This is a genomic window from Psychrobacter sp. Choline-02u-9 (assembly GCF_002836505.1).
Classification (GTDB): domain Bacteria; phylum Pseudomonadota; class Gammaproteobacteria; order Pseudomonadales; family Moraxellaceae; genus Psychrobacter.
In genome coordinates this window covers 230,687-275,856 of record NZ_PJBF01000059.1, presented here as the reverse complement: position 1 = coordinate 275,856, position 45,170 = coordinate 230,687, and the positions used below count along the sequence as shown (strand labels likewise).

Sequence of the window (45,170 nt, the reverse complement as noted above, 5' to 3'; positions counted from 1 at the left end):
AAGTGATTTATACCACCAATGCGATAGAGTCGCTAAACAGTGTGATTCGAACGGCGGTGAATAAGCGTAAGGTGTTCCCGTCTGATCAGGCGGCATTCAAGGTGGTGTACTTAGCCACCCAGCAGGCATCCAAAAAGTGGTCAATGCCGATCCGTAACTGGACGTCTGCTCTTAATCGCTTTATGATTATGTTTGATGATCGTATTAGTAAGCATTTAATCTAAATGGCAGTTACACAGAATCTGGGATGGTCTCGTAGATAAGGACGATGCTTCAGGTTAACCTCACACTTGTTGTAAGTCTAGCAACGGCTTCTGCCTTTCCAGATTACGTTTATAGCTTCTGTTATACTAAAAACTAGTCAAGCGATAATATTTAGTTACTATTAAATTATAAAACTGAAAAACAAATCTAAAGTATACTCACAAGTGTACTAAAATATATATTTAAATATTTATCTATATACATCAAACACTTAACAACAATTAACCGTTCCGGCTCCGGGTACCATTACATAGTCCTATACTATCTTATAGAACAGCTAAAGCCCCTGATATCAGGGGCTTTGTTGTATCTGACGTTCTATACTGTCCTGCTCTATCTATCTCAATCTGTGCATCTGATGTACATTAATCTCTCAGTGCTCGTTTGAAATAATAATCATGATAAGTGATATAGATGACGAGCATCTCAAACGCCCTACTCACCTATACCACTATTCTTAAAGAAACCTATCTAGATTACACACTTGGTTTTGCAAGTAGCATTGTCAATTTATGCTCTTAATAGCCAAATCAGCTATCTAATAACACGTTGCCATAATCATCACGCAGGTCTTTTTTGACCATTTTGCCAGCGCCATTCAGCACGATGTTATCTACAAAGATGACTTTATCGGGTATTTGCCAGCTGGCGATTTTACCTTCGTAAAAGCTTAGCACTTGCGACTCATCGATTTCTGAATCTGGTTCTTTCACTACAATCAATACTGGACGCTCGCTCCATTTTTTATGCTTTGCAGCAATAGCGGCTGCCATTCTTATCTGCGGATGGGCGACTGCGATGTTCTCTAGCTCTACTGACGATATCCACTCTCCACCAGATTTAATCAAATCTTTTGAGCGATCCCGAATATTCATATAGCCATCGGCATCAATAGTTGCAATATCACCTGTGTCGAACCAACCATCTTCAGTTATCGCATCAGGATTTTCTGTGTAATAATCGTTGATGATCCAATGCCCTTTGATCTGTAAACGACCTTGAGACATACCATCTTCTTCAACTCGCTGTAGCGGCTCGTCAGTATCTATGAGACGTAGCTGAACGCCGTAGGGTGGACGACCTTGAGAGTTACGCAACTCATTAATCTCATCTTTACTCAGCGATTTATGCTTGGCTTTTATTTGATTCATCGTTCCAAGTGGGCTGGTTTCTGTCATGCCCCAACCATGCACCGCATCGCAGTTAAAGTCTTCTCTGAACGTTTTGATTACTGATGGTGGGCATGCGGCTCCTCCGACGATAGTACGCGTCATGCTATCAAGCTTACTACCTCTGGCTTTGGCAGCGGTTAATAGGCTTTGCCAGATTGTTGGAACCCCTAGAGCAACCGTAACATGACAATCATCAATGAAAGATACTAGGCTGTCACCATCGAGATTTGGACCAGGAAGTATGAGAGAGCAACCAGTCAGGGCAGCTGCATAAGGTGTGCCCCACGCATTGACATGGAACATCGGTACTACGGGTAACAAAACGTCTTGTGCAGAGAGCGCGGAGACATCAGGCATGCACAATGCCATCGCATGCAGCACAGAAGAGCGATGAGTATATAAAATACCTTTAGGATTACCGGTAGTTCCTGAGGTGTAGCATAAAGAGCTGGCTGTTGCTTCATCGAATTGAGGCCAGTCAAAGTCAGTCGAGTTTTCTGCTAATAGCTCATCAAAGAACAGTACATTAGGCAGTTTCTCTACGATACTATCATCTCGATCACTTAGACAAATGAAGTGTTCAACACCTTTGATATGCTCTTTGATTGCCATAATTAACGGTAGGAAAGTAGTATCAAAAAACAGTACTCGATCATCAGCGTCATTGATAATGTAGCTAAGCTGCTCAGGGAACAAACGTGGATTGATAGTATGGCAAACCATGCCACTACCTGAAATGGCATACCAAGCTTCTAAGTGCCGACGATTATTCCAAGCCAAAGTTGCTATGCGTTCTGATGATTTAAGTCCCAGTGTAGCCAACGCATTGGCCAATCGTTTTGAGTTATCTGAGACAGTACGCCAATTGGTATGAGTCATCTGTCCATCGACTTCTTTGGACAAAACCGCCGTATCACCATGATAACGGGCAGCGTGTTCGATTAGACCACTGATCAGCAATGGCTGATACATCATTTTTCCTAACATAATACACTCCCTGTAGTTATTTGAAAGTCCGCTTATTCTTGCTACTGCATTGCCTGATGCGAAGAATAGGCCTCAACTAAGAATAATCAGAATTATTCTTTAAGACAAGCTAATATTATGTTCTCCATAGGCAACGAAAAATTGTAATTCAATTTCAAAGACTTGATGATTACTCTATATAAATAGTTTTTACTTTCTCATCAAAAGTTTATTGGTATCATTGTTTCTTTAATTAACCGTAAAATTTAGACAAAAAAAATCCGACCACCTAAGTGATCGGATTTTTAATGTTTGGTGGAGATGGCGGGAGTTGAACCCGCGTCCGCCAGCATTACGCTCATGAATCTACATGTTTAGTTTCTGTCTTTAGTTTTAATCCGCACCGATCCGACAGTCAGGATGGATTGGACGATTCTCTACTTTTGAACCCAAGCAATTGAGACAATCACTTGTGGCGAGCCTACATGCGGACGCTTCAACTTAGTTAACCAACTGTAGGTGATCAGCAACCAAGTAAGCAGGGTTTAAGCTGCTAGAGCGTAAGTTTCGTCGTTTGCGACTATAACAATATATGTTTGATTAACGAGAGGACATACACTCTCGACATGCATCATTGAGTTTCATCACCAGCGTCGAAGCCAGAACATCCCCAATAAGACTGACTATTATATAGGAGATATCGGTTAGGTTTCAACCTATAAGTAGCCTGCATTACATTACGTTACAGCTTAATGGGCTATGCTAAAACAGTGTTTAACCATTTACCGATATTTTGGATCTGCGGCATACAGACCTGATGCGCCATTGGATAAGTATTGTAGGACACATTGTAATCCTTTGCCGACAATAACTGCTGGGCTTGCTCACCTAGGATGACAGGCACGACTGGATCATGTGAACCATGTTCAATCAAAATCGGCATGTCTTTATTGGCAGCACTATACTCAATATTGTCATTGGTTGCTAAGTAGGTAGAGAGCGTCATCAAGCCAGCCAAACGTTTTGGATAGCCAAGTGCCACATGATACGCAACTGCCCCGCCCTGCGAAAACCCTGCGATGACGATATGCTCTGGTAACACGCCGCGCTCTATCTCACGACTGATCAAATCTTGTATCTGCTGAGCAGACTCTTCAATTTGAGCCACATCTACTTTACGCTCCAGACTCATCTCTATGATGTCGTACCATGCTGGCATCACCATGCCACCATTTACTGTGACTGGGCGTTTAGGTGCATGTGGGAAGATAAAACGTACTGCCATATCATTAGCCAAGCCAAGCTGCGGTACAACTGGCTCAAAATCATGACCGCTAGCACCTAAGCCATGTAGCCAAATCACTGCGCGATCTATCTTTTTTTGAGAGGGATTGTGCTCAACGACGACTGCGTCTAAATAGTTACTCATAGTTATCCTTAATAATGTAGTGAGATATGCCTTAAGCATTTCTATATTTTTTGCCAAGATAATGTGTGTGTCATTATATGGTCAATATCATCTGTTAGTTTGAGAGTATGGTCAATAGTGAGGTACTAAACGGACAATAGCAAAAATGTGAACAGTATAAGAAGACACGTATGATTTTACGACCGATAAGCTCAATACTATCAAGCTTAAATACTGTCAGCTGTCTATTTTTTAGTACATGTGCCTACAATTGTATCCGCATTAATGCTAAGTTCTTACAAGGCTAAGCTCTTACAAAACTAAGCTTTTACAAGAATGCACGACACTTAGCTTCTTTTGGCAAGTAGCAACCAATAGTCAAACGTTAATTTTTCAATTCCTATCCATACGTCCGATGGGATTTTTTTATAATTTTGCAGGAACATTTTACATGACAATTTCTAATAAATCAGCGCTTGAGCTGAGTAAGCACACGCTGGCTAAGGTTAATAAGATTAATATCGCCTTACCTTTAACGCTGATCAGCTCATTATTGATAGTAGGCTGCACTACCGATAGCCGATCAACGCTCACATCAAAAGCCCCTTTATCGACAGTGCAATCACAGCCACAATCGCCCTCACCTGTCGCATATACCTATGGAGTGCGTCCGTTTTATTTGATAAATGATATGGATGAAGGACCATTAAAAGAAGAGCTACAGGCATGTAGAGGGCAACTACCAAGTAAGACAGACTTCTCTATTGCGCATCGAGGTGCGCCATTACAGCTGCCTGAACATACTTATGATAGCTACGTGGCGTCAGCACAAATGGGTGCTGGCATCTTGGAATGTGATGTCGCTTTTACCAATGACGGTGAGCTTGTCTGTCGTCATGCCCAAAATGATTTACACACCACTACTAATATTCTAACCACACCGTTGGCTAACCAATGTACCGTACCGCCCATATTGGACGCTAAAGGCAAACTTACCAATGCCGATAGTATCGAATGCCGTACCTCAGATATTAGCGTTACTGAGTTTAAAACCTTGACGGGTAAGATGGATGCTGCCAATAAAAAAGCAACCAGTATTAGTGAATATATGAATGCAACCGCGCCTTGGCGAACGGACTTATACTCGCAAAACGGCAAAGTGTTAACCTTGAAAGAGCATATCGCGTTGGCTCGCAAGCTGGGTATGAAGCACACGCCTGAGCTAAAAGCACCTGTAGTGACCATGCCGTTTAACGGCTATCGTTTGGACGATTACCGTCAACAGCTGATAGATACTTATAAGGCAGCGGATGTGCCTGCAAGCGATGTATTTGCCCAGTCATTCAATATAGAAGATCTTGATTACTGGATCAAAAACGAGCCAGCTTATGGGGCTAATGCCGTCTATCTTATTGATGACAGCAACGAGACCGCTAAGGGTAAAACATTTGATAAAAATGACGCAAGCACATGGAAGCACTCACTGGCTGATATCAAAGCACGCGGCATCAACACCATTGCACCAGCCCTTTGGTTATTAGTCACTACTGACGGTAAGGGAAATATGCAACCATCAGAATACGCAAAACAAGCCAAAGCCAATGGTCTAAAAATCATTACCTGGTCGATAGAGCGTTCAGGGCCATTAACGGATGGTGGCGACTGGTACTATAGCGGTCTTGGTGATGCTATCAACAATGATGGTGATATGATGAATTATATTGACGTACTAGCGCAAGACGTCGGTGTCCAAGGCATTTTTTCAGATTGGCCCGCTACAGTGAGCTACTATGCCAACTGCAAAGGTCTTAAATAGGTTTTCGCTTAGTCTATTAATAGATAATTACGCTTAATCTTCGTTACCAGGGCCAGCTTATTTATTGAGCTGGCCTTTTTTTAAATGCATTAAACTAATTACATCGCACACTATCTACTGAGTACCCTACTTTTCCATTAACTTTTCACACCATTTAACTCGTGGCAGCAAGAGCAGTCTGCTGTTTTGTGCTACGATAATTTACTAAGCCTATAAGACGATGTAGAGACTATGACCCACATTTTACTGGTAGAAGATGATCCTGCGATCGCGATGTCGCTTAAGGTTACCTGTAAGCGCGAAGGCTGGCAGATAACTTGGTTGGATAATGCCAGTAGCGTGTTGCCCATGCTGCATAGTTATGAAGCACGAGATCTATCGGCGATCATTATGGATGTCGGTCTGCCAGATGGTGACGGCTTGAGCCTATGTCAACAAATACGTCATACACCTGATATCGACGCCTTAAAAGATTTGCCTATCGTGTTTTTGACCGCGCGTAGCGATGAGATCGATCGGATTTTGGGATTGGAGATGGGTGGTGACGACTATTGCGCCAAACCCTTTAGTCCACGTGAGTTGGTTGCTCGTTTAAAAGCCATTTGGCGACGTGAACAACTGATTCAACAGTCAGGCTCTCATACTATAAACTCAGATAACAGTACGGATAATACTTCCTCGAACAATCTTTCAGGACAAGCATTAACGTTTGAGAACCAATCTGGCGTTTGGCATTATCAACCACTGAACTATTCATTAACGTGGCAAGAGCAAAAGCTTGAGCTTAGTAATACAGAACGCAAAATTTTGCTGACACTATTACAAGCGCCGCAGCAAGTTTTTAGCCGTGAGCAGTTGCTTAATGCAGTAAGCGACTATCCCGATCATCGCCTAGCACGCACGATAGACAGCCATATCAAGTCGATTCGTAAACAGCTCGCTATGGTAGATGCTAATGTCGATGTCATCCATACGCATCGCGGACTGGGTTACGCACTATGTCCCGCTTAACAGTGGCTGCTAGTTTATGAATAATAAAACCAATCCTGCTGAGAATGATATTCATAATGACCAAAGTAATTGGTATGCCAAACTGCATCCTATTGGTACTGCTCAGCAAGCTCCCAAACGCAAACGGCTACTCAATTTAAGTATATTTTTTAGAATTTGGCTAGCCGTTGCGTTGGTGCTCGTCATATGCGGCGTGGTCGTGTTTACTCAGTTGTTTGGCTACGTCAAGCCAACCGCGCAGCAAGTCATCGAAGACACGCTACTAGACACCAGTAAATTACTCGCGGCCAGTTTACAAGTACCGTTATCTACAGGACAATTATATCATGAGGAGTATCAAGCGCAACTTGATGCTGCATTTGTCGGTATGCCAGCGATGGGCGAAACGCTCAGTCCTGTCGATCAAACCAAAAGCTACAGTAGCTTTCGTGTATATGTGACAGACAATAGCGGCATAGTCATTTATGACTCCCTGCCCAAACCTGATAATAATGAAGGGCAGAACTATGGACGCTGGAACGATGTCTATCTCACGTTAAAAGGACAATACGGCGCAAGAAGCACGCTGCGAGATTATCAGCGGCGCGATGGTTCGGTCATGTATGTGGCTCAGCCCATCAAAAATCCGTCTGGAGATATCATCGGCGTAGTCAGTGTCGGTAAGCCTGTCGCTAGCGTATTGCCTTATTTAGATGACACACGTAACCGTATGCTTATCACCGCACTACTTATCAGTATCGCCGCCCTTATACTGGCAGGTCTAGTGGCATGGTGGCTCAAGCAGAGCATTACCTTAGTGACTCAATATACCAGTGCATTGGCAGAAGACACCAAAAAGCCCTATTTTTATCTGGGTCATGAATTAAATAGCCTGACAGATACTATCGAGACCATGAAGCATCGACTCGAAAACCGTGCTTACGTCACTGATTATGTCCATACTTTGACCCATGAGCTAAAAAGCCCTCTAACCGCCATACGTGCCAGTAGCGAGCTGTTAGAGGACGATGGACTAGATGGCAATAAACTGGATAATGAAGATCGTCAGATGCTCATTGAGACGGTTGGTGAGCAAAGCGTAAAAATGCAACAGCTCATCGACCGACTTCTGTTGCTCGCTAAAGTAGAACAGCCTACCTTTAAGCTCAACCGACAACTGACTCCCCTATTACCGCTTTTGCAAAGTTTGATCAGAGATAATACGGCCAAGCAGCAACAGCAGAATCTATACCCTATTGATATATATATTGATAATAAGAATGTGAACAATACTGCAAACTTGCCAGTAGAAGTATTGGCCGCGACTAGTGTGTATGCTGACCAGTTTTGGTTAATACAGGTACTGCAAAACGTGCTTGATAATGCGATACACTTTGCAAAGCGTACCGTTGAGATTTCATTGCATAGCACTGCTCGAACCATCACTATCGATATATTCAATGATGGTAAGCTGCTACCCGAATATGCTGTCGCAAAAGCCTTTGAGCGTTACTTTAGCTTATCTCATCAAAGCCAACCATCATCTCAAGCAACGGAACAAACAACGAATCACACAGATAGCAATAATCTATATACAGAGTCGACAGATCCAACGACTGAGCCAAGGCAGACTGACTATAGTAGTAATATGCTCAAGAAAGGCACGGGCCTTGGACTCACCTTAGTAAAGCAAGTGATTGAACATCATGGTGGTCAGGTAGCCATTAATAATGTTCATGCCAACGATAATAAAATTAGCCCTGATAACACTGATACTGGTAAAGACCAACGTTCTGGCGTGATGGTTAGTATTACCCTGCCCTTAGCTTGAGAGTAATAATTTATAGTCGATTCAATTTAAGGGTAGTACAAGGCAACCGAGTGCAGATGTATATGTGATACTTCAAGCGAGGTTAACGCTGTAATACTTTTATAGTGGAGTGACTATATAATAGTTCATCAACTTTCCATCATGACTACACAGGATTTCTACTTCATTGTTTTACGATAGCAATATGGTCTGTTGAACCGTCAAATTCGTAAAGTAAATTAGGAGTAAAAAATCTATGTCACATCAATTTACTGATAACCCTATTATAAATAACCTAATCGGACTTAGCCGTCATCACTGTGCACAAACCTTATCAAGCGAAGGCTTCGATAGTATTGAGTTTGGTCATTGGCTAGCGATTCCTAGTCAGCGATTATTGTTGGTATTTCGACATCAGCAGTGCGTAGCTATCGATGAATATCAACTAGTAGCCTAATATCTTGCTTGCTCAACTCGTTAATTATATTTAAGTAACACCTGTATTTTATTTGGATATAAAAAAGCCCTTTATTATTTCTAGTAACAAATCACTGGAAACAATAAAGGGCTAATTACTCTACGACAAAAATACTAAGTAATCGATTGTACTGGCGGCTTCACATCGGCGTTTTGACCACGGTGACGCAGGTAATGATCAAGCACTACAATCGCTAGCATCGCTTCGGCAATGGGCGTAGCACGCACACCAACGCAAGGATCATGACGACCCTTAGTCAGCATATCGACTGCTTCACCTTGAGTGTTGATGCTCTTGCCAGCAGTCGTGATACTAGAGGTTGGTTTTAAAGCAATACTCACACGGATATCTTGACCTGATGAGATACCGCCCAAGACACCGCCAGCATGGTTGGCTGCAAACCCATCTGGCGTAAGCTCATCACGAGCGCTATGTCCGAATTGACCTGCCACCGCCATCCCATCGCCAATCTCGACCCCTTTAACCGCATTGATACTCATCATCGCATGAGCGATATCAGCATCTAAACGATCAAATACTGGCTCGCCTAAGCCTACTGGCACACCGCTCGCAATGATATCAAGGCGCGCGCCACAGCTAGTACCTTCACGGCGCAAGTTATCAATCAAGGTCTCAAAACGGCCAATCGCTTCTTTGTCTGCACAAAAGAACGGATTGCTATTTACAAACTCCCAGTCAATTTGGCTTGGGTCTAAGACATTACTATGCTCATTGCCGATTTGGGTAACATGACCACGAATTTGTACGCCCAGCCGTTCTTGCAAATATTTCTTGGCGATAGCACCAGCCGCCACTCGCATGGCCGTTTCACGCGCTGACGAGCGACCACCACCACGATAGTCACGGAAGCCATATTTCATACTATAAGTATAGTCAGCGTGTCCAGGACGGAAAGTATCTTTGATATCGCTATAGTCTTTAGATTTTTGATTGGTATTGCGAATCAATAAACCGATAGACGTACCTGTGGTTTTGCCTTCAAATACGCCAGAGATAATCTCAACTTCATCAGACTCACGGCGCTGGGTTGAATACTTAGACGTACCCGGTTTGCGACGATCCAAATCTACTTGTAGATCTTCTGCAGATAATGCTAAACCTGGTGGTACGCCATCAACGATGGCCATAAGGCCTGCCCCATGCGACTCACCGCAAGTGGTGACCGTAAAAACCTGCCCAATACTATTGCCTGCCATAACTGTCCTTAAACAAGTAAACGCTACTGATGACTATTTGACCAATCACTCATGGTTATTGCTTGTGTTGCTTATAATGAGTGATTGTAGTTGTTGCTTATAGTTTCGGCTCATGAAGCCGACGTCTATTTAACCTAATATCTGTCTATTGAAGGCTATCTAATAGCTGAACATAAGAGGCAAACAATTGACGATTTGAGACTAGCTCATCGTAGGTAATCGCAAAGACACCATGACCGCCATGTGCAAACTTCAACCAATCAAACTGGATTTCAGGATAGGCTTGTTTTAGTGCCCATTCGCTGTCACCCACTTCGCAGATCAGCAACCCATCTGGGCTCAGATAGTCTGGCGCTTCAAATAAAATACGATGTACCAAATCCAAACCATCTTGACCAGCTGCTAGTGCATGCTCCGGCTCATATAAGAACTCAGGCGGCAAATCTGCCATGATAGCGGCGTCCACATACGGTGGATTGGTGACGATAAGCTCATACTGGTTCTCAGCAGGTATCTTGGCAAACAAGTCAGACTCGATTACGTTCACTTGATGGCCAAGATCATGATGATCGACATTGACCATTGCCACTTCTAATGCGCCTTTATCGATATCAACGGCATCGACCAACGCATCAACGAAACGGGTAGCAAGCGCGATTGCGATACAACCAGAGCCAGTACACAAGTCCAAGATACGCTCAGGCTGCGACAATTGCTTCACATCCAAGCCATGGTCATAAAATACCGCTGACTTTTCGTTCGGACTGACACCCAGTGGTTTGGCCAATTCAGTAACTTCAAAGTACGGATGGAACTGCTGACGAATCAACTCTGCAATCGGTGAACGCGGGATAAGAACACGCTCATCGACATAAAAAGGCAGGTCGCAGAAGTATGACAAGTTAATTAAATAACTGAGTGGCTTACGTTCAGCGATACGCTCTTCTAATAGTCCTAGTACCAACTGTTTTTCAGACGTGGTCAGACGACAGTCTAAAATCTGCTCATTAGCAGACCAATCGAGAGACAAAGAGTGCAAGACAATGGCTGACGCTTCTGCAAACTCATCGGTCGTACCTTGTGCAACAACGACGTCGTAGTTACGCAGCTGCGTGACTGAAAAACGAATAAAGTCGCGAATACTGACAAGCTGCTCACGTGCTTCGTTTAGCTCTGCATGTAAGTTAGCAAATTCATCGTGCTCACCAAGAAGTCCAGTCTCTAAATCATACTCCATCTCACCGTCTAAGCCCTCAGACTCATCATTGAAGTATTGGTTTTGAAACTCTTCTGCACTCATTGTTTGGTCTTCTGACATATCGCACCTTGTGGATTAACTGCTAGCGGGTTAAATTGCTTTTTGCTAAAAATCGTTATATTAAATAAAATTCAGTCATACATTATAGACGTAAACCTCTAGTAGCGCCAATAACTGTCATTTTTACTTGCACAAAAAATAGTGCGAATAATGGACAGTTTGCGTAAGAATCGAGCACGACGCCATACACACCTTGGTTAAATTATTACCCAACTGTAGCGAATACGTCAGCAGTTGACGTTTGGCAAGTCTTAAATGCAAAAAGATGTGTCAAAAGTTTGCGATGCAATCAAATTATGCGCATAATAGCCGCATTAGTAGCAACCACAAGTGACTCAATATGATGAAAATAAAGCCAATTATTACTGCCATATCTATCGCAGCTGTAAGCGCCAGTGTAGCCGCACTTGCTGCACCTGCCGATAGTACTCGCACATTGCCAGTACGCACGGCTGACGCTATGCCAGGTCTTGCCAAAAAGGTTAGCCTGAATGTGCAAGAGAACCGTAGTCGCTCAGATGGCGCTGATACTGTACAGTTAAATACAGAGAAAGCGAAACCAGTCGACAGCATGAACCAGCTTATCAATAATAAGCAAGAAGCCAACCAAAACGTGCCAGCCCCAGCTGCTGACAATATGAGTGCAGCAGAACTGACGCGTAAAGATGAGCAAGCTGACCGCAATGATGACATTAGTGAAGGTCAAGCCGTCGCGGCGCCTAGCGACCTATCATCTATCGACTCGTCTGATCCACTCGCTTTTGAGTTACCAGAGAGTGAGAAGCGTCAAGACTTTAGCGATGATCCGACCATCAAAAACATCGAAGACAAAGATGGTAAGAAACATACAACGCTGAACTTGTCGAACTATGCCAAGCAAGTGAACGGTGCTGTTTGGTCACCTAATATGAAAGTCAACTCAGCGATGACGATTAAAATGCAGGCGCTGCTCGATTGGAACCATGCTTCTCCTGGTCCTATCGATGGCGGTTGGGGCATGAACAGCAAAAAAGCCCTTGTTAACTTCCAAACGATGAAAGGCTTGCCAGCGACTGGTAAAATGGATCAAAAAACTTGGGACGCCTTGGTTAAAAATATCCCTGCAAACAAACCTGTACTGGTCACTTATACGTTGACCGCAGACGATATCAATACCAATTTTGCGACCACGCCTTCTGGTTCAGAAGCGAAGTCAAAAATGAAAGGTCTTTATTATCAAGATATCAAAGAGATGCTAGGTGAACGTTTCCATATGGATGTACGTTACTTAGATAAACTTAACAAAAACAAAAAGTATGCTGTTGGCGAGACTATCACAGTACTAAATACTCGCGACAAGCTGAACCAACGTATCAATCGCGTTGTCGCCAACAAAGCCGACAAAACGCTGTATGCCTATAATGGTGACAAATTGGTTGCTACTTATCCGACGACCGTTGGTAGCGATGCCACACCGTCTCCAAAAGGCACGTTCAAAATTATCAATAAAGTAAAAATGCCTTGGTATAAATCAACCGTTGGTGAAGGCGCTCAAAAGAAAGTTCATATGATAGCACCAGGACCAAACAACCCAGTCGGTGTCGTTTGGATGGGATTATCTAAGCCTTCTTACGGTTTACATGGCTCACCAGTACCTGAAGGTATCAGTCGTCAGGGCTCAGCAGGTTGTGTTCGTTTGACCAACTGGGATGTGTTAGAAGTATATGCCAATATCGAAAATGGCGCGGTTGTCGAACTTCAATAAATAGAACTGTATTAAATCTAGCTTCGATGCTAGTTAGCAAATATTTTTAATGATGACAAAAAAGACCTCAATATTGAGGTCTTTTTTTGTTTGTTGATGGGCGGTTCCACTTCACATCGATAACACTGCTTGTCTTTGTGTCTTACTGTTCGCCTTTATGTCTTATAGCCTTCCTCATTGCCAGTAATACTGCCAATTTTTTTGGTAAAGAATAACCCTGCAGGTATTGAAGCCAAAAAACCCAATCCCACCGCTATTTGAATATGAAATATCTCATCGAACCCTGTAACGAGAGCTCCGATCATAAAAAGCCCAATAGTCACGGTGGCTGTCATTGAGTATATGACAGAAAATAATGGCCAGTTCATAAGTTATTCCTTATCTTTATTGTGGATATAATATATTTAACCTCAATTCCACAAAAAAAGTAAGTATTTACCGTGAACCCTTGTAGCATCTATATTGAATGACTTTTGAATAAAAACCATGCTATTATTAAGGTTTTAGACTTAATCATAAGAAACATCAGTTCTTACCCCCACCTTCTCTCAACTCTTTTTTATATTTTCAAGAATCTCCTATATCTTTATCTATTTATCATTACAATAATGACTTTCTTTATCTACTAAGAACGCTATCTGCTATGTCCTCATCTGAAAAAAACACTGCGCCTAACTCAGTGGATCAAAACGATTCATCAATCGCTACTGACGCCTCTCACAATCAAGACGCGACAATTGACCCAGTAGTTGATGATGCCGCTGTAGACAATGATGAAAGCGAAGACAATCAACACAAGCAATCGACTGATACAGATAGCAAAACAGACTCCGAAGTAGACACTGAATGTGCGCAGCCACCTGACGCTGAGATAACCATGGAAACCATCAGTGACGATGTGGTCGTAGCAACATTGGAATCGACAGAACCTGAGTCACAGTCAAATACTGAAGCGTCTGAGATTGCAGAGTCAGAAACTATAGAAGCGAAAGAAAAGTCCGATTTCTTCCAGTCGGATACGGCAGAAACAACAGAAAAAAGTGCTCGAGATGATAGTGGTGCTGAAGTAACGGTAGAAGCAGAAGACGACACTGCCGATGACCCTGCTGATGACACAAACATCGCAGCACAGTCATCAGATAACAAAACAGCCAATCAACAAAAGACAAAAAATGAATCTAGTCGCGATGATGACAATCAAGAGAATAACTCAGAAGATAAAAGTCAAAGTAAAGACACCGATGTAGAAGACAGCGACGCTCAAAAGTCTCAAGGTGAAAGTGACGAGGATGAGGTTCAAGAGGAAAAAGAAGCCAAGCTTGAATCTTATAAGCAGTTTGTCGCCGAGCAATTCAGCAATCAAAAAGTAGATTACCCAGAAGTACGGGTTAGAATTGAGGCGAACGCCCTGCCTAGCAAGATGTACTTCATCATGAACATTTTGTCTGCCATCATTGCCAGTTATGGGCTAGTAACTAATTCAGCAGCCGTAGTCATCGGAGCGATGTTGGTTGCGATGATGCTAGGCCCTATCACGGGCATAGCGCTAGCGATTATCGATCACCGTATGCCATTGCTACGTAAGTCGCTCTTTACCGTCATCATCGGTGTCTCATTGGTGGTATTGGTCGGCTTTATCGTTGGTTGGCTACATAAAGACCAACCGCTAACGGCAGAAATCCTATCACGTACCCAGCCTACTTCCATGGATTTAATGATTGCCTTAGCTGGCGGCACGGCTGGTGCGTATGCGATGGTATCTCCGCATCTCTCGGTTGCTGTTGTTGGCGTTGCGGTTGCCACAGCCTTGGTACCACCACTGGCAGCTAGTGGTATCTTGCTCGCCAATGGCGAGATGCAGCTTGGGCTTGGTGCGCTATTATTGGCAGCGACTAACATCCTTGCTATCCAGTTTACCAATGCGCTTGTCTTATGGGTCTTAGGGTTTCGTCGTTTGGTCGATGACGACTATAAATCGAATACCTATCTGACTTTTTTGCAGCGTAACGCGGTGACTTTATTACTACTTGGCGGCTTAGGTGCCTATTTGACCATCAATCTACAGACCAATGCCAAGCAGCAAGTATTTGAGAGTAGTGTCAAAGAAGCGATCAACAACTACTTTATCGATCAAGGCAATGTATTGACCAATACACAGTTTGATACCTCAGAAGAAAACCAAGTGGTGCGGGCAATCGTACGTGGAGAGACATTACCAAGCTCATACGATGTTCGCCAGATTGAGACACTCATTACTAATGATATGGCAGAGAATTTCCCAGAGTACTTGCCAATCAAGCTTCAACTACGTTATCTGCCTGTGCAAGTAATCGAGTCCAACCCAACGACGCAAGACAAATTAGATGAAACGGATGCGGCAATTTTGACTAATTAGTCTGCATACGCTACAAATTAGGCAATGACTAGCATACGTATAATAACCTAGTAGTTATAACTCTTGTACCAAGAGCTTGGGCGTTTGTGCTAAAATCGCTTGCAAAATTATTTTATGTCATTTACTCAATTCTATCCGTCAGTAAGGAGCCGCTGTGAGCCAGCCATTTCGCTCAGCCGATATTCGCCAAGCCTTTATCGATTTTTTCATAAGCAAGCAGCACACCCAAGTTTCATCGTCTAGCTTAATTCCACACAATGATCCGACATTGCTATTTACCAATGCTGGTATGAATCAGTTTAAAGAAACCTTTTTGGGTATGGAACCACGTGACTATACACGTGCGGTAACCTCGCAAAAGTGCGTACGTGCTGGCGGCAAACATAATGATTTGGATAATGTCGGCTATACCGCCCGTCACCATACTTTCTTTGAAATGCTTGGTAATTTCTCATTTGGTGATTATTTCAAGCAAGCAGGCATCGAGTATATCTGGGAGTTTTTGACCTCAGATAAGTGGTTAGCGATTGATAAAGATCGTCTCTATGTGACTATTTATGAAACTGACGACGAAGCCTTTGAGATTTGGAATAAAAACATCGGCATTCCAAGTGAGCGCATCATTCGTATTGGTGATAACAAAGGGGCTCCTTACGCTTCTGATAACTTTTGGACGATGGGTGACACTGGTCCTTGTGGCCCTTGCACCGAGGTCTTTTATGACCATGGTGCCGATATCGAAGGCGGTTTGCCAGGTACGCCAGAAGAAGACGGCGATCGCTATATTGAGATTTGGAACTGCGTATTCATGCAGTTCAATCGTCAAAAAGACGGCACGCTGTTACCACTGCCAGCACCTAGCGTCGATACAGGCATGGGTCTTGAGCGTATTAGTGCCATTATGCAAGGCGTTCATGGCAACTACGAGATCGATTTATTTGTCCATTTGATGGATGCAGCAGCTGACATCTTAGAGATCAGCAACGAGCAACAATCATCATTAAAAGTCATCGCCGACCATATTCGTGCGGTAGCATTTTTGGTTGCTGATGGTGTCACGCCAAGTAATGAAGGTCGCGGCTATGTATTGCGCCGTGTCATTCGTCGTGCGGTACGTCATGGCAACAAGCTTGGCGCTGATAGCGAGTTCTTCTATAAAATGGTTGCGCCGCTTGTGGCTGAAATGGGCAGTGCCTATCCTGAGCTAAAAGACAAGCAGAGCGTCATCGAAAATGCTATTCAAAAAGAAGAAGCACAGTTTGCTAAAACATTGGCCCAAGGCTTACGTTTGCTTGCCAGCGAACTTGAAGGCTTACAAGATGGTGATACGCTATCTGGCGAAGCGGCATTTAAGCTTTATGATACCTATGGTTTCCCACTTGACTTGACCGCCGATATCACTCGTGAGCGTGGTATTGCTATTGATGAAGCAGAATTTGATGAGCATATGCAGGCACAACGCGAGCGTGCACGTGATGCTGGCAAGTTTGACGTCGATTACAGCAGCGTTATCCAAGTAGAAACGCCAACGACATTTATCGGCTATGAGCAGCTTGAAGAAGACGGCGTGACTATTGACGCGCTTTATCAAGACGGCAACCCAGCAGACAGCTTAACAGAAGGCATGGAAGGCGTTGTGGTATTAGATCGCACCCCATTTTATGCTGAAGGTGGTGGTCAAGTTGGTGAGCTTGGTGAAATCCGTACGGCATCTGGCGTCTTTGAAGTGCAAGATACCAAAAAATCTGGTCAGGCGATTATCCATTATGGTGTCGTGACCATGGGTGATATCAGCACTAAGCAAACCGCTGAAGCGCAAGTACTGTCTAGCATTCGTGCAGCCAGCGCCAAAAACCACTCGGCCACTCACCTATTGCACGCAGCGCTAAGAGAAGTGCTAGGCGATGCGGTCACGCAAAAAGGCTCACTAGTCTCAAGCGAAGTACTACGTTTTGACTTTGCTTATGACAAACCTGTTAGCGCCGCTGAAATCATGCGTGTCGAACGTCTCGTTAATGAGCAAATTCAAGCCAACACCCCTGCCCGTATCGAGCACATGTCGATTGATGAAGCGATGAATCAAGGCGCTATGGCACTGTTTGGCGAAAAGTACGGCAGTGATGTTCGAGTACTAACCATGGGTACAGACCGTATCGTCGATGGTCAGCGCAAACCTTTCTCTATCGAGCTATGTGGTGGCTTGCACGTACAGCGTACGGGCGATATCGGTGTGCTAAAAATCACCAGTGAGTCTGGTATTGCGGCTGGTATCCGCCGAGTTGAAGCTGTTACTGGCATGAATGCGGTCAAAAACATCCAGCAAAGCGAGCAACAACTGAGCGAATTGGCAAGTCAGCTGAAAGTAAAACGTCCTGAAGTGGCGCAGCGTGTCCGTACGATGGCTGATAAGCAACGTGACCTAGAAAAACAACTAGAGCGCTTGCAGCAAAAAATCGCCAGTGCTCAAGCAGCCAATTTGCTTGATGATGTACAAACGATCGCAGGTACGCCAGTTCTTATCAGCACCTTAAGCGGTATCGATGGTAAATCCATCCGTACGCTGATGGACGATATCAAATCAAAACTGCCTGATAGCGTAATTGTATTGATTGGTGATAAAGATGACCAGTTAGCACTCGCAGCGAGCGTCGCAAAACCTGTCACTGCCAAAGTGAAAGCTGGCGATATTATTCGTCATTTGGCAGGTGAGCTTGGTGGTAAAGGTGGCGGTAAGCCTGACTACGCACAAGGCGGCGCACCGAAGTCTGGCAACAGTACAGCGGTTATCAGCGCTCTACCTGCTTGGATTGAAACCCAGCTAAGCTAGCGAATACTAAACTCGTGAATATATTGGTATAGCGCGTCACAATGTACTTTATATTTATCGCATAGCTTTACTCTATTACACATAGAATACGTGATTGGTTATAACTACTATAACCAATCGCCATACATCTAAGCGCTCCTGAGGCTTAAAGTTATGCGGTAGATATGGTATAAAGGTCAACGTTTGGGCATATTGTTCATTCCATAAGGTTGATAGATACCATTAGAAGAATGAAAGACCTAAAGGCATAACTCTTATCATCTGGCTTTATCTATACAAGCATTGACGAGCATCACATTGACTCTCATCAATGACAATAAAAAGTCATTATTGAATAAATAGGTAGATTTTTATGGCGTTAATAGTACAGAAATACGGCGGCACCTCGATGGGCAGTATCGACCGCATCAAAAACGTCGCCAAACGAGTCAAACGCTGGCATGACAATGGTCATCAAGTGGTCGTCGTGGTCTCAGCCATGAGCGGCGAAACCAACCGTTTGATTGATCTAGCTCGCCAAATTAGCACACAGCCTGATCCTCGCGAATACGATCAGATGGTCTCAACAGGTGAGCAGGTTTCTATCTCACTCCTCGCTATGGCCATTAAAGAGCTTGGTATTGGTGCCCGTTCAATGACTGGTCGCCAAGTCGCGATTAAAACCGACAACGCCCATAACAAAGCCCGTATCGAAAGCATCGATGACAAAAACATACGTGAGCAATTAGATGCTGGCAATATCGTTATTGTGGCAGGTTTCCAAGGTATCGACGAAGAAGGCAACGCGACCACATTAGGGCGCGGCGGTTCTGATACCACAGGTGTGGCGATTGCTGCTGCCTTGGGCGCTGACGAGTGTCAAATTTATACCGATGTCGATGGCGTCTATACCACTGACCCTCGTGTGACCTCAAAAGCCAAAAAGCTTGAAAAAATTACATTTGAAGAAATGCTTGAAATGGCAAGTCTTGGCTCTAAGATTCTACAAATTCGCTCAGTAGAATTCGCTGGTAAATATGGCGTGCCGCTACGTGTACTCTCTAGCTTTGATGAAAACACAGACGGTAGCTTTGACCAAGAGTTTCAAGACAACGTGGGTACCCTAATAACGATAGACGAAGGAGACAATATGGAACAGGCAATCATCTCAGGTATCGCGTTCAACAGAGACGAAGCAAAAATCTTAGTACGCGGCGTGCCTGACCATCCTGGTATCGCCTCTGCTATCTTAAGCCCAATTGGTCGTGCCAATATCGAAATCGATATGATTGTACAAAACCTTTCGGATAACGGTACTACTGACTTTACTTTCACAGTTAACCGCACTGATTTAGATAAGACGCTAAAAGTGCTTAACGAAGAAGTAAAAGATGAAATTGGCGCCAAAGAAATATTAGGCAACAGTGAAGTCGTCAAAGTATCATTGGTTGGTGTTGGCATGCGTTCACACGCAGGTGTCGCTAGCCTTATGTTCCAAACACTGGCTGAAAACAACATCAATATCCAAATGATTTCAACTAGCGAAATCAAAGTGTCGGTTCTGATTCAGGATCAACACCTAGAAAAAGCCGTTAAGTCATTGCACACGGCATTTGGCCTAGATCGTGAAGACGGCGAAAGCAAAATCGCTGGGCTATAAGACATAAAAACTGTTAAAATATAGCATTAGCTTTAATGGTTATCTATTAACCGCTATTAATGACTTTATACTTTATATAGTATGTAGATAAACAGTATTTAAATTAATAGCGTTTGAATTAATAGTATCTAAATAAAAACAGTACTTAAATAAAATAGGATCTTTTTAGGTCCTATTTTTATTTTTTAGCATAGTTGAAATGAGCATTTACCTAATAGTTTTGTGAAAAACCGTGACAGTATCTGTTATGCCGCCTATAATGGGGCTTTCATTTGGGCTAAATGAATCTACCTATCATTACCGCTATTGGCACGATATCGAGCATCGTGATAATGGTTATATTGCGTGTTTGGTGCTGCGGTGATGCTCTGCAATTGAGAAGTAATCTGATGAGTAATAATTTGTTGATGCGACATAAGGAGTGTGACGCATGTTAATTTTGACACGCCGCGTGGGCGAAACGCTAATGATTGGCGACGAAGTAAGTGTGACGGTTCTAGGCGTCAAAGGCAATCAAGTACGTATCGGTGTAAACGCACCTAAAGATATTGCAGTACACCGCGAAGAGATTTATCAACGTATTCAGCATGAGCGTTCTGTACAGTCGCAAATGCAGCATCTTGAGCAAGGCAACTTTTCGCCTTCGTTTGATGATGAAGATTACTTTAATCGCTAAGCTAGCTAAATTATAATGCTGAACGCTCAACGGCTACTATCATCATTGAGCACACATAAATATTATATTGTTTTTTTAATCTGCTCTGAGGTCATTTATTTATGAGTATCCGCCAATCAGATGTATCGGCATTACTTAATGGTTTGAACAAAAAAGCCATTGGATTCAATGATGTCATCAGCTTTATCGATGATTTTTATCGCTATGCGCCTGCCCCTTTTGTGAATGGGATGGTACATAATGCAGCCGGTGAGAACGAAGGTAGCGCAAAGATTTTTGGTTTTGCTAAGCACCATGGCCTGAACCAATTGGACACGCTTAAGCTATTTGGCGAACATTATACCAAGGTTCAAGCAACGCCTAACGGTACCGATCATGCCAATATCCGTAATTTTTTACATTGGGGCTGGCAAGGATTCTTGATGCAAAAGAATCCGCTAACGGTTCGTCCTAGTGTCGATACGACTGCTATTTAATCATTTATAGTGATTAAGCTATTTCTGATAATTTAATTATTGGTAAAGTAAAAAAAGCCACGCTATATAGCGTGGCTTTTTTATGATAATTGTTTTTATAACAACTATTACAACTTATTTATAAATCTATTTATCACGAAACTTAACAGGCTGTACCGCGCCTTTAGGATTCGGCATATTAGGATAGTGATGCTCGTGCTCGACGTCACATTCAGCGCCAACGACAGAACCATCATCTTTTACGGGTTTATGAATATAACCTGTACGCTCGGCTGGCGGCAGGTGCTCATGCTCCCATACCATCACTGCTTGCATACAAGTCTCGCGCTGCTCAGCGGTAATCTTACGACCGTCAGGCCATTTACCTAGCTCAATCGCCATACGAAATTTATCAACCACTTCGGGCGTTAGACTTGCTAGTATTGTTTGTTTATCCATCTTACCTACTCTCCACTACCATTTTTTGTATCATATTTTGGTCTAATAGATACGCTTATTCATCGTCTATAATATCATCATCGACATCAAGACTGAATTCTTCGGCATGTACGTTCCAGTGCAGCTTTGTACGGCAGGCCTCATAAAAGTCAAACCCAGGTGGGTGCAACAAGGTAAGCTTATCAGGATGCTTACGAATGTGTAGGCGCTGCTCTTGCTCAAGTGGCACGCTTGGCTTACCGTCCGCACTCACCATCGGCTGAGTACGATTGTCTTCATGAATACGAATACAAACCTCACTATTACCGCTGACCACAATCGGTCTACTAGATAATGTATGGGGATGCATCGGTACCAGACAAATAGCGTCCATACTTGGATGAATGATTGGACCGCCACCTGATAAGGCGTAAGCGGTAGAGCCAGTCGGTGTTGCTGCTATCAAGCCATCACTGTGCTGTCTATAAACATCATGTCCATCAATTTTCATCTGAAAATCAATCATATGTACGGATTTACCGGCGTGCAGTACGATGTCGTTCAGCGCCATATCTTCATGGATAATTTTGCGCCCTTCTCGTATCTCCATCGTCAATAAAAACCGATGGTCCAGTTGATAGTCTCCCATCAGCACTTGACGTAACTTAAACGCAGCTTCATTAGGTTTTACATCTGCTAAAAATCCTAAGCGACCACGGTTAACCCCTAATACAGGTACACGGTAGCGTGCTAGCGCTTCAGCAGCATGTAATATCGAACCATCACCGCCAACCACAATAACTAAATCACAAATCTCACCAATCAAACCACGTTTGACGATTTTGACTCTTTCTATGTCTGTGAGGTCAAGCGTTGGCAAATTGGCCGTTTGTACATCCATTATTAACGTCAAATTCATATCATTGACGGTTTGGGCAATCTGTACCAAGCTTTGAGTGACACTACGTTTACCAGCACGGCCCATTAGACCAATACGCCTAAAGGCAGGATTTTTAATAGCGTGGAATAGCTCTGATTCATGTAAGTGTGGCAATCTTGCTGACTGCGCTGAGTTTTCCATAAAACGACTCGGTATAACGGTGAAGTACAAGGTAATGATAGCGATAAATGCGCGCTTAGACTAGCATGTTTATGAATTATCGTTGTTAACTGTCGTAACTGACCCCATATAAAAGCTATCGAATGTTTTACTTAGCCAAATCTGTCTGTTCAGTTTTTCAATTAGCGTATTGAGCGATACAGTAGCTCGATGCACTAGCAAATGAGCAGCCTGAGGTTGCACCGCAGCAGTTGTCACGCAAACACAGTTGACAATAATGGCGGTTTTGCTAAAGTAACTAACATCACTATTTTTATATTTTATTATTAAGGACTTATGTATGGCCAATCCTATTGTCAGTCGCGCAGAATTTGCGATCGGCGGTAATCCAATGACGGTCAAGGGTGTAATTCAAAAGACCAGCTTGTTACTTGGTTTATCAGCCATTACTGGTGTGGGCTTTTTCTTTTATGCGCTTATGGCAGGTTTATCGCAAGGTTTTATTACGATGGCAGCCTTTGGTAGCATGATTGCTGCGTTTGTTCTGGCGCTTTTTATTACCTTTAAGCCGCAAAAAGCCAAGACTTTGGCAGTGCCTTACGCCTTGTTAGAAGGTATCTTTTTGGGCGGCATCTCGTTATTTTTCATGAGAATGTATCCAACAGTACCAGTCACTGCAATGTGTGCAACTTTCGTCACAGCTGCAGTTATGCTTGGTCTATATCGTTCAGGTCTAGTTAAGGTTACTGAAAAGTTCCGTTCTATCGTGACCTCGGCGGTCATTGCCATTATGCTTGTTTATGTAGCACAGTGGGTACTTTCTCTAGCGTTTGGCTCATCATTGCCGTTCCTATTTGAAGGTGGCGCTATCGCTATTGGCTTTAGCTTATTTGTGATCGTTATTGCTTCTTTCACTTTGCTATTAGATTTCGATAATATTGATCGCGGTGTGGCGATGGGTGTGTCTGAAGATTACGAGTGGTTGTTCAGTATTGGTATTCTTGCGACCTTAGTCTGGATGTATATCGAATTTATGCGTCTGCTAAGCTATCTACAAGACTAATTGTAAGAGCTACCTAACAATATCTTTGTATAGAAAAAACCGCCTTCCATTTGATGGAAGGCGGTTTTTTTATGAGCAAACTTTACAGACCTGTTTATATTAAATGCTTTTTAAAGAGACTAAGCACGTTTTAAGCGTAATGCATTTAATACGACAAATAGCGAACTGAGCGACATACCAATTGCAGCAAGCCAAGGTGGTACATAACCTAAAGCCGCTGGTATCAGGACGATACTATTATAAGCGAGTGCCCAACGGAAGTTTTGCTTGATAATACGTTCCGTCTTATCAGAGATACGTTTAGCCGCAGTGATGGCCTCGATTTGTCCATTTAAGATAATACTATCACTAGATACTTGTGCTAAGTCTGCCGCACCTGCAATCGAGGTCGACACATCTGCTGCTGCTAGCACTGGTGCATCGTTGATACCATCACCTACCATCAATACCACAGCACCGTTAGCTTGCAACTGCTGAATATGATTGACCTTATCGGTTGGTGATAGTCCGTTGTATGCAGATTGCATTCCCAAGTTCTCAGCCATCACTAACGCTTGCGGGCTTGGATCACCTGTCAACATAACAGACTCGATACCTAGTTCTTTAAGCGTATCGAGCATCGACTGCGCACTATCACGTACCTTGTCATTGAAATAAAAACATGCCAGCGCCTGCCATTTTTTGCTATCAGTGTTTTGATAAGACAATACCACTGCTGAGCTGGCTCGCTGAGCTACCAGATCGATGGTTATATCATCGTTTGCATCTATATCATTGGCGCTATTATCTGTTCTGTCTAACGCAAAATTCTTATGACCGATTCGATATACAGTGCCATCAATCATCGCTTCTACACCGCCCGCTGGATAATGCTGTACGACTTGCGTCGATGGTAGATGTAACTGATAGGCCGCCGTCAGTAACGCATGGGCAATTGGATGACGACTCCCTACTTCTAGCGCAGCTGCAATTGCTAAGAGCGTATCTTTTTGCGCTGTTAATGATAAACCATCAGATTCGGTCTGACTTTTTGATGTGATTAACTCGATATTTAATAAATTTGGTTTACCATAAGTCAGTGTTCCTGTCTTGTCAAAAGCAACATGCGTGATTTCAGCTAGCGTTTGTAATGTATGTCCACGCGTCGTCAAAAAACCATAGCTTGCCAGACGATTGGTTGAGACGGTCAAGGCAATCGGCGTCGCCAACGATAGCGCACAAGGACAAGTAGCCACCAAGACTGCTACGGTAGCCCAAATAGCTTGGCTTGGATCAACGATATACCAGCCGACAAATACCAAGACTGACAATACTAAAATACGCGCCACAAACCAACGTGCCAACTTATCCGCTTGCTGCGCCAATTTGGGTTTTTCGCTCATGGCACGATTCATCAATCGATCAATTAAGCCTATCTGGCTGTCCTTTGGCAATGCGGTGACTAGCATTTCGAACGGCTGGCTGTCATTTTGTGCACCGCCGACGATGTAATCACCTTGGGATTTGATGATTAAATCACCTTCGCCCGTCAGTAGACTTTGTGACACCGTTGCAGTAGAACTTAGCAAGATACCATCACTGATAATCTCTGAACCTGCCTCAACCAAAATGATGTCACCCACCTGTAAACTATGAGCGGTGACCATTTGCTTTGACTCTATATCGCCTTCGGGCTGTGATTGCGCATTTTGTTGGTTACGTGACTGCTGCCAGTCTTGAGCGATGCGTGATGTGAGCTGATAAATATTGGCATCCATACGCTGCATAAAGTCAGGCATGACTTCAGCCGCTACACTCGAACCCTTTTGAGCCTCATTTTCGATAGCTTTATCTTGTTGATATTCATTTTCTTTTAGCAGTTGTAAAATATACTCAGCTGCTGATTTGTCTTCAGCGATTTTTTGTACCAATACCGGCTCGACGACCACCAAATCGTTAGCCATAGTTGCGGCTTTTAGACGTGCGTTATGCTCGATATAACGCCCTGCCAGCAAAAAGAAAATAAACATACTGACCGAGTCATAGTATGTCTCCCCTTGCCCAGTGATGGTAGCGTAAAGACTGGCAAAGAAAGTAATAATCAACGCAAGACTGACGGGCACATCCATATTGACTTGGCGGGCACGAATCGCTGACCATGCGGAGGTAAAGAAAGGAATGCCAGCATAGAAAAATACAGGCGTACTCACAAACAAAGATACCCAACGCAAAAAGTCACGTTGGAATATCAACATGTCGCTATACTCACCAAAATAAAGCGCAACGGCATACATCATCGCTTGCATCGAACCTAGTGCAGCGATGCCGAGACGCAATAGCATTTGATTGTTATGACGTGCCAGCATGGCTTCGTGTGTATCTTGGCGATAAGGCTTGGCTTCGTAGCCGATTTCGTTGATGACCGCTAAAATGCGACTGATGGGTAATTTGTTTTCATCCCAAATGACCCGCATACGTTGGTTGGTCAGATTTACCTGACATTTACCAATACCCTCTAGCTCATCGAGACGCGACTCAATCAGCCAAGTACAGGCAGCACAGCGTAAGTTATTAACCGACAGCTCTGCTACTGACATGCCATCTTGCGCGTAAACGAACTGTGATTTTATCTCGTCATGATCGTAGACCTCAAGACGCGTCAGCTGAGTTGGCAAACTTGCCGTACGATTAATTTCCGATCGGTCAAGATAATACTGCTCAAGACCAGCCTCTACTATGCTTTGGGCAGCTAACTGACAGCCCATACAACACATCTCTCGTGACTGACCTAATATCTCAGCATAAAACGGAGGCTGAGGTACGGGATCGCCGCAGTGAAAGCAGTGGTCAGCCAGCGGAAGCACTAAGCCTTCGATGATAGAAGTGTCTTCATAAGAGTGATTGGTAGCAGATGATACTGATGATGGGATACTAGACATAGTCGCGCTTACTTCCTTTGACAGGCTTGCTTAAAATGCATTCATTTAAAGCAAACTTGCTCGTATTGACTGTACTGTACGTCATGCAATAGAGCCGTTTTTAATCACATGAATATTACTACTGTTAGTAGCATAGTATTCATAACAAACGGCTAATAGCAAACAATTAGCAACAGCGAATTCATACAAAATACATCGTGAGGGCAATCGTAAATTGTTATCTTATATGGCGTTTATCTACCAGATTGAAAGTGACTGACGCTTTCTTACAAGTATCGGTATTTTAATAGGGATTATACTATAAGCCATTGCTATGAGCAGTACCATCGCTCATGGCCTACGACCAATAAATGCCCGCGTTGACGATGATAGATTGAAAAATTTGTCAATTTGCGTCATTATGAGGCAGTTTTTTATCCAAAAATGGTGCGACATCCGTGCAAAAACCTAATTACAAGTTACCAAATACCAAGTTATCAGCGTCATCTAAGTCTGCTATGCACACGCTACCCTCGCAGCAGCGCGGCTTGGTCTTTAGTAGTCTGCTATTAATTACCATCATCGCAGGCATGGTGCTGTTGGCGCTATATTTGATCAAACTTGATCGCACCATTACTCATAAGTTTGAGGGCAAGCGCTGGGACATTCCAGCCAAAGTGTATTCGCAGCCGCTTGAGCTGTATCAAGGCGCCAATGTCGATAGAGATACAATGAAGACATGGCTAGAGTTGCTTAATTATCAAAGCAACAAGGCTTATGACCGCACAGGTACTTATCATCGGACTGGCAATACTTACTTTATTCACACTCGCGGCTTTACGTATAGTGCTAATGATAAAGATGCCGAGCAAGTCATCAAAATGACGATTTCTGGCAATAAAGTAGAGTCTATTCAAAGTACCCTACCTGCCAAAAGCGGTATCATTCGTCTAGAGCCTGTCAATATCGGTGGTATCTATCCCGACAGCAATGAAGATCGGATGGTTGTGTCTTTGGACGAAGTGCCTCAGCCGTTAATTGATGCCCTAATCGCTACCGAAGATCGCGCGTTTTATGAGCACAAAGGGGTATCGGTACGTGGTATCGCCCGTGCCGTAATTAATAACTTTACTGGTGGGGCCAGACAAGGTGGCTCGACCATTACCCAGCAGCTGATTAAAAACTTTTACCTCAATTCAGATCGTACCATCAAACGCAAAGCCAATGAAGCATTGATGGCCGTGCTACTTGAGCTGCATTACAGCAAAGATGAAATTTTACAGACCTATTTGAACGAGATTTATTTAGGTCAAAATGGCAATCGCTCTATTAATGGTTTTGGTTTGGCATCACAGTTTTATTTTGACAAACCACTTAATGAGCTGCGCTTAGATCAGCAAGCGATGCTGGTTGGTATGGCAAAAGGCCCAAGTATCTATAACCCACGTCGTAACCCAAACGACTCAAAAGCACGCCGTGATGTGGTGCTTAACAACATGCTGACCATGGGCACATTGAGCCAAGAAGACTACGACAAAGCTTTAAAGCAACCGCTTGGCATCGTGGATAAGCCTGCTGAAGGCAAAAGCCAGTTCCCTGATTTCTTAGATATTGTCAAACGTGAACTAAATACCGTTTACTATTCTGACGACCTCAAAAACGAAGGTCTGATTATTATCAGTACTCTAGACCCTATCGCTCAATTGGCCGCAGATAAAGCCGTTGATAGAAAACTTGGTGAACTGCGCCGTAATAGTAGCAAAACTAAGGATTTACAAGGCGCGTTAGTGAGTGCCAATCCTGAGACTGGCGAGCTAGTATCTGTCGTAGGTAGTGGTAGTGAATTTACAGGGTTTAACCGCGCGGTAGATGCCAAACGCCAAGTCGGCTCGTTGCTGAAGCCTATCATTTATATGACTGCGCTTGAGAGCGGTCGTTACAATTTGGCCAGTTCAGTAGATGACTCCCCTATTACGGTCAATCTAAACGACGGTACTGATTGGAACCCTAAAAACTACGACAACCGTGATCATGGCTATGTACCATTTACCACGGCACTGTCTCAATCATATAACCAAGCGGCAGTACGCTTAGGTATGGAGTTCGGCGTTAATACCTTTGCTAAGCAATTACAGCGCATGGGTATCAAAGAAAAAATCCCACCTTACCCATCAGCATTATTAGGCTCAGTTAATTTGAGTCCGATGGACATGCTTGGTATTTACCAAGTCTTTGCCACTGGTGGTTTCCGCACTCCTATTCACAGTATCCGTACGGTCATTGATGATCGTGGCCGTATTTTACAGCGTACTGGGCTTAACACTCAGCGCAGTATTCCACCTGAAACCAACTTTTTGACCAACTATGCATTACAGCAAGTCGTCTCAAATGGTACAGCCAGACGCGCCCAATCACTCGGCAGTAATTTAAACCTAGCCGGAAAAACGGGTACGACAAATGACTACCGTGATGCTTGGTTTGCAGGCTATAGTGGCAACTATGTGAGTGTCGTTTGGGTTGGTCGTGATGATAATAAACCGATTGGTTTGAGTGGTGGTACTGGCGCCTTACCAGTTTGGGTAGATTATATGAAACGCCTAAAACTGACTCCAGTTGCCCTACCAGAGCCAGAAGGTATCGAGTGGTTATGGTTAGAGAATAACTCAGGCAAACTGTCTAATGAACGCTGCGCTAACGCTCGCTACTTACCAGTAATGTCAGCTCATCTACCAGAAGAAGCCAGTAGTTGTGCGCTGAGCCTGTATCAGCAAGATCGTGCTCGTGAACAGACACAGTTTCAGAACCAGCAAGGTGATATCAATCAACAACGTCGCCGCGAAGGTTTAGAGATTCCAAATGGTGAAGCTGTTGAATCTGATGATGCAGCAGGTAGCAGCGAGCAAAGTGAAGGTGATGAAGACCGTGCTGATACTTGGTATGACCGTGCTGTTGAATGGTTCTAGCTGTTGAATGGCTCTAATACTGTTTTTGATATTTAGCTTTTAATATTTAAAAAAGGTTTTAACATGATGGTGTCATCTTTACGGACAACTACTTCAGTAAAACAAACCATAGTGCTATGGCGCAATAAAATCACGTCAAACAATACATTACTTGCAGGCAGCGCGATCGTTGGCATGCTAAGCCTAAGTGCCTGTCAAACAGCACCTAGCACGTCGACTACAGTGCAAACCACGCCTGTTCAAACATTACCAACGTCACAACCGACCGTGCCATCAACGACAACTGCTCGGGCGCCTATCACGGAAGCAAATGATCAAAGCAACTATCCAACCGAGCCTTACGATGCGGTTGAACAGTCCGAAACACCAAATCCGTTAACGCAAGAGACACCTGTATTTACGCCTCCTGCTCCAGAAGTAACACAGCCTGAACCTGTTATCATTGCGCCTTCTCGTAACGACTATATAATCTCTGAACCATCAGTACCGTCACATAATGAGCTACTGGAGCGCGCTAGAAGAAACTCGCAGCAACGTACTCAACAATCTGCCAGCAACAATAGCAATCTGCCGGCATTTCGCAATTTGATGCAAGTAGGTATCAGTCAGTTGAAAGCAGGTAATCTAACCAATGCAGAGAGCAGCTTTACCCGTGCACAGCGTCTAGCGCCCAAGTCATCAGCGGTATATTTTTATTTGGCACAAGTAGCATTAAAAAAGAACCAGCCTCGTAAGGCAGAAGCGATGGCACGTCGTGGTCTTAGCGTCTCTCAAGATAGCAATCGTAGACGAGCACTATGGCAAGTTATATTTCAATCAGGACAAGCTCAGGGTAACTCACGCGTGGTCAATGAAGCAAAAAAAGCATTGCGCTAATAACTGATATTTGCACATTTTAGATTCATTAGTTGAAACATCTATATACATTATGAATTTCATTGTATGTAGATTTATCTAGGGCAACCCCTAACACCTACACTTATTTTTATTTCCGCTTAAGGTTATCTTTATGGCATGGCAACAACTGCATTTACAATGCGAAAAATCAAACGTCGACTTAGCTGAAGCGCTTTTGTTAGAAGCAGGCGCATTATCAATAGCTTTAGACGATGCTGGCGATCAACCTTTGTTTGAGCCACTTCCAGGTGAATCACCGCTTTGGGATGAGGTGATACTAACAGGACTATTTGATGCGACTACTGATGCTGGCAGTCGTCAAGCGGTTGAGCAATTAAGTCATGAAATTGCTGCACAAGTGCAGGCTACTCGTATTTGGCTAACGGCTGTTGATGATAAAGACTGGGAGCGCGAGTGGATGAGCAACTATCATCCTATTGAATGTGCTAATGACTTATGGATTGTGCCTGACTGGCTAACGCCGCCTAACCCTGAAGCCACCAATATCATTATGGACCCAGGTTTAGCATTCGGTACTGGCTATCATGCTACGACTCGCCTATGCCTAGACTGGCTAACAGAGCAAGACCTAACAGATAAAGTGGTTATCGATTATGGTTGTGGCTCAGGTATTCTAGGGATTGCTGCTTTGCTATTGGGTGCACGTCAGGTATATGCAGTCGACATCGACCCGCAGGCGGTACTTGCTACCAATCAGAATGCGGTACGCAACAATGTAGGCGATCGTTTACAGGCATTTTTGCCAGAAGAATTTACAGAGTATTGCTCGCAACATGACGTTTTGCCTGTAGAAGTGATTGTTGCCAATATTTTAGCAAAGCCGCTTATTGGTTTAGCACCTTACTTTGCAACACTGATTGCGCCAAAGGGCCGTATCGTTTTGGCAGGTTTAATTGAGTCGCAAACCGAGCAAGTCACTGAAGCTTATCAAGCATATTTTGCACTGGATCCTAAGCATGCTTTTACTGCGCAAGAAGACCAACATTGGCAGCGTTTATCAGGTACATTTACCAGCTAGCAACATTTAATTACATCTGTTACGATAGAGGGCAGTCAAATGTTATGTATTTGACGCCACTCTGTCTTTGCCCATAATCATCGAAATTAAATAAGTAAAATGAGTATTGTGGGCAGCTATTGGTGAGTGGCTAAGCGGTATTGATAACCATACTTTTTTGGATTCGCCTCTATGACCACACCAATAAAAACCCAATGCCCCCATTGCCAAGCTTGCTATAGCGTTAGACAAACTCAACTGAATCAAGTCAATGCTACCATCAGCTGTGATCGGTGCCAGCAAAGTTTTTTGGTCAATAAGCATCTTGTGGTAAATTCTGAGGTCATTCAAAAGCCAACATCACAAAAAAACATTCCTGCTCAACAAAAAGCTCAAACTCAACCAATATCAAACGAGCAAAAAGCGACTACTAGTAGCAATCAGCATAACCCTCAAAATGTGCCAAATCGCCCTACACCTTCAATCAGTAAGAAAAAATCATCTGATATTTTGATTCATGACGACTTAATTTATGATGATATGGATATAGACGATCCAGAAGAGAACGTTCAAGAGTATGACTCATTAGATAGCATGGATGCATGGTTAACTCAAGCCAGTAATACCAGTCCTAGCGTAGCAACCACAGAAAAACCAAAAGCGACTCCTTCTAAAGAAACTATCAAAAGCCCTAATCCATCAACAAAGAAACCATCTACTAGTACAATATCAACATCAACACAGGACATGCTCAGCTCGGCAGTGGCCAATGATATTCATGCCAATGTTGAGAGTACTGATAACAATTCATGGCTGCAAAAACTATTAGAAGAACAAAATCAAGACGAAGAAACACCACCAGATGATACAGACTTATCACAGCTTCTCTCTGATATGGGAGTACCCGTTAAAGATGAAGACCCTGCTGCCGACGATCGCTTAAGAAAAACACAGCTACCGTTTGCACCAACCCAAACGACACGTTCAATTGCATCATTATTATGGATACTAGGTTGTTTGGTCTTAACACTGCTACTCGCGGCTCAGTATGTTATTTTTAACTTAGAAAATTTAGTCAAAAACCCAGCCTACGCTCAGCGTCTCCAATCAATATGCTCTATCGCTGCCTGCAGCTTGCCCAGTGCGGACTTATCAGCCCTTACTATCAGCAATACCTTTCATAGAAGCAGTCAGATCAAAACTGCTGGTACATTTAGCGATATAGGCGCTACTCTAAGTAATGGGAGCCCGCAATCACAACTATACCCAAATGTAAAAATAAGCGTTTATGGTAAAGATAAGATTATTGGAGAGTTTATTGCAGGTCCAAACGATTATTTATTAGGCAAGCAAAGTCAGTTAATGGCCAATACAGATAGACAGCTATTGTTTACTATCCCTGTCGCTAATGCGCAAATTCGCGACATTACTATGACCGCTCTTTATTAAATTAGAGTGTTATATATAAATAAGTCTGAGTAGAAAACACGCTGTAAATTCACTTTCAATTAAACCGTGATAGCTAAGATAACGATGAATCTATCAGCGCTAGGCGATATTAATTTGATATACTATGGTTCTGACCCCTTACAATCAGAATTTTTCTTCATCTCAAGGATATTATTTTATGGCACCTCATGCACAGCATAATGCCAATCATTTTGCTAAAAGCTCTGAGCACCCTGCCGATTATAATAAAGACGAATACCAACCACCTACGCACGGCTTTGATTTTGCTAGTCAACACTATACAAGTAGTGCGCAGCAACCTCTACGAGTTCATGTAGAGCGTGTGGTACGTCAGTACTTTGCGATGTTAGGAGATGAGATGCCCACTGATTTATATGAGCTGATTTTGAAGCAAGTCGAAGAGCCTCTCTTATCTGTCGTCCTAGAAAAAACAAGAGGCAACCAAACCAAATGTGCTCAGATATTAGGCCTAAATCGAGGCACTTTGCGCAAAAAAATGAAGACCTATGATTTAATGTAGCATTGTTATATGAGCTTACCCATCATCATTGACTATCATTATGTATGGCAATCAAACGTTCGTCGCTTTATCTATCATGATACGGCATACCGTTGTCATCATCACCTTGCCAGACGTTTACGTCAGGCTTTTTTTATGGAAAATTTCTTATGAGTACAACCCCACTTGCCCTACTATCGGTCTCCGATAAGTCTAATATCGTCGAGTTTGCTCAAGGCCTTCTCAAAGCAGGTTTTGGTTTATTATCTACTGGCGGTACTTATCGTCTGCTCACAGAAAACAATGTCGCCGTGACTGAAGTATCAGATTACACAGGCTTTCCTGAAATGATGGATGGCCGTGTTAAAACGCTACATCCTAAGATTCACGGTGGCATTCTAGGACGCCGTGGTACAGATGATGCAGTAATGAGTGATCATGCGATCGAACGTATCGACTTGGTCGTCGTGAACTTATATCCATTTGCTGAAACGATCGCACGTGCTGACGTGACTATGAACGACGCTATCGAAAACATCGATATTGGTGGCCCTACCATGGTACGTTCAGCAGCGAAAAACCACGCACATGTAGGTATCGTCACTGATCCAGCTGATTATGACCGTGTACTTAATGCCTTAGACGGTGGCACCGAACTGACGACTGCTTTACGTTATGATTTGGCAGTAAAGGCGTTTGAGCATACGGCACAGTACGACGGTATGATTGCAAACTTCTTAGGTAGCCGTGTCAACGAAACTCAAGAGCCAGAAAACTTCCCGCGTACATTCAATGTACAGCTTGAAAAAGCACAAGACCTACGCTATGGTGAAAACCCGCATCAAAACGCGGCTTTCTATACTGAAAACCAGCCTTTGAAAAGCAAACAAGCTTCAATCGCAACGGCTAAGCAGTTACAAGGCAAAGCGCTATCTTATAACAACATCGCTGATACCGATGCTGCGCTTGAGTGCGTTAAAGCTTTCAGCGCGCCTGCTTGCGTTATCGTTAAGCATGCCAACCCTTGCGGTGTCGCGGTTGATAATGACCAAGTAGCGGCTTATCGTACTGCTTTTAGCACCGATCCTGAATCGTCTTTCGGCGGTATCATCGCATTCAACCGTCCGTTGACGCTTGCTGCGGCAAAAGCCATTATCGACAATCAGTTCGTAGAAGTAATCATTGCACCTAGTATCGAAGACGGTGTACTTGAAGCGACAGCCACTAAGAAAAACGTACGTGTCTTGGTATGCGGCGAGCTACCAGCACCAGATCAGCGCGATATCCAACTTGACTATAAGCGTGTCAACGGTGGCCTACTGGTACAAGAGCAAGATCTAGGCTTAATCACTGCTAACGACCTAAAAATCGTCACTGATGTACAACCAACTGAAGCGCAAGTGGCAGATCTACTGTTCAGCTGGAACGTGGCAAAATACGTCAAATCTAATGCCATTGTCTACGCAAAAGGCCAACGTACTATCGGTGTTGGCGCAGGCCAAATGAGCCGCGTTAACTCAGCACGTATTGCTGCTATCAAAGCAGAACATGCTGGACTAGCAACTGAAGGTGCTGTTATGGCATCAGATGCGTTCTTCCCTTTCCGTGATGGCATCGACAATGCTGCTGAAGTAGGTATCTCTGCTATCATTCAGCCAGGTGGCTCTATGCGTGATGACGAGACCATTGCTGCTGCTAATGAGCATGGTATCGCGATGGTATTTACTGGCATGCGCCATTTCCGCCATTAAACAATCACCTATTAGTTTAAGACTAGGATTAGTCGTAGCAATTGTATTTATTACTGCGACTAATTTTCAGCTTCTATAGTATTCGTGATAATTATCGTTAAAGCATCACCCAAAAAAAAGCCACTGCATCAATCGATACAGTGGCTTTTTTAATAGCTAAGAATAACGAACTAGCAAATACTTAGCGTCCTTGCGCATTTGCCATGTTGCTTTCATTAATCTCAACCGTATATACCATACGTAGATAGTCCAAATAGTCTTGCAACTGGTCTTGGCCTAAATTGTCACGGATAATACTGGCTGTTTGCGCTCTTTGCATATCAGACAGTGGCGACTGCTGCTCAGTTTTAATACGGTCTCCAACCAGTAGCGTTGCACCCATCTCAGTCTCACTAGCGATCGCGACAACACCGTTATCAGCGGCTTGCTGACTAAATGCCAATCCACGCTCTTTGTCTGTTAACTGTGTCGTTTGACGGTTAATCTCACCCAGTGCTTGGAAACTAACCGACTGCTTACTGATATCAGCTGGTGTCTTGATACCAGCAGCCAATGCTTTAGCATCTTTTAAAGCTAATGCTGTCGCTTTCTGCTGACGGAGTATTTGAGTGATTCTTGGGGTTGCATTTGCTAGAGCAAGCGTCTTAGTAGGACGATAATTGCTTGGCTGTAACCATACGGTACCGTTACCAACTTCTACGCCTGCCGTTACCGCCTGATCTTGAATAGTAAACTCATCAAATGCCTGTTTAACCACAGCTGGTTGCGGCAGTGCTGATTTGTTGTTCACTTTACGATAATCTTTGATACGCTTTAAACTGACGTTTTCTTGCTGTGCGATATCTTCGATACTGAAGCCATCTGCCGCCAAATCATTGATTGACGTTACTTTATCAGCATAGATTTCCTGACGTTTATACTCTTTTGCTTTCGCAGTCAGCTCATCACGCATACTGTCTAGGCTTGGAATTTTTTTGCCATTGTCTTCAGTAACCGTAAATATCTGATAACCAAAGCTGGTTTTGATAGGCGCAGTCACATCACCAACGCTCAACCCTTCTAGTGCCTCTTGTACAGTATCTGCATCACTGCCAAACACTGACGGATTAAAGCGTCCGATATCACCACCTGTTTCACCTGATGGATCGTCCGACTCTGCTTTAGCAAGCGCAGCAAACGCTTCACCTTTATTCAGACGTGCTTTCACTTTATCGGCTCTTGTCTTGGCATCTTTACCAGTAAACAGTATCTGACTGACTTTACGCTCATCAGTAGCCGAAATGCTCTGCTTATATGCTTCATACTGCTGCTGCAACTCTTCTGCTGTTACTTCATCAACCTTGATAGTTTGCGGGCTGAGCTGGATATAAGCCAAGTCAACCATCGCTGCACTTTTCAATGTGTCTTTGTTGGCATCATAATATGATTGAATGTCGGCTTTGCTAAGCTTAACCTTATCAGCATAATCTTGCCAATTAAAGCGGTGTACCCAAACGTTGCGCGACTCAAGTTGCAAATCAATCAATTGACTGACCGCTTGCATAGGATAAACGGCCGTACCAACGATACTGGCATTTAATTGATCCAAGCTTAACTGATTGCGAAATTCTGCAAATAGCTGGTTTTTGGTCATGCCGCGCTGACGCAAGAAGTTTGAGAACTGATCGTTTGAAAAGTTACCCTCTGCATCTTGGAATATTTCTTCTTGACGCAGCAGACGATTGATCGTGTCGTCAGACACTGTCATACCAAGCTTGCCTGCTTGCTGCTCTAACAACGTACGGTCGATTAGACCTTTTAATACTTGCTCATGAAGCACATCTTCATTCAATAGGCTGGCATCTTCAACTTGCTCTAGCACTTCAGAACGACGGCTATTAACAGCAGTTTGATACTCGGACAGTCCTACGCTTGCCTCACCTACCTGCGCAATCTGGTTGGGATCGACGTTGCCGCCAAAATAGCTTTCGACACCCAAGAGAGCGAGCGGCGATAGGCATAAAATCAATAAAATGCGACCTGGCCAGCTTTTTAAGAAATCGCGCAATTTATCCATAGTTATCTCTGCTTTATTAACCTATATTGATGAAAAACCATTGTAATACTGTTAGGAGCTGTTGAGTGCAACCTGTCAATATCAGTACTATTTAAGCTAGCAATGGTAAGAGTAAGAGCGTATGCATTTTATAGTAAAAAACAAAATTTACTAAAGAAATCTGACTTAAATGACACACCTATCGCGCGCCCTATGATACGTGATTTTTCATGCAGACTCAAAATATTCACGACGCATGATACAAACTATAGCGATAAAAAAAGCACCTAAATATTAGGTGCTCTCTTCGATGGCTAGCTCATTACTTCAGCTATAGACCACCGACTATCATTTTACGCTTAAAAAACCGGCTTAGTTCAAGCGCTCTTTTAAGTTTTTACCAGCTTTGAAGCTTGGTACTTTGCTTGCTGGAATGCTTAGCTCTTCACCAGTCTTAGGGTTGCGACCAGTGCGTGCTTTGCGATCTTTTACACTGAAAGTACCAAAGCCAACTAATGAGATGCTATCGCCAGCTTCTAGCGCTTCACCAACACTTTCCATAACAGCGTTTAGTGCATCACCAGCTTGGGTTTTATTTAGACCACTTTTGTCTGCGATGCTATCAATTAATTCTGACTTATTCATAAAATTTCCTTCAAGTTTAAGGGGGTAATAAATGCTCACGCCAAGTATTGTAACGCTCTCATGGTGCTTACGCAATAAAAACTACCTAACTGGCGCATTAACAGGTTCTTCTTTGTTATCGTCTTTATATCAAGGCAGCATAAGGAGCGCAAGCGATTTTACATATTTTTGTGCTCTACACTACGTATTTGACACCTAATGTTACGCAAAGCGTTAGGAATTTATATATAAGTGGCTCTGCATAACTGAGACGATTGGCTTTCCTATTTTCTACGCTTTGACAGATTTGTCAATTGCCGTCTGTACATTGCTATGCATTAAGTTTGTATATTGCTGGTCATAAATAAAAGTGTCTTTATTGACTGCTAAATTGTAATGTAATAGTTTAGCCACTACAGAAACTAGCGTTACTTTTTATTATAAAGACGTTACTATAAGCAAAATATCACTGCAAGTCTTGGGCAAATACAGACTTCTGTTTGCTCAATATCTAAAACTTGCTAAATAAAAAACGGATTACTTACATGAAGCGTTCTACGTTGTCTCACTCTTTTCTTAATATCATTTTAGTATTTATCGAGTCGGCGCTGACATTACTGTTACGTTTGGATCCTGAACTGCGTAAGGCCGCTTATCCGCTCGCCAAGCAAGGCACCGTGGTGGCGCTTCGCCTGTATTTACCGCATGTAGAAGTATTTGCCACCTTTAGTACCAAAGGCGTGTTACTAGATGCGCAACTGCCGATTGGTCGTAGTGAGCCTGACGTGGTTATCAATGCCTACAGCATTCAAATTATCAACGCCATCACCACTCATGATAGCGAAACCACTGAAAAGCTACAGATGCGCGGTGAGTCGATTCAAGTACAACTGGTTAAACAGTTTATTATGCAACTTGGGCTTGGCAGCTTGATTCAGGGGCTGATTAAAAAGATAAAAGGTGGTAAAGCCAAAACCAAACCTACAGAAGCTGATTTGGAAGAAAAAAAGAACAACTACAAACTTCGTATTAAAGAGCAGCAAACACAGATTAATACCTTGACCATTAAAAACCGTGAACTCGAAACAACCGTGAGAGAGCTTCAGAGCAAGCAAAAGACGTTGATGATTGTCACTGTTGTCGCGCTTGTCATTATGATCGGCTCAATCATCGCACTATTGATGAATTAGTTTTGGTTCGCTGAATTACCTATAAATAAGCGTTCAATGTCTCCTACAGATATTGAACGCTTATTTTTTACTTCGTCAAATATATTTGTAGCAAACGAATTAAACTACTTATGTCTCATTCATATATCTCTTCTAAACATCATTGTTTTTATCAATTACAGCAATAAGCTTGATTAACCATTGAACCACACTTTAATCTTGACTAAATTACTCGGGATTAAGTATAATTACCTTAATCGTTGCACACATCGGGTTAATCATCTGTTGTTCAATAACGATAAGACAAAACTTAGCTGACGTATGATCGGTTGCTCTTTTTATCTTATGAGTACTTATTAAGACTTTTGGCTAAGATCGTTGTTAAACATAAATGACATCAAGTTTGGAGATAACACATGCGTTTGACTACTCGGGGCAGATACGCTGTTACCGCATTATTAGATTTGGCATTACAGACCAGCCAACAAGACAGTGCTGTATCGTTATCCGATATCGCCAAACGGCAATCGATTTCAATTTCGTATCTTGAACAGTTATTTTCTAAGCTCCGCAAACGCGGCCTTGTCACGAGTATTCGCGGTGCTGCAGGTGGTTACCACCTAGCTAAACCATTGAATGAGATAGATGTGATGAGCATCATATCTGCGGTTGATGAGTCAGTAAACGCGATGCAGTGTGAAGGACGCGGTGACTGTCAAGGTGGTACAATGTGCCTAACTCACGATCTGTGGTGTGCACTGTCGAATCATATCGAACAGTACTTGAAAAATATAACATTAGCGCAATTATTAGACATGGAAAACGTGCAGTCAGTCTCAGAGCGTCAGCACACCTCTACAAAAGATATTTCCATAAAAGACATTAATACTATTACTCTATCGAACAGCGAGGCAAACCCAGCATGAGCCAACATAACAACCTTATATACTTAGATTATGCCGCCACTACCCCAGTTGCTAAATCAGTAGCTGCTAAAATGAGCGAGTATTTGACTGTAGATGGTGTCTTTGGTAACCCAGCTTCACGTTCACATGGTTACGGCTGGCAAGCGGAAGAAGCAGTAGAAACTGCTCGCGGTCAAGTTGCTGAAGTTATCAACGCTGATCCACGCGAAATCGTCTTTACTTCTGGTGCGACTGAGTCTGACAACCTAGCCATTAAGGGTGCGGCACATTTTTATCAGTCTCGTGGCAAACATATCATTACCAGTAAAATTGAGCACAAAGCTGTATTAGATACCTGCCGTGAGCTTGAGCAAGAAGGTTTTGAGATTACGTATCTTGAGCCACAGCCAAGCACAGGTCTTATCCTGCCAGAGCAAGTAAAAGAAGCACTGCGTGATGATACGATTTTAGTATCACTTATGATGGTGAACAATGAGCTTGGTACTATTACTGATGTTGCAGCGATTGGTGAAATCACTCGCGAAGCTGGCGTAGTTTTCCATGTTGATGGCGCTCAGTCTGTTGGCAAAGTAAAAATAAATCTTGAAGAAATGAAAATTGATTTGATGAGCTTCTCAGGTCATAAAGCATACGGCCCTAAAGGTATCGGCGCATTGTTTGTTCGTCGTAAGCCACGTATTCGCTTGAAAGCTGAGCAACACGGCGGTGGTCATGAGCGCGGTATGCGTTCAGGTACACTACCAACGCATCAGATCGTTGGTCTAGGCGCAGCATTTGCTTTGGCTAATGAAAGCTATGAAGCTGACCATGCACATGCAGCCAAATTACGTCAAAAACTTTGGGATGGCCTACAAGATATCGAAGAGATTTACTTAAACGGTGATCTTGAGAATAGCGTACCAAATATTGTAAACATCAGCTTTAACTTCGTTGAAGGCGAGTCATTGATGATGTCACTTAAAGACTTAGCGGTATCATCAGGTTCAGCCTGTACGTCAGCAACGCTTGAGCCATCATATGTACTACGTGCAATCGGTCGCCCAGATGAATTGGCACATAGCTCAATCCGTTTCAGCTTCGGCCGTTATACCACTGAAGAAGATATCGATACTGTTATCAAACAGATGCATGAAGCTGTTGATAAACTACGTGCCCTATCACCACTTTGGGATATGTATCAAGAAGGTGTTGATCTAAATTCAGTCGAGTGGGCTGAGCACTAATTTCTAATATGGCTTTTTAGTATAGCTAGCAATATATTTATTAAACAATTGATCAGACAATTAAATTAAGCGTTTGACCCCAATTATCGATGAGTAGTGAGACATTTAAAGTCGATAAACGACTACTCATCATCTAACTAGGAGAAAACCCCATGGCCTATAGTGACCAAGTTATTGATCATTACGAAAACCCACGCAACGTTGGTAATCTTGATAAAAACGCCAAGAACGTTGGTACCGGTATGGTCGGTGCCCCAGCATGTGGCGATGTAATGCGTCTACAAATCCAAGTCGACGATAATGGTATTATCGAAGATGCACGTTTCAAGACTTATGGCTGCGGTTCAGCGATTGCTTCAAGCTCGCTCGTTACCGAGTGGCTAAAAGGCAAGAGCTTGGATCAAGCTGGCGAAATTAAAAACAACGATATCGCTCAAGAGCTAGCATTACCACCAGTAAAAGTGCATTGCTCTGTACTTGCAGAAGACGCCATTAAAGCCGCTATTAGCGACTATAAAGGTAAGCATGGCGTAGCAGCTCCAACAGAAGAAGCTGCGATCTAAATTGGGCTAGGCCTGCTAGCGTATGCGCTACGTTGTACTAGCAACGCTAAAGTAGCAATCTGCAATCGCTACTGACGCTAAAGAGGTGACAATGACACTTATGTAATTGTCACCTTTTGTTTTCTAATAGTCGCAAGCCTACACTTTTGGCAATCTTGTAATTTTGGTTGTCAGTTTATCTAGATTTTTTATTGATATTTATGATTAATAGTCAATGGGAGTTGGCATGATTGAAATGACAGAACGCGCCGCTCAGCATGTTCGAGACTTTTTGGACAATCGCGGCAAAGGCGAAGGCATTCGAGTTGGTATCCGTACGGCGGGTTGCTCGGGCTTGGCTTACGTTTTAGAGTTTGTAGATACCCCTGATGAAAACGACACGCGCTATGAAAGTCGCGGCGTTAGCATCTTTATTGATCCTAAAAGTCTCGTATATTTAGACGGCTTGTTGATGGATTACGAAAAAGAAGGTTTAAACGAAGGCTTTAAATTCACCAACCCTAACCAAAAAGGTGAATGTGGTTGCGGTGAGTCTTTCACAGTTTAATGGTTCAATGGCTGAAAACTGATAGATTTATGCTTCGCCAAGTTTTCATAAGAACAGTGCAGTATCTCTGCTATCGCTATGAAGAAAGGTTAATGTAATTGAGTAGGCAAGCGATTGAGATATTCTTAGCTAGGTCATGACTTCAAAAATAAATAAAAAAGCAAGGCATCAGATTATGACAGATATTACTTCAGAACCACAGTTTGATAACTTCTTTGCCCTATTTGAGCAGCCTGTACAATTTGAAATCAACCAAAGCAATCTAGAGCAACGTTTGCGATTGCTGCAGAAACGCTTTCATCCTGATAATGTTGCAAAAAATCAGACCGATATGGTTCAAGCACAGTTGCAGTCTGAAAAAGCATCAGCTTTAATCAATCAAGCATATCAAACACTAAGCGCTCCTGATAGCCGTGCTGGTTATTTATTAGACATGGCGGATCAAGCACAAAACATAGAGCATTCAATCGCAGATTTAGACTTTCTAGAAGATGCGATGCAGATGCGTATGGATCTAGATGATGCTATCGAAGACAAAGATCTTGCAGCCTTGCAGCAATTACATCCTCAAATTACAGAGCGTCTAGCAAATCAATCTGGACGCTTTAGCAACGCTTATCAAAATCAAGATTGGCAGACAGCGATTGATGCGACACAGAAGCTAAAGTTTTTAGTTAAGCTAAATGCTGATGTGACGTCAGGGCTTGATGATGTTGCAAATTCATCGCATTCAGATGACGATGACTTATACGTCTAAATATCTGTGGTTATGGCCCTCACTAACAAGCTAAATTCTATATATTTGGTTAAAATAGTGACCGTGATACCGTATAATCTTTGATTCTAAGCGCATCAAACTGTCAGAATCCGTATTCCATAGAATGAGATTACCGACGTTAGACTCTCTTACTGCATATGCTATATTTGCTCCATTTCACTTATTTATTTTATCTCTGAGTTATTCTTATGTCTTTAATGCAAATTGCTGAACCCAATCAAAGCGCTCAACCTCACCAACATAAATTTGGTTTGGGCATCGACCTCGGTACTACACGCTCGTTGATTGCTGTGGTGCGTTCAGGTAAGGCACAAGTCTTAGAGGCAGGCGCAGCGACAGATACATTATTACCGTCTGTTGTCTATTATCCAGCTACTGGTATGCCATTGGTTGGCTATGACGCCCTAGCGCATTTAGCGGATGATCCAAAAAATACGATCGTCTCGGCTAAGCGTTTTATGGGTCGTAGTCAAGCTGATATCAAATTCTCTCATCCTTATGAGCTGTCTGGTAATAAAGATGATATGCCCGCCTTTGTAACTGCTCAAGGTGAGGTTTCTCCTGTTGCAGTATCAGCGCGTATCTTAGCCGCTCTTGAGCAACGTGCAGCAAGTGCCTTACCTGCAGATAGCATCGAGGGTGCTGTGATTACCGTGCCAGCTTATTTTGATGAAGCACAGCGTCAAGCAACCAAAGATGCTGCACAAGCAGCTGGTATCAACGTACTTCGCTTGTTGAATGAACCAACGGCCGCTGCGGTCGCTTACGGGCTTGACCAATCATCAGAAGACAGTAAAAAAGAGAGCTATTACTTAATCTATGATTTGGGCGGTGGTACTTTTGACGTTTCTATCTTAAAGCTTACCGACGGTGTCTTTGAAGTGTTGGCAACTGGTGGTAATAGCGCACTAGGCGGCGATGATATCGATCGTCTTATTACCAATTGGATTATTAAACAATTAAATATCGATCCAAAAGACGTAAGCCTGCACGACAAATCAATACTAGCTCAACAAGCAAAAGCTTATAAACAAGCGCTGACTGATGCTGAACAAGTAGATATCAATGTGGTTGTCAATGGTCAGTCTTATCAAGGCGTATTAAGCCGTACAGACATACTAACTATCGTAGAACCTGTCAGTCGCCGTACGCTAAGCGTGTGCGAACAAGTCCTACGCGATGCCAAGCTGTCTACTACAGATCTAGATGAAGTTATCTTAGTGGGTGGTTCGACTCGTATGCCTGCAGTGCAGCAAGTCGTGACTGATTTTTTTGCTAAGCAGCCACTTTGCCGTCTGAATCCAGATGAGGTCGTTGCCTTAGGCGCTGCCCAGACTGCTCATCAATTGGTTAATGGTGATAGTGACAATAATTTATTATTATTGGACGTGACGCCATTATCATTAGGTCTTGAGACCATGGGCGGTTTGGTTGAAGTACTTATCCCACGCAACACGCCTATCCCTGTGAAGAAGCGTCAAGTGTTTACCACGTATCAAGACGGTCAAACAGGCATGGTGATTCACGTCGTGCAAGGTGAGCGCGAAACAGTAGAAAACTGTCGTTCTCTTGGACGTTTTGAGCTGTATGGTATCCCGCCAATGAAAGCTGGGTTTGCTCGTATCGAAGTTACCTTTAGTATTGATGCTAACGGTCAGCTTACTGTCAGCGCGCAAGAAACTACGACCAAAACAGAAAGCAAAATCGAGATTGTGCCTTCTTATGGTCTATCAGATGAGCAGAAAGAACAGCTGCTTGTTGCAGGGTTTAAACACGCAGAAGAAGACAAAAACGCGCGTTCTTTAATTGAGACAAAAGTAGAAGCGGAACGTGAAGTACTTGCCCTAGAGTCGGCACTTAACGAATTTGCGGCGTTGCTTTCTACTGAAGAACAACAGTCACTAGCAGAGCATATACAAGCGCTACGTAATTCTCTTAGCACTGATGACTTAGCGCTTATTGAAGCACAACAAGCACAGCTCAAGCCGCATAGTGATGCCTTTGCTGCACGTATTATGAATCAAAGCGTCAAGACCAGTATGGCCGGTACTAGTGCCAAAGACTGGTAATAAAT

General features: G+C 43.2%; 34 protein-coding genes, 1 other RNA gene and 1 pseudogene. 25 read left to right on the top strand and 11 right to left on the bottom strand.

Annotated elements, in window-relative coordinates; translation table 11 throughout:
* A partial coding sequence (locus CXF69_RS12500) for a transposase (RefSeq protein WP_145990571.1) occupies positions 1-224 on the top strand: 224 nt, incomplete at its 5' end.
* 570 nt (positions 225-794) lie between these two features.
* On the opposite strand, the gene CXF69_RS12495 is transcribed toward CXF69_RS12500, so the two are convergent.
* The 3 genes from CXF69_RS12495 to CXF69_RS12485 all read right to left on the bottom strand — a co-directional run bounded on the left by CXF69_RS12495 (position 795) and on the right by CXF69_RS12485 (position 3,831).
* A complete protein-coding gene (locus CXF69_RS12495; RefSeq protein ID WP_101206087.1) occupies positions 795-2,423 on the bottom strand; it encodes a long-chain-fatty-acid--CoA ligase in 1,629 nt (542 codons plus the stop codon).
* A gap of 292 nt (positions 2,424-2,715) precedes the next feature.
* Positions 2,716-3,074, bottom strand: a transfer-messenger RNA (tmRNA) gene (gene ssrA / locus CXF69_RS12490).
* A gap of 85 nt (positions 3,075-3,159) precedes the next feature.
* Positions 3,160-3,831, bottom strand: a complete 672-nt coding sequence (locus CXF69_RS12485; RefSeq protein WP_101206111.1) for an alpha/beta hydrolase — start codon at positions 3,829-3,831, stop codon at positions 3,160-3,162.
* Positions 3,832-4,261: 430 nt separating this feature from the next.
* On the opposite strand from CXF69_RS12485, the gene CXF69_RS12480 reads away from it, so the two are divergent.
* From CXF69_RS12480 to CXF69_RS12465, 4 genes are all read left to right on the top strand, one after another.
* Complete coding sequence (locus CXF69_RS12480) at positions 4,262-5,626, top strand: glycerophosphodiester phosphodiesterase family protein (RefSeq protein ID WP_102078832.1); 1,365 nt, start codon at positions 4,262-4,264, stop codon at positions 5,624-5,626.
* A 231-nt stretch (positions 5,627-5,857) separates the two neighbouring features.
* Complete coding sequence (locus CXF69_RS12475) at positions 5,858-6,637, top strand: response regulator (protein WP_101206113.1); 780 nt, start codon at positions 5,858-5,860, stop codon at positions 6,635-6,637.
* A gap of 16 nt (positions 6,638-6,653) precedes the next feature.
* Positions 6,654-8,447 carry a two-component system sensor histidine kinase CreC gene (creC, locus tag CXF69_RS12470; protein ID WP_101206114.1) on the top strand — a complete coding sequence of 598 codons (1,794 nt, stop codon included), beginning with the start codon at positions 6,654-6,656 and terminating at the stop codon, positions 8,445-8,447.
* Positions 8,448-8,682: 235 nt separating this feature from the next.
* Positions 8,683-8,883: a hypothetical protein gene (locus CXF69_RS12465; protein ID WP_101206115.1), complete on the top strand. Its 201-nt coding sequence runs from the start codon at positions 8,683-8,685 to the stop codon at positions 8,881-8,883.
* Positions 8,884-9,017: 134 nt separating this feature from the next.
* Here the strand turns inward: CXF69_RS12465 and aroC are convergent, their stop codons facing one another.
* Together aroC and prmB are read right to left on the bottom strand one after the other, a co-directional pair.
* Positions 9,018-10,121 carry a chorismate synthase gene (gene aroC, locus CXF69_RS12460; protein ID WP_101206116.1) on the bottom strand — a complete coding sequence of 368 codons (1,104 nt, stop codon included), beginning with the start codon at positions 10,119-10,121 and terminating at the stop codon, positions 9,018-9,020.
* A 145-nt stretch (positions 10,122-10,266) separates the two neighbouring features.
* Positions 10,267-11,439 (bottom strand): 50S ribosomal protein L3 N(5)-glutamine methyltransferase, encoded by a 1,173-nt coding sequence (gene prmB / locus CXF69_RS12455; RefSeq protein ID WP_101206117.1) that lies wholly within the window; start codon positions 11,437-11,439, stop codon positions 10,267-10,269.
* 340 nt (positions 11,440-11,779) lie between these two features.
* Here prmB and CXF69_RS12450 point away from each other — a divergent pair, with 340 nt between their 5' ends.
* Complete coding sequence (locus CXF69_RS12450) at positions 11,780-13,183, top strand: L,D-transpeptidase family protein (protein WP_227522972.1); 1,404 nt, start codon at positions 11,780-11,782, stop codon at positions 13,181-13,183.
* A 155-nt stretch (positions 13,184-13,338) separates the two neighbouring features.
* Here CXF69_RS12450 and CXF69_RS12445 read toward each other — a convergent pair whose 3' ends face one another.
* Positions 13,339-13,551, bottom strand: coding sequence for a hypothetical protein (locus tag CXF69_RS12445; RefSeq protein WP_101206118.1), 213 nt, complete (start codon positions 13,549-13,551; stop codon positions 13,339-13,341).
* Between the two features lie 275 nt (positions 13,552-13,826).
* Here CXF69_RS12445 and CXF69_RS12440 point away from each other — a divergent pair, with 275 nt between their 5' ends.
* From CXF69_RS12440 to CXF69_RS12420, 5 genes and pseudogenes are all read left to right on the top strand, one after another.
* A complete protein-coding gene (locus tag CXF69_RS12440; protein WP_101206119.1) occupies positions 13,827-15,578 on the top strand; it encodes a DUF389 domain-containing protein in 1,752 nt (583 codons plus the stop codon).
* A 154-nt stretch (positions 15,579-15,732) separates the two neighbouring features.
* Positions 15,733-18,405: an alanine--tRNA ligase gene (alaS, locus tag CXF69_RS12435; RefSeq protein ID WP_101206120.1), complete on the top strand. Its 2,673-nt coding sequence runs from the start codon at positions 15,733-15,735 to the stop codon at positions 18,403-18,405.
* A 352-nt stretch (positions 18,406-18,757) separates the two neighbouring features.
* Complete coding sequence (locus CXF69_RS12430) at positions 18,758-20,044, top strand: aspartate kinase (RefSeq protein WP_057759246.1); 1,287 nt, start codon at positions 18,758-18,760, stop codon at positions 20,042-20,044.
* Positions 20,045-20,474: 430 nt separating this feature from the next.
* Positions 20,475-20,642: pseudogene (csrA, locus tag CXF69_RS12425) on the top strand (carbon storage regulator CsrA); the annotation flags it as partial.
* A 179-nt stretch (positions 20,643-20,821) separates the two neighbouring features.
* The gene (locus tag CXF69_RS12420; RefSeq protein ID WP_101206121.1) at positions 20,822-21,196 is read left to right on the top strand and encodes a HopJ type III effector protein; all 375 of its coding nucleotides are present in this window, start codon (positions 20,822-20,824) and stop codon (positions 21,194-21,196) included.
* A 126-nt stretch (positions 21,197-21,322) separates the two neighbouring features.
* Here the strand turns inward: CXF69_RS12420 and CXF69_RS12415 are convergent, their stop codons facing one another.
* Both CXF69_RS12415 and CXF69_RS12410 read right to left on the bottom strand, forming a co-directional pair.
* Positions 21,323-21,634 (bottom strand): YeaC family protein, encoded by a 312-nt coding sequence (locus CXF69_RS12415; RefSeq protein WP_057759241.1) that lies wholly within the window; start codon positions 21,632-21,634, stop codon positions 21,323-21,325.
* Positions 21,635-21,689: 55 nt separating this feature from the next.
* A complete protein-coding gene (locus tag CXF69_RS12410; protein ID WP_166739233.1) occupies positions 21,690-22,694 on the bottom strand; it encodes an NAD(+) kinase in 1,005 nt (334 codons plus the stop codon).
* A 319-nt stretch (positions 22,695-23,013) separates the two neighbouring features.
* On the opposite strand from CXF69_RS12410, the gene CXF69_RS12405 reads away from it, so the two are divergent.
* Positions 23,014-23,736, top strand: coding sequence for a Bax inhibitor-1/YccA family protein (locus CXF69_RS12405; protein ID WP_101206122.1), 723 nt, complete (start codon positions 23,014-23,016; stop codon positions 23,734-23,736).
* 119 nt (positions 23,737-23,855) lie between these two features.
* Here CXF69_RS12405 and CXF69_RS12400 read toward each other — a convergent pair whose 3' ends face one another.
* Positions 23,856-26,654, bottom strand: a complete 2,799-nt coding sequence (locus CXF69_RS12400) for a heavy metal translocating P-type ATPase (protein WP_101206123.1) — start codon at positions 26,652-26,654, stop codon at positions 23,856-23,858.
* 437 nt (positions 26,655-27,091) lie between these two features.
* On the opposite strand from CXF69_RS12400, the gene mrcB reads away from it, so the two are divergent.
* From mrcB to purH, 6 genes are all read left to right on the top strand, one after another.
* Positions 27,092-29,596 (top strand): penicillin-binding protein 1B, encoded by a 2,505-nt coding sequence (gene mrcB, locus CXF69_RS12395; RefSeq protein ID WP_404944622.1) that lies wholly within the window; start codon positions 27,092-27,094, stop codon positions 29,594-29,596.
* A gap of 63 nt (positions 29,597-29,659) precedes the next feature.
* On the top strand, positions 29,660-30,472 hold the full coding sequence (locus tag CXF69_RS12390) for a tetratricopeptide repeat protein (RefSeq protein WP_227522973.1): 813 nt from the start codon (positions 29,660-29,662) through the stop codon (positions 30,470-30,472).
* Positions 30,473-30,605: 133 nt separating this feature from the next.
* A complete protein-coding gene (gene prmA / locus CXF69_RS12385; RefSeq protein WP_101206124.1) occupies positions 30,606-31,532 on the top strand; it encodes a 50S ribosomal protein L11 methyltransferase in 927 nt (308 codons plus the stop codon).
* Positions 31,533-31,703: 171 nt separating this feature from the next.
* On the top strand, positions 31,704-32,960 hold the full coding sequence (locus tag CXF69_RS12380) for a DUF3426 domain-containing protein (RefSeq protein ID WP_101206125.1): 1,257 nt from the start codon (positions 31,704-31,706) through the stop codon (positions 32,958-32,960).
* Positions 32,961-33,138: 178 nt separating this feature from the next.
* Positions 33,139-33,501, top strand: a complete 363-nt coding sequence (fis, locus tag CXF69_RS14585; protein WP_101206126.1) for a DNA-binding transcriptional regulator Fis — start codon at positions 33,139-33,141, stop codon at positions 33,499-33,501.
* 149 nt (positions 33,502-33,650) lie between these two features.
* Entirely contained in the window at positions 33,651-35,231 is a 1,581-nt protein-coding gene (purH, locus tag CXF69_RS12370) for a bifunctional phosphoribosylaminoimidazolecarboxamide formyltransferase/IMP cyclohydrolase (RefSeq protein ID WP_101206127.1), read from the top strand.
* Between the two features lie 181 nt (positions 35,232-35,412).
* Here the strand turns inward: purH and CXF69_RS12365 are convergent, their stop codons facing one another.
* Complete coding sequence (locus CXF69_RS12365) at positions 35,413-37,287, bottom strand: SurA N-terminal domain-containing protein (RefSeq protein WP_101206128.1); 1,875 nt, start codon at positions 37,285-37,287, stop codon at positions 35,413-35,415.
* A 351-nt stretch (positions 37,288-37,638) separates the two neighbouring features.
* Complete coding sequence (locus CXF69_RS12360; protein ID WP_045445077.1) at positions 37,639-37,911, bottom strand: HU family DNA-binding protein; 273 nt, start codon at positions 37,909-37,911, stop codon at positions 37,639-37,641.
* A 524-nt stretch (positions 37,912-38,435) separates the two neighbouring features.
* Here CXF69_RS12360 and CXF69_RS12355 point away from each other — a divergent pair.
* The 7 genes from CXF69_RS12355 (at position 38,436) to hscA (ending at position 45,165) form a co-directional block, all read left to right on the top strand.
* Positions 38,436-39,080, top strand: coding sequence for a hypothetical protein (locus CXF69_RS12355; RefSeq protein ID WP_101206129.1), 645 nt, complete (start codon positions 38,436-38,438; stop codon positions 39,078-39,080).
* Positions 39,081-39,475: 395 nt separating this feature from the next.
* The gene (locus tag CXF69_RS12350; RefSeq protein WP_057759222.1) at positions 39,476-39,985 is read left to right on the top strand and encodes an Rrf2 family transcriptional regulator; all 510 of its coding nucleotides are present in this window, start codon (positions 39,476-39,478) and stop codon (positions 39,983-39,985) included.
* Positions 39,982-41,208, top strand: coding sequence for an IscS subfamily cysteine desulfurase (locus tag CXF69_RS12345; protein WP_101206130.1), 1,227 nt, complete (start codon positions 39,982-39,984; stop codon positions 41,206-41,208). The genes CXF69_RS12350 and CXF69_RS12345 overlap by 4 nt, the downstream gene beginning before the upstream one ends.
* A 152-nt stretch (positions 41,209-41,360) precedes the next feature.
* On the top strand, positions 41,361-41,771 hold the full coding sequence (gene iscU / locus CXF69_RS12340) for a Fe-S cluster assembly scaffold IscU (protein ID WP_101206131.1): 411 nt from the start codon (positions 41,361-41,363) through the stop codon (positions 41,769-41,771).
* A gap of 226 nt (positions 41,772-41,997) precedes the next feature.
* Positions 41,998-42,318, top strand: coding sequence for an iron-sulfur cluster assembly protein IscA (gene iscA, locus CXF69_RS12335; protein WP_021814983.1), 321 nt, complete (start codon positions 41,998-42,000; stop codon positions 42,316-42,318).
* 175 nt (positions 42,319-42,493) lie between these two features.
* The gene (gene hscB, locus CXF69_RS12330) at positions 42,494-43,075 is read left to right on the top strand and encodes a Fe-S protein assembly co-chaperone HscB (RefSeq protein WP_101206132.1); all 582 of its coding nucleotides are present in this window, start codon (positions 42,494-42,496) and stop codon (positions 43,073-43,075) included.
* Positions 43,076-43,284: 209 nt separating this feature from the next.
* Positions 43,285-45,165 (top strand): Fe-S protein assembly chaperone HscA, encoded by a 1,881-nt coding sequence (hscA, locus tag CXF69_RS12325; RefSeq protein ID WP_101206133.1) that lies wholly within the window; start codon positions 43,285-43,287, stop codon positions 45,163-45,165.
* Positions 45,166-45,170: the final 5 nt, after the last annotated feature.

Bases quoted from the DNA above. Each gene is read 5' to 3' on its own strand.
- CXF69_RS12465 (WP_101206115.1), top strand. From the start codon at position 8,683: ATGTCACATCAATTTACTGATAACCCTATTATAAATAACCTAATCGGA.
- CXF69_RS12360 (WP_045445077.1), bottom strand. From the start codon at position 37,911: ATGAATAAGTCAGAATTAATTGATAGCATCGCAGACAAAAGTGGTCTA.
- purH (WP_101206127.1), top strand. From the start codon at position 33,651: ATGAGTACAACCCCACTTGCCCTACTATCGGTCTCCGATAAGTCTAAT.
- CXF69_RS12350 (WP_057759222.1), top strand. From the start codon at position 39,476: ATGCGTTTGACTACTCGGGGCAGATACGCTGTTACCGCATTATTAGAT.
- CXF69_RS12445 (WP_101206118.1), bottom strand. From the start codon at position 13,551: ATGAACTGGCCATTATTTTCTGTCATATACTCAATGACAGCCACCGTG.
- prmB (WP_101206117.1), bottom strand. From the start codon at position 11,439: ATGTCAGAAGACCAAACAATGAGTGCAGAAGAGTTTCAAAACCAATAC.
- aroC (WP_101206116.1), bottom strand. From the start codon at position 10,121: ATGGCAGGCAATAGTATTGGGCAGGTTTTTACGGTCACCACTTGCGGT.
- iscA (WP_021814983.1), top strand. From the start codon at position 41,998: ATGATTGAAATGACAGAACGCGCCGCTCAGCATGTTCGAGACTTTTTG.
- CXF69_RS12475 (WP_101206113.1), top strand. From the start codon at position 5,858: ATGACCCACATTTTACTGGTAGAAGATGATCCTGCGATCGCGATGTCG.
- CXF69_RS12405 (WP_101206122.1), top strand. From the start codon at position 23,014: ATGGCCAATCCTATTGTCAGTCGCGCAGAATTTGCGATCGGCGGTAAT.
- prmA (WP_101206124.1), top strand. From the start codon at position 30,606: ATGGCATGGCAACAACTGCATTTACAATGCGAAAAATCAAACGTCGAC.
- CXF69_RS12485 (WP_101206111.1), bottom strand. From the start codon at position 3,831: ATGAGTAACTATTTAGACGCAGTCGTCGTTGAGCACAATCCCTCTCAA.
- iscU (WP_101206131.1), top strand. From the start codon at position 41,361: ATGGCCTATAGTGACCAAGTTATTGATCATTACGAAAACCCACGCAAC.
- CXF69_RS12390 (WP_227522973.1), top strand. From the start codon at position 29,660: ATGATGGTGTCATCTTTACGGACAACTACTTCAGTAAAACAAACCATA.
- CXF69_RS12495 (WP_101206087.1), bottom strand. From the start codon at position 2,423: ATGTTAGGAAAAATGATGTATCAGCCATTGCTGATCAGTGGTCTAATC.
- CXF69_RS12420 (WP_101206121.1), top strand. From the start codon at position 20,822: ATGAGTATCCGCCAATCAGATGTATCGGCATTACTTAATGGTTTGAAC.
- CXF69_RS12415 (WP_057759241.1), bottom strand. From the start codon at position 21,634: ATGGATAAACAAACAATACTAGCAAGTCTAACGCCCGAAGTGGTTGAT.
- CXF69_RS12365 (WP_101206128.1), bottom strand. From the start codon at position 37,287: ATGGATAAATTGCGCGATTTCTTAAAAAGCTGGCCAGGTCGCATTTTA.
- CXF69_RS12450 (WP_227522972.1), top strand. From the start codon at position 11,780: ATGATGAAAATAAAGCCAATTATTACTGCCATATCTATCGCAGCTGTA.
- CXF69_RS12400 (WP_101206123.1), bottom strand. From the start codon at position 26,654: ATGTCTAGTATCCCATCATCAGTATCATCTGCTACCAATCACTCTTAT.
- CXF69_RS12410 (WP_166739233.1), bottom strand. From the start codon at position 22,694: ATGGAAAACTCAGCGCAGTCAGCAAGATTGCCACACTTACATGAATCA.
- fis (WP_101206126.1), top strand. From the start codon at position 33,139: ATGGCACCTCATGCACAGCATAATGCCAATCATTTTGCTAAAAGCTCT.
- CXF69_RS12430 (WP_057759246.1), top strand. From the start codon at position 18,758: ATGGCGTTAATAGTACAGAAATACGGCGGCACCTCGATGGGCAGTATC.
- CXF69_RS12440 (WP_101206119.1), top strand. From the start codon at position 13,827: ATGTCCTCATCTGAAAAAAACACTGCGCCTAACTCAGTGGATCAAAAC.
- creC (WP_101206114.1), top strand. From the start codon at position 6,654: ATGAATAATAAAACCAATCCTGCTGAGAATGATATTCATAATGACCAA.
- CXF69_RS12355 (WP_101206129.1), top strand. From the start codon at position 38,436: ATGAAGCGTTCTACGTTGTCTCACTCTTTTCTTAATATCATTTTAGTA.
- CXF69_RS12480 (WP_102078832.1), top strand. From the start codon at position 4,262: ATGACAATTTCTAATAAATCAGCGCTTGAGCTGAGTAAGCACACGCTG.
- CXF69_RS12345 (WP_101206130.1), top strand. From the start codon at position 39,982: ATGAGCCAACATAACAACCTTATATACTTAGATTATGCCGCCACTACC.
- CXF69_RS12380 (WP_101206125.1), top strand. From the start codon at position 31,704: ATGACCACACCAATAAAAACCCAATGCCCCCATTGCCAAGCTTGCTAT.
- hscA (WP_101206133.1), top strand. From the start codon at position 43,285: ATGTCTTTAATGCAAATTGCTGAACCCAATCAAAGCGCTCAACCTCAC.
- hscB (WP_101206132.1), top strand. From the start codon at position 42,494: ATGACAGATATTACTTCAGAACCACAGTTTGATAACTTCTTTGCCCTA.